The organism is Orbus hercynius, assembly GCF_003634275.1.
Lineage (GTDB): Bacteria > Pseudomonadota > Gammaproteobacteria > Enterobacterales > Orbaceae > Orbus > Orbus hercynius.
In genome coordinates this window covers 1,025,982-1,083,652 of the sequence record NZ_RBWY01000001.1, presented here as the reverse complement: position 1 = coordinate 1,083,652, position 57,671 = coordinate 1,025,982, and the positions used below count along the sequence as shown (strand labels likewise).

The 57,671-nt window shown below is 38.6% G+C and carries 52 protein-coding genes and 2 pseudogenes (2 of these 54 cut by a window edge); 35 read left to right on the top strand and 19 right to left on the bottom strand.

The window, feature by feature from the left end:
* Together rho and gndA are read left to right on the top strand one after the other, a co-directional pair.
* Positions 1-197 carry the end of a transcription termination factor Rho gene (gene rho / locus DES39_RS04945; protein WP_121144625.1) on the top strand. The gene continues 1,066 nt to the left of window position 1, outside the view, so 197 of the gene's 1,263 nt are visible here — the last part of the coding sequence; its start codon lies beyond the left edge, outside the window; it ends in the stop codon at positions 195-197.
* Between the two features lie 253 nt (positions 198-450).
* The gene (gene gndA, locus DES39_RS04940; protein ID WP_121144624.1) at positions 451-1,863 is read left to right on the top strand and encodes an NADP-dependent phosphogluconate dehydrogenase; all 1,413 of its coding nucleotides are present in this window, start codon (positions 451-453) and stop codon (positions 1,861-1,863) included.
* A gap of 80 nt (positions 1,864-1,943) precedes the next feature.
* Here gndA and DES39_RS04935 read toward each other — a convergent pair whose 3' ends face one another.
* Positions 1,944-2,474 carry a DedA family protein gene (locus tag DES39_RS04935; RefSeq protein WP_121144623.1) on the bottom strand — a complete coding sequence of 177 codons (531 nt, stop codon included), beginning with the start codon at positions 2,472-2,474 and terminating at the stop codon, positions 1,944-1,946.
* 114 nt (positions 2,475-2,588) lie between these two features.
* On the opposite strand from DES39_RS04935, the gene fdhD reads away from it, so the two are divergent.
* Positions 2,589-3,383 (top strand): formate dehydrogenase accessory sulfurtransferase FdhD, encoded by a 795-nt coding sequence (gene fdhD, locus DES39_RS04930; protein WP_121144622.1) that lies wholly within the window; start codon positions 2,589-2,591, stop codon positions 3,381-3,383.
* Between the two features lie 180 nt (positions 3,384-3,563).
* On the opposite strand, the gene ygfZ is transcribed toward fdhD, so the two are convergent.
* The 3 genes from ygfZ to DES39_RS04915 form a co-directional block, all read right to left on the bottom strand.
* Positions 3,564-4,484 (bottom strand): tRNA-modifying protein YgfZ, encoded by a 921-nt coding sequence (gene ygfZ, locus DES39_RS04925; RefSeq protein WP_121144621.1) that lies wholly within the window; start codon positions 4,482-4,484, stop codon positions 3,564-3,566.
* A 146-nt stretch (positions 4,485-4,630) separates the two neighbouring features.
* On the bottom strand, positions 4,631-5,464 hold the full coding sequence (locus DES39_RS04920) for a heme/hemin ABC transporter substrate-binding protein (protein ID WP_211324619.1): 834 nt from the start codon (positions 5,462-5,464) through the stop codon (positions 4,631-4,633).
* A 13-nt stretch (positions 5,465-5,477) separates the two neighbouring features.
* A complete protein-coding gene (locus DES39_RS04915) occupies positions 5,478-7,643 on the bottom strand; it encodes a TonB-dependent receptor plug domain-containing protein (RefSeq protein WP_121144620.1) in 2,166 nt (721 codons plus the stop codon).
* A 145-nt stretch (positions 7,644-7,788) separates the two neighbouring features.
* Here DES39_RS04915 and hutW point away from each other — a divergent pair, with 145 nt between their 5' ends.
* The 6 genes from hutW (at position 7,789) to DES39_RS04885 (ending at position 12,696) form a co-directional block, all read left to right on the top strand.
* Positions 7,789-9,189 (top strand): heme anaerobic degradation radical SAM methyltransferase ChuW/HutW, encoded by a 1,401-nt coding sequence (gene hutW / locus DES39_RS04910; protein WP_121144619.1) that lies wholly within the window; start codon positions 7,789-7,791, stop codon positions 9,187-9,189.
* Positions 9,190-9,239: 50 nt separating this feature from the next.
* Positions 9,240-9,722 (top strand): heme utilization cystosolic carrier protein HutX, encoded by a 483-nt coding sequence (gene hutX, locus DES39_RS04905; protein WP_121144618.1) that lies wholly within the window; start codon positions 9,240-9,242, stop codon positions 9,720-9,722.
* A 9-nt stretch (positions 9,723-9,731) separates the two neighbouring features.
* On the top strand, positions 9,732-10,361 hold the full coding sequence (locus tag DES39_RS04900) for an NAD(P)H-binding protein (protein ID WP_121144617.1): 630 nt from the start codon (positions 9,732-9,734) through the stop codon (positions 10,359-10,361).
* A gap of 44 nt (positions 10,362-10,405) precedes the next feature.
* Positions 10,406-11,389 carry a FecCD family ABC transporter permease gene (locus DES39_RS04895; protein ID WP_121144616.1) on the top strand — a complete coding sequence of 328 codons (984 nt, stop codon included), beginning with the start codon at positions 10,406-10,408 and terminating at the stop codon, positions 11,387-11,389.
* Complete coding sequence (locus tag DES39_RS04890) at positions 11,386-12,159, top strand: heme ABC transporter ATP-binding protein (RefSeq protein WP_121144615.1); 774 nt, start codon at positions 11,386-11,388, stop codon at positions 12,157-12,159. The genes DES39_RS04895 and DES39_RS04890 overlap by 4 nt, the downstream gene beginning before the upstream one ends.
* 111 nt (positions 12,160-12,270) lie before the next feature.
* Positions 12,271-12,696 carry a protein YgfX gene (locus DES39_RS04885; RefSeq protein ID WP_121144614.1) on the top strand — a complete coding sequence of 142 codons (426 nt, stop codon included), beginning with the start codon at positions 12,271-12,273 and terminating at the stop codon, positions 12,694-12,696.
* A gap of 16 nt (positions 12,697-12,712) precedes the next feature.
* Here the strand turns inward: DES39_RS04885 and rsmI are convergent, their stop codons facing one another.
* On the bottom strand, positions 12,713-13,570 hold the full coding sequence (gene rsmI / locus DES39_RS04880) for a 16S rRNA (cytidine(1402)-2'-O)-methyltransferase (protein ID WP_121144795.1): 858 nt from the start codon (positions 13,568-13,570) through the stop codon (positions 12,713-12,715).
* Positions 13,571-13,856: 286 nt separating this feature from the next.
* On the opposite strand from rsmI, the gene DES39_RS04875 reads away from it, so the two are divergent.
* The 4 genes from DES39_RS04875 (at position 13,857) to rlmF (ending at position 18,281) form a co-directional block, all read left to right on the top strand.
* On the top strand, positions 13,857-14,864 hold the full coding sequence (locus DES39_RS04875) for a peptidoglycan DD-metalloendopeptidase family protein (RefSeq protein ID WP_425463984.1): 1,008 nt from the start codon (positions 13,857-13,859) through the stop codon (positions 14,862-14,864).
* A 94-nt stretch (positions 14,865-14,958) separates the two neighbouring features.
* Positions 14,959-15,711: a 2,3-diphosphoglycerate-dependent phosphoglycerate mutase gene (gpmA, locus tag DES39_RS04870; protein WP_121144613.1), complete on the top strand. Its 753-nt coding sequence runs from the start codon at positions 14,959-14,961 to the stop codon at positions 15,709-15,711.
* Positions 15,712-15,942: 231 nt separating this feature from the next.
* Positions 15,943-17,151 (top strand): aldose 1-epimerase family protein, encoded by a 1,209-nt coding sequence (locus tag DES39_RS04865; RefSeq protein ID WP_121144612.1) that lies wholly within the window; start codon positions 15,943-15,945, stop codon positions 17,149-17,151.
* Positions 17,152-17,324: 173 nt separating this feature from the next.
* Positions 17,325-18,281 carry a 23S rRNA (adenine(1618)-N(6))-methyltransferase RlmF gene (gene rlmF, locus DES39_RS04860; RefSeq protein WP_121144611.1) on the top strand — a complete coding sequence of 319 codons (957 nt, stop codon included), beginning with the start codon at positions 17,325-17,327 and terminating at the stop codon, positions 18,279-18,281.
* A 66-nt stretch (positions 18,282-18,347) separates the two neighbouring features.
* Here rlmF and DES39_RS04855 read toward each other — a convergent pair whose 3' ends face one another.
* From DES39_RS04855 to dalD, 3 genes and pseudogenes are all read right to left on the bottom strand, one after another.
* Entirely contained in the window at positions 18,348-19,613 is a 1,266-nt protein-coding gene (locus tag DES39_RS04855; RefSeq protein ID WP_121144610.1) for an MFS transporter, read from the bottom strand.
* Positions 19,614-19,707: 94 nt separating this feature from the next.
* Positions 19,708-21,174 (bottom strand): annotated as a pseudogene (gene xylB, locus DES39_RS04850) (xylulokinase).
* A gap of 82 nt (positions 21,175-21,256) precedes the next feature.
* A complete protein-coding gene (gene dalD / locus DES39_RS04845; protein WP_121144609.1) occupies positions 21,257-22,633 on the bottom strand; it encodes a D-arabinitol 4-dehydrogenase in 1,377 nt (458 codons plus the stop codon).
* Between the two features lie 295 nt (positions 22,634-22,928).
* On the opposite strand from dalD, the gene DES39_RS04840 reads away from it, so the two are divergent.
* Positions 22,929-23,879, top strand: a complete 951-nt coding sequence (locus DES39_RS04840; RefSeq protein WP_121144608.1) for a sugar-binding transcriptional regulator — start codon at positions 22,929-22,931, stop codon at positions 23,877-23,879.
* 76 nt (positions 23,880-23,955) lie between these two features.
* Here the strand turns inward: DES39_RS04840 and mutS are convergent, their stop codons facing one another.
* Positions 23,956-26,514, bottom strand: a complete 2,559-nt coding sequence (gene mutS / locus DES39_RS04835; RefSeq protein ID WP_121144607.1) for a DNA mismatch repair protein MutS — start codon at positions 26,512-26,514, stop codon at positions 23,956-23,958.
* Between the two features lie 610 nt (positions 26,515-27,124).
* Here mutS and DES39_RS04830 point away from each other — a divergent pair.
* Genes DES39_RS04830 through DES39_RS04820 form a run of 3 tightly spaced genes read left to right on the top strand, consistent with a single transcriptional unit; the run spans position 27,125 to position 30,082 of the window.
* Positions 27,125-27,592, top strand: coding sequence for a TadE/TadG family type IV pilus assembly protein (locus DES39_RS04830; protein ID WP_121144606.1), 468 nt, complete (start codon positions 27,125-27,127; stop codon positions 27,590-27,592).
* 38 nt (positions 27,593-27,630) lie between these two features.
* Positions 27,631-28,212 carry a tight adherence pilus pseudopilin TadF gene (tadF, locus tag DES39_RS04825; RefSeq protein WP_170143342.1) on the top strand — a complete coding sequence of 194 codons (582 nt, stop codon included), beginning with the start codon at positions 27,631-27,633 and terminating at the stop codon, positions 28,210-28,212.
* A gap of 52 nt (positions 28,213-28,264) precedes the next feature.
* Positions 28,265-30,082 carry a TadE/TadG family type IV pilus assembly protein gene (locus DES39_RS04820; protein WP_147405420.1) on the top strand — a complete coding sequence of 606 codons (1,818 nt, stop codon included), beginning with the start codon at positions 28,265-28,267 and terminating at the stop codon, positions 30,080-30,082.
* 207 nt (positions 30,083-30,289) lie between these two features.
* On the opposite strand, the gene citX is transcribed toward DES39_RS04820, so the two are convergent.
* The 7 genes and pseudogenes from citX to DES39_RS04785 all read right to left on the bottom strand — a co-directional run.
* On the bottom strand, positions 30,290-30,835 hold the full coding sequence (gene citX, locus DES39_RS04815; protein WP_121144603.1) for a citrate lyase holo-[acyl-carrier protein] synthase: 546 nt from the start codon (positions 30,833-30,835) through the stop codon (positions 30,290-30,292).
* An 80-nt stretch (positions 30,836-30,915) separates the two neighbouring features.
* Positions 30,916-32,436 (bottom strand): citrate lyase subunit alpha, encoded by a 1,521-nt coding sequence (gene citF, locus DES39_RS04810; RefSeq protein WP_121144602.1) that lies wholly within the window; start codon positions 32,434-32,436, stop codon positions 30,916-30,918.
* 18 nt (positions 32,437-32,454) lie between these two features.
* Entirely contained in the window at positions 32,455-33,336 is an 882-nt protein-coding gene (gene citE, locus DES39_RS04805; RefSeq protein ID WP_121144601.1) for a citrate (pro-3S)-lyase subunit beta, read from the bottom strand.
* Positions 33,333-33,620 (bottom strand): citrate lyase acyl carrier protein, encoded by a 288-nt coding sequence (gene citD / locus DES39_RS04800; protein ID WP_121144600.1) that lies wholly within the window; start codon positions 33,618-33,620, stop codon positions 33,333-33,335. Before citD ends, citE begins: the two co-directional genes overlap by 4 nt.
* Positions 33,621-33,630: 10 nt before the next feature.
* Positions 33,631-34,665, bottom strand: coding sequence for a [citrate (pro-3S)-lyase] ligase (gene citC, locus DES39_RS04795; RefSeq protein WP_121144599.1), 1,035 nt, complete (start codon positions 34,663-34,665; stop codon positions 33,631-33,633).
* Between the two features lie 3 nt (positions 34,666-34,668).
* Entirely contained in the window at positions 34,669-35,508 is an 840-nt protein-coding gene (locus DES39_RS04790) for a fumarylacetoacetate hydrolase family protein (RefSeq protein ID WP_121144598.1), read from the bottom strand.
* Between the two features lie 86 nt (positions 35,509-35,594).
* Positions 35,595-36,884: pseudogene (locus DES39_RS04785) on the bottom strand (2-hydroxycarboxylate transporter family protein); the annotation flags it as partial.
* Positions 36,885-37,146: 262 nt separating this feature from the next.
* On the opposite strand from DES39_RS04785, the gene DES39_RS04780 reads away from it, so the two are divergent.
* Both DES39_RS04780 and DES39_RS04775 read left to right on the top strand, forming a co-directional pair.
* Positions 37,147-38,769, top strand: a complete 1,623-nt coding sequence (locus DES39_RS04780) for an ATP-binding protein (protein WP_121144596.1) — start codon at positions 37,147-37,149, stop codon at positions 38,767-38,769.
* A gap of 24 nt (positions 38,770-38,793) precedes the next feature.
* The gene (locus DES39_RS04775) at positions 38,794-39,483 is read left to right on the top strand and encodes a response regulator (RefSeq protein WP_121144595.1); all 690 of its coding nucleotides are present in this window, start codon (positions 38,794-38,796) and stop codon (positions 39,481-39,483) included.
* Between the two features lie 4 nt (positions 39,484-39,487).
* Here the strand turns inward: DES39_RS04775 and citG are convergent, their stop codons facing one another.
* On the bottom strand, positions 39,488-40,399 hold the full coding sequence (gene citG, locus DES39_RS04770; protein WP_121144594.1) for a triphosphoribosyl-dephospho-CoA synthase CitG: 912 nt from the start codon (positions 40,397-40,399) through the stop codon (positions 39,488-39,490).
* Between the two features lie 99 nt (positions 40,400-40,498).
* Positions 40,499-41,104 (bottom strand): GTP cyclohydrolase II, encoded by a 606-nt coding sequence (gene ribA, locus DES39_RS04765; RefSeq protein ID WP_121144593.1) that lies wholly within the window; start codon positions 41,102-41,104, stop codon positions 40,499-40,501.
* A gap of 231 nt (positions 41,105-41,335) precedes the next feature.
* On the opposite strand from ribA, the gene pgpB reads away from it, so the two are divergent.
* From pgpB to rfbA, 12 genes are all read left to right on the top strand, one after another.
* A complete protein-coding gene (gene pgpB / locus DES39_RS04760) occupies positions 41,336-42,055 on the top strand; it encodes a phosphatidylglycerophosphatase B (protein ID WP_121144592.1) in 720 nt (239 codons plus the stop codon).
* A 93-nt stretch (positions 42,056-42,148) separates the two neighbouring features.
* The gene (locus tag DES39_RS04755) at positions 42,149-42,469 is read left to right on the top strand and encodes a LapA family protein (protein WP_121144591.1); all 321 of its coding nucleotides are present in this window, start codon (positions 42,149-42,151) and stop codon (positions 42,467-42,469) included.
* Between the two features lie 7 nt (positions 42,470-42,476).
* Positions 42,477-43,652 carry a lipopolysaccharide assembly protein LapB gene (lapB, locus tag DES39_RS04750; protein WP_121144590.1) on the top strand — a complete coding sequence of 392 codons (1,176 nt, stop codon included), beginning with the start codon at positions 42,477-42,479 and terminating at the stop codon, positions 43,650-43,652.
* 106 nt (positions 43,653-43,758) lie between these two features.
* Positions 43,759-44,529 carry a YchF/TatD family DNA exonuclease gene (locus DES39_RS04745; protein WP_121144589.1) on the top strand — a complete coding sequence of 257 codons (771 nt, stop codon included), beginning with the start codon at positions 43,759-43,761 and terminating at the stop codon, positions 44,527-44,529.
* 54 nt (positions 44,530-44,583) lie between these two features.
* Positions 44,584-44,931, top strand: a complete 348-nt coding sequence (locus DES39_RS04740) for an HIT domain-containing protein (protein ID WP_121144588.1) — start codon at positions 44,584-44,586, stop codon at positions 44,929-44,931.
* 23 nt (positions 44,932-44,954) lie between these two features.
* Entirely contained in the window at positions 44,955-45,539 is a 585-nt protein-coding gene (locus tag DES39_RS04735) for a hypothetical protein (protein WP_121144587.1), read from the top strand.
* A 10-nt stretch (positions 45,540-45,549) separates the two neighbouring features.
* Entirely contained in the window at positions 45,550-46,569 is a 1,020-nt protein-coding gene (nagZ, locus tag DES39_RS04730) for a beta-N-acetylhexosaminidase (protein WP_121144586.1), read from the top strand.
* Between the two features lie 10 nt (positions 46,570-46,579).
* Positions 46,580-47,863 (top strand): sigma 54-interacting transcriptional regulator, encoded by a 1,284-nt coding sequence (locus DES39_RS04725; RefSeq protein WP_121144585.1) that lies wholly within the window; start codon positions 46,580-46,582, stop codon positions 47,861-47,863.
* A gap of 15 nt (positions 47,864-47,878) precedes the next feature.
* Positions 47,879-48,955, top strand: coding sequence for a glycosyltransferase family 9 protein (locus DES39_RS04720; protein ID WP_121144584.1), 1,077 nt, complete (start codon positions 47,879-47,881; stop codon positions 48,953-48,955).
* A gap of 10 nt (positions 48,956-48,965) precedes the next feature.
* A complete protein-coding gene (locus DES39_RS04715) occupies positions 48,966-49,877 on the top strand; it encodes a glycosyltransferase family 9 protein (RefSeq protein WP_121144583.1) in 912 nt (303 codons plus the stop codon).
* A gap of 16 nt (positions 49,878-49,893) precedes the next feature.
* Complete coding sequence (rfbB, locus tag DES39_RS04710) at positions 49,894-50,958, top strand: dTDP-glucose 4,6-dehydratase (protein ID WP_121144582.1); 1,065 nt, start codon at positions 49,894-49,896, stop codon at positions 50,956-50,958.
* 18 nt (positions 50,959-50,976) lie between these two features.
* On the top strand, positions 50,977-51,852 hold the full coding sequence (gene rfbA / locus DES39_RS04705; protein ID WP_121144581.1) for a glucose-1-phosphate thymidylyltransferase RfbA: 876 nt from the start codon (positions 50,977-50,979) through the stop codon (positions 51,850-51,852).
* 98 nt (positions 51,853-51,950) lie between these two features.
* Here the strand turns inward: rfbA and DES39_RS04700 are convergent, their stop codons facing one another.
* Positions 51,951-52,901 (bottom strand): glycosyltransferase family 8 protein, encoded by a 951-nt coding sequence (locus tag DES39_RS04700; protein ID WP_121144580.1) that lies wholly within the window; start codon positions 52,899-52,901, stop codon positions 51,951-51,953.
* Positions 52,902-53,042: 141 nt separating this feature from the next.
* Between DES39_RS04700 and DES39_RS04695 the strand changes: the two genes are divergently transcribed.
* The 4 genes from DES39_RS04695 to yoaA form a co-directional block, all read left to right on the top strand.
* A complete protein-coding gene (locus tag DES39_RS04695; RefSeq protein WP_121144579.1) occupies positions 53,043-54,128 on the top strand; it encodes a DegT/DnrJ/EryC1/StrS family aminotransferase in 1,086 nt (361 codons plus the stop codon).
* Between the two features lie 29 nt (positions 54,129-54,157).
* Positions 54,158-54,739, top strand: coding sequence for an acyltransferase (locus DES39_RS04690; protein ID WP_121144578.1), 582 nt, complete (start codon positions 54,158-54,160; stop codon positions 54,737-54,739).
* On the top strand, positions 54,729-55,760 hold the full coding sequence (locus DES39_RS04685; protein ID WP_121144577.1) for a glycosyltransferase: 1,032 nt from the start codon (positions 54,729-54,731) through the stop codon (positions 55,758-55,760). The genes DES39_RS04690 and DES39_RS04685 overlap by 11 nt, the downstream gene beginning before the upstream one ends.
* A gap of 83 nt (positions 55,761-55,843) precedes the next feature.
* A protein-coding gene (gene yoaA / locus DES39_RS04680; RefSeq protein ID WP_121144576.1) for a DNA repair helicase YoaA crosses the window boundary here: on the top strand, positions 55,844-57,671 show its 5' portion. The gene runs 80 nt beyond the window's last position; the window shows 1,828 of its 1,908 coding nt (coding positions 1-1,828); it begins with the start codon at positions 55,844-55,846; its stop codon lies off the right edge, out of view.

Genomic DNA, 57,671 nt, shown 5'->3' with positions numbered 1-57,671 from the left:
TTCCGGCAATTGATTTTAACCGTTCTGGTACACGTAAAGAAGAGTTAATGACGTCATCTGATGAGTTACAAAAAATGTGGATTTTGCGTAAGATCCTCAACCCAATGGGTGAAATCGATGCGATGGAATTCTTGATTGATAAGTTATCAATGACTAAAACAAATGAAGAGTTTTTCGATATGATGAAACGTTCATAAGCGTTATCAATTAAAAGTATAGCGAATAATTTAACTTAATGATTGTTAGTCATAAAAAGTTGCTTCATTTAAGCAGCTTTTTTTATTGATTTAAATGTGGTTTAATAGCCAAGTAAATTAATCAACTATGTGCGCATTCTTTATACTCTGATGACTTTATTATCATGGTCTTATCACGGTATTGGCTTAAGTGTTTTATCATACCTAAGTATCTTGGGAATACGCGATACTGAGCGAACAAAAGAGGTTTAAAATGTCTCAACAAGAAATTGGTGTTATCGGCATGGCGGTTATGGGCCGTAATCTAGCATTAAATATTGAAAGTCGTGGTTATTCTGTTTCTATTTATAACCGCTCTAAAGACAAGACGGATGAAGTGATGGCTGAGCATTCAGATAAGAATCTTGTTCCTTATTATTCTTTACCAGATTTCGTCAATTCACTGGAAAAACCTCGTCGCGTTCTGATTATGGTTCAGGCTGGTAAAGGCACTGATGCGGTTATTGATGAGCTAAAACCGCTGCTAGATAAAGGCGATATTATTATTGATGGTGGAAATGCTTACTTTGAAGATACCATTCGTCGTAATCAAGCGCTATCTGATGCAGGCTTTAATTTTATTGGCACCGGTGTTTCAGGTGGTGAAGAAGGTGCGCTTAAAGGGCCTTCAATCATGCCTGGTGGTCAAAAAGAAGCTTACCAACTTGTTGCGCCAATTCTTGAAAAAATTGCTGCAAAAGCTAACGGCGAACCTTGCGTTGCCTATATTGGGCCAAATGGCGCAGGTCACTATGTAAAAATGGCACATAATGGTATTGAGTATGGTGATATGCAATTGATTGCCGAAAGTTATTCACTATTAAAACACGCTGCTGGCTTATCTAATGATGAATTGGCCCATGTTTTTACCCAGTGGAACCAAGGTGAGCTTAATAGCTATTTGATCGAAATCACGGCCGATATTTTTAACTATAAAGAGCCATCGGGTCAGCATTTAGTTGATGTTATTTTAGATGCCGCGGGTAATAAAGGAACAGGTAAATGGACTAGCCAAAGTGCTTTAGATTTAGGTGAGCCATTATCATTGATTACCGAGTCCGTATTTGCGCGTTATTTATCTGCAATTAAAGATCAACGTGTTGCTGCATCTAAAGTACTCAGTGGTCCAAAAATCACTGTTCAAGGTGATAAAGACGCCCTGATTGAGAAAATTCGTAAAGCACTTTACTTAGGTAAAATTATCTCTTATGCACAAGGTTTTGCGCAATTAAAAGCGGCCTCAGAGCATTATCAATGGAATCTCAATTATGGTGAGATTGCTAAAATCTTCCGTGCTGGTTGTATAATTCGCGCGCAATTTTTACAAAAAATCACTGACGCGTATGCTGGCAATCATGATGTGGCGAACCTACTCTTAACGCCATACTTTAAACAGACAGTTGAAGACTATCAACAATCATTAAGAGACGTTGTGTCACTTGCTGTGCAAAATGGTATTCCTGTGCCAACGTTATCGGCAGCAATCGCTTATTATGATAGCTATCGGAGTGCTGTGTTACCTGCTAACTTGATTCAAGCTCAGCGTGATTATTTTGGTGCTCATACTTATAAACGCACTGACAAAGACGGTGTGTTCCATACTGATTGGATGGGAATTGAAGGCTAGTCGATATTAGTCCCAATGATTGATGATAAAGGCGGTTTTTTTACCGCCTTTTTTATGTCTGCTATTTAATATGATGGTGATTAACCAAATAGGGCTTCTAACCACTGTACACCAAAGGCGCCCGGCGCTAGCATCACAAATGCCCATACTGGCGCTGAGCTCACATTGGCAATATTAAATTTAAACCATGGCATATGCATGGCACCGGCGATAAGTGGCACGACCGCTCGAAGCGGGCCAAAAAAGCGACCGATAAACACACCGGTTAAACCATAACGATGAAAAAACTGCTCCGCTCGGTAAACGGTTTTTGGATGTTTATTCAATGGCCAAGCATGAATAATTTGCTGATGATAATGTTTACCGAGCCAAAATGATACCCAGTCTCCCATAATTGCGCCGGCTGAAGCCGCTAAAAATGTCGGCATGAATGGAATGAGATCGGCGCCGATTAACGCACCAGATGCGAGTAAAATTGCGGTTGCTGGCAGTAAAAGTGAGATAATCGCTAGCGATTCACCAAAAGCTAACAGAAAAATAACCGGTATGGACCATACCTGATTATGCTCGATGAACGTCATTATCGTTTGTGTGATTTCATGTATCGACATAAATTACTTCGCTCAAATAGATTCTGTTTCTTTATTTATTTTCCTATTTTACAATAAAGTCGTATGATTACATATACAAATATCGGCAAAATTGAGTAAGCTAAAGGTAATAGCATGGTTCTGACAACGCAAACAGTTAACGTCAATAAATTTAATGATCACATCTTCAAACCCACACAACTCGATATGATTGCGATAGAAAAACCAGTAGCACTGATTTATAACGGTATTTCTCATGTGGTCATGATGGCCACGCCCAAAGATTTAGCACACTTTGCGTTAGGATTTTCGCTAACAGAGCGAATTATTGATAATCCAAATGAAATTTATGGTATTGATATTGAAGAAACGCCAAAAGGCATTGAAGTACATATCGAATTATCCTCACGTCGCTTTATGCAGCTTAAAGCGCAACGGCGTAATTTAACCGGTAGAACGGGATGTGGTATCTGTGGTACCGAGCAAATTGATCAAGTCTGTAAATTATCAGCAAATTTGCCAACTACCACCCAAATTATGTTGCAGCATTTTGTCGATGCTCCCAACAATTTAAAACGAGTACAAGTGGTTGGTGAACAAACTGGTTGCACGCATGCGGCGGTGTGGCTGAGTACTCAGGGGCAATTTATTGCTGGCTTTGAAGATATCGGTCGTCATGTTGCGTTAGATAAGCTGCTAGGCTATCGTGCTAAACAGCACGATCAGCAAGGTATCATTTTAGTTTCCAGCCGAGCGAGTTATGAAATGGTGCAAAAAGTTGCCAATTGTGGCGTTGAAATTTTATTCGCGGTATCGGCTGCAACCTCAATGGCTGTCGAGATGGCAGAGCAGTGCAATTTGACGCTGGTCGGCTTTTTTCGTGGCGAAAAAGGCGTCGTTTATTCAGGTAAACATCGGCTGATTGATTAGCAGTTAATGTGATTGCACGGTAGGGTTAACCAATCAGCTTTAGCATATTAAAATTAAACGATTGTTTTAAATCCGTTGATGATTTGAAAATAAACAAGGTACTGTATAAAGGCCTTATCAAAGTAGATAAGGTCTTTATGATAAAAATTGCATGAGTTAGAGCCAGTAATGCTGCGTGCGTTATTTAATACGTAGCCGACTATCAGAATCTGTTTTTAGACTAAATACGGTATTTGCATCTAGGTCATTATTTAACACGGCTTGAACCCAGATCGTGTGGTCATCTAATTGTAGCGTAGCGAGCACGCAGCCTGTTTCGCGCCAATTGTCATCAATTTGCTGTAATAACGTATCACCAATTTGTGGCAATGAATCGCTATGGCCAGTTAACAGGTATAATGCGCGTTTATTCATACCACGAAACTGGGCACGGGCGACCATCTCTTGCCCACAATAGCAGCCTTTATCGAAGCTGATCGCGTTAAAATTTTGCAAGTTAAAGGCTTGTGGTAAGTATTGGTTACTGACCGGCAAATCAATAATGGGGTAATTAGCTTCAAGATCTAATAACGACCACTGTTGACTCGTGACTGATTGCTCGGTCGCGAAAGGGAGCGCTGCAAGTTCATTTGGCTGACCGATGATGATATAGCGTGTGGTTGGAAAATCGATTTTTAAGTAGGTAATATTGCCTTGGGTTAGGCAGTTTTGTTCATCACCAAAGCATGATTCAATCGATGATAAGACCGTTTGCACAGTTTGACCTGCAATGCCAATCATGGTTAAATCTGTTTCGATTGCAAAGCTAACTTTTGAGAAAATAGCGTATTTTTTTAGCTCTTTTAGTTGAGCCTCGACAACACTTTTGCGTTCAATATAGTAAATATCATCGCCACGTTTAAACAGCAGCATATTACTCCACACTTTCCCTTTAGGATCACACTGCGCAGTAAATAAAAAATGTGTATCGTTTAACAGATCAAGATTATTGGTGACTTGACCCTGGAAGAATTTATGATTATCAGCACCAGAAACTTTGATAAGTTGCCAATCATCTAATTGAATTTTGCTAAGTGGCAGTGAGTTTGATGTATACAACATGATAAGTCGCCTTATTGATCATTTTCTGCAATAGTATCTTATAAGTATAATCGCTCTCTATCATAAAACACAATCACAACTCTTAGCGATGATAAAAAATAGGTTAATGGTCTAACAACAGTAGACGATTAACCCAATAAGCGAAACTAAGGGTAAAATCCTGCGTATAAAGTATTTACTGCCTGGCCCACTCTCGGACCCATGCCTAAAATCAGCGCTTGATCAATTAAGACGATGCGTTTATTTTTCCAGGCATTGGTGTGGTTAACACCAGCAAATTGTGCCAGATTTTCGATACCACCAATCGCATCGATCGATTGTGATGTCACGACAATCACATCAGGATTGGCAACAATTAAGGCTTCGCTACTGTAGTTTTTATAGTTGTTATGTGTGGCAATATTATTACCACCAGCAAGTGTGATTAGGCTATCGGCAACGGTATTTTTCCCTGCTACTTGAGTCACGCCCGACATACTTAATAAAAATAAAACATTTGGTGCATGATCTTCTTGCACAATTTTATCTTCAACTATAGCGACATCACTCGCAATGGCGCTAATGAGTTGTTTTGCCTGCTCACTTTTATGCAACCTATCGCCAATTTTTTCGATATTGCTAAATAGCAACGTGAGATCATTTGGCACGCGTTGTAGCGATAAAATATCCACGTCAGCTGTGGCTAACTGAGCAAAAATTGGTGATGGGCCCGAATCTTGCCAGGTAATAAATAACGTTGGCTTGAGCGATAAAATCCCTTCAATACTGAGCTGTTTCCAATAACCAATTTGTGGCAATGATTTGACTTCTGGCGGATAGGTACTGGTCATATCGACGCCAACTAACTCATCTTGTGCTTGCAGCAGATAAATAATTTCGGTAATTGAACCGCCAGCGATAATAATACGTTCTTGTGAATAACTCAGCGGTGCAAACATCGTTAATGTGATGATAATAAATTGTCTTAAATGATAGATCATAATTGCATATCCTCTAAAATAGCAAACTCGCGCTAATAACCGTATTAAATTTTGCTGCCGGAATAGTTTCCCTTGCCGTGGTATAATTTTTGTTAAGCAAGTTATTTAAATCGATACCGATTTGATACTGTCTTTCACGACCAAATGATGCCGTCAGCGAGAAATTAAGCGTTGCCCAGCCCGAGTAATGATAGGTGTCATCGCCACTGCGTTTAGCGGTATCAGTTGCTGCGCGAATAAATAGATTACTATCAAAATCGGTGTTAATAGCATCCCAAATCGTACTATTTTTTACCCCAAACGTACTTGATAAAGCAGGACTACCACTGTCGAATGTTTGATAACTTGAGGTATGCAGTTGGCGGCGTATATAGTTGGCCGTCAGATAAGGCACGAAATCCCAGTCAAGATACTCGATGGATAATTCTACACCATAGGTTCTGGCTTTATCCGCATTAATATAATATTGGTTCGTTGAACCCACTGCGCCATTACAGATCGCCGAACCATTACAGTATTGATCCGTGATATAGTTTTTCGCATCTGAATAGTAAATTGCCGAGTCGATCAACCAACGATTATTATTAAAACGTAGTCCTATTTCATAGTTGTTTGATTTTTCAGGTTTAAGATCGGGATTCCCGTATAGCACTTGCGAGTGGGCGGCGGTGATACCATAAAGATGAGCTAAAGTTGGGTAAACATAACCTTGCGCAAATGATGCTCTTAATAACGTATTTTCAATACCTTGATAGGTCATGCCGGTGGCAACGACAAAATTATGATGATGATCGGTTCGTGGCGAGTCAACGGTCGTGGTTGAGGTTTGCGAACCAGACACTGGGGTTTTGGTTTGTGTGCTATGGCCTTTTTTCAGTTCAGATTCAATCCAGTATTGTCTTATGCCGATATTCCAGTTGATGTCTTTGGTGAGTGACCAATCGTTTTGAGCAAATACGGCAATAGTCGATTGTTGCCACTTATTATTTTGTAAGGATCGTTCGACATAATCCCGACTTGGAATCGGAGTGTTAATGGTATTTTGGGTTAGTGAGGTTTGTTTAACATCATCTCGCTGATATTGCGCGCCAGTGATGAGATTGATATCGGGATGTAGCTTCCAGTTGATTTGACTGGTTAAGCCAACACTATTTTGCGTATCATCGGTATGGGTATTGGTGCCAATTTTCATGGTCGCAATCGGCACAATTAAAATATTATTGCGAAACTGACGTTCCAAACGTTGATAATAACCATCAACATGAATTTTATCAATCAGATTACTATCGACATCGTAGTCATAAAATAACCCAATTTTATCGCGTGCCAGCTTAGGAATTTTGAGCGAGAACTCTTTAATTTCAGGTGAGCCGGAAGCTAAGTTATAGTAAGTGCTAGTATCGACTTTATAATGCTCAAGTGACATGCCAAACTTATGTTGATCAAGGCGATAGCCTAACCAGGCACTGGCACTGTTATTGTCAAAATCAGTGTTTTTAAGTCGTCCTTCTTTCGTTTTACGATCGCCTTGGTCTGAATAAGTACCACTGAGTCGATAGTCAAAATTATCAACGGTGCCATAAATCGAGCCTTGCTCGGTAAAACCATCGGTTGCACCGTTATAAATGGATTTAAAATGTGCATTGAATTTTTTTTGATCTTCAGATCCTTTGCGCGTGATAAAATTAACAACGCCGCCGATGGCTTGTGAGCCATACAGTACTGAGTTAGGTCCTTTTACGACTTCAATTCTTTCAACCGACTCCATATCGATTAATACTCCGGCACTTGAACCATGGCCAGAGCGATGATAGGTAAGTTCTTGGCCATCAACCAAGATTAAAACACGAGACGGCTCCTCACCACGAATCATAATTTGTTTGCGCCCGGCTAATGAATTATCACTAATCTCAACACCAGGAATATCCCGCAGTGTTTCAATAATGGAATCACCATTTTGCTTTTTAATTTCATCCGAGTTGACAACGGCAACCGGCATTGGGCTCTCCCAGATTGATTTTTCACTGCGCTCTGAGGTGACAATAATCGTATCGAGGGCGGAGGCGACTTTATTTTTCGCTTTACTATTGACGGTTTCTTGAGCAGATACTTCAGTGATGGGTATAGCGGCAAGTAATGGCATAAAACAGGAAACACAAGCTTGACGGAACAGTTTCATAATTAACCTTAACTTAATGCAAATGAGAATTGTTATCAATTATATTGTAAGAGCGGAGTAAATCAAGTATAAAAGGAAATTAAATTTTATATTGCCAAATGATAATGATTATCGTTTAATATATTTAGGAAACTTGGAGAATACGATGAAATTAGAGCTTGAATCATTTTATGCAAAGCTTGATGGTACGCCTTTTACCGAGCGTTGGGCGGTGATGCCATTTCGTGGCGCGATGCCAGTTGGCGCGGATAAAATTAACGATACATGGCAGCAACTACACCAACATGCCATTACCAAAAACAAGCGTTTGCTGTACGTGCATATCCCATTTTGTGCGACCCACTGCTCGTTTTGTGGTTTTTATCAAAACCCACTACATAAACATGATACCGAGCGCTATACCCAGTATTTATTGCAGGATATTTTACTTAATGCTGATTCCGTTTTATATCAATCAGCTCCGATTCATGCGGTCTATTTTGGTGGTGGTACTCCTAGTGCTTTGACTGCTGATCAGCTGCACCGAATTATTACGACGCTACGTAAACATTACCCATTAACCCCCGATTGTGAAATTACCATTGAAGGCCGTGTGCTTAATTTTACCGATGAAAAGATTGACGCTTGCCTTGAAGCTGGCGCGAATCGTTTTTCTATCGGCGTACAGACTTTTGATACTGCGATTAGGAAACGACTTGCCAGAACCTCAGATAAGCAACAAACCATTAATTTTATTGAAAAATTAGGGTTGAGAGATAAAGCAACGGTAGTGTGTGATTTAATTTTTGGCTTACCTGAGCAAACAGTTGCGACCTGGCAGGAAGATTTAGCGATTGTGCGCGATTTACCACTCGACGGCGTGGATCTTTATGCGCTGAACTTGTTACCGACAACGCCATTATTTAAAAGCGTTGAAAATAACCGCGTTACATTACCGACGGTTACTGATAATTATCAGTTTTATCAAATGGGCGTTGATACGCTTACTGATTATGGTTGGCACCAGCTCTCTAATAGCCATTGGGGTAAAACGACCCGCGAACGTAACTTGTACAATATTCTCATCAAACAAGGAGCCGATTATTTAGCATTTGGTTCTTGTGCCGGGGGAAAATTACAGGATAAATCATTTATGGTGCAGCGTAATTTAGATCATTATTACGCTAATCTTGACCAAGGTAAAAAGCCCTTAGCGATGTTATTACAAGGTAATAAACAATTGAAATGGCTACATTTGCTACAAGGTGGCATTGAATGTGGCTGCGTTGATCTCAACGCGATAACGTCGCAGCCAGAATTATTAGCGCCACTCATTAACCAATGGTATCAAGCGGGGCTGATATGTGAAGATAAACTCTGCTTTAGATTAACAACACAAGGGCGATTTTGGGCGAGCAATTTATTAAGTGCACTACAAAAATTATTGTTGCAAATTAATGAACCGCAATTAGCTCAGATCGCAACTAAGCACCCTCACGCCGTGATGATGAAGGCGGATTCAGCAGCAGGGCTTGCAAGGGCAAAACACAGTCATGCTGCGCAATAGCCTTGCATAGTATTCATTTTGTAAGAAAAATTATTTAGGGGATAGTAGTAATGAGTAAATTAACATTAACCGAATTGATGGCAACCAATCCAGATGGCGCATTAGAAAAAATCGCGGCGGAGTACCAAGTGTCATTATTAACCGTGATTCAAGCATTACCACATTGCCGCCTATTAGCGGGCCAACATTTTGATCAGGTATGCCAAGCTGTCGAGCAGTGGGGGAATGTGACGATTTTAGTTAACACGCCTGATATTATTTTTGAGTTCTACGGCAATTTGCCAAGCGGTAAGCACGGTCATGGTTATTATAATTTGCAAGGTAAACAAGGTTTTAGTGGTCACATTAGTGCCCAACGCTGCCAGCATATCGCCTTTATTGAAAGAAAATTTATGGGCGTTGATACCGCATCAATCCTCTTTTTAAATGATGCAGGACAAGCGATGTTCAAAATTTTTGTTGGTCGTGATGAGCAGCGTAATTTGCAAGCTGAGCAGCTCAGTGCTTTCCGTCAACTTTCACAAATCAAATAGGCATGACAGATGAAATCATTATTAATTTTTGGTGCTAGTCGCGGCACTGGTGAGCAAGTTGTCAAGCACGCTCGCAAGCAAGGTTATCGATGCGTTGCAGTTGTTCGCCAGCAAGCTCATTATGATGCCTTACTCGAGTTAGGTGTAGAGCCCATTTTAGGCGATGCCAATGATATTGATATTATTGAGAAGGCCTGCTTATTGGCTGGTAAAGACTGTACGATTGTGTCAACCTTGGGGGGGAATCAAGCCAATTATCAGCCGCAGATGCACATTATCAACCAAGCAGAAAAGCACCAGATTAATCACATGGTACTGATCACATCACTGGGTTGTGGTGACAGTTGGTCAACGCTGAGTGAACGGGCAAAAGCCGCTTTTGGTTATGCTGTTCGTGAAAAAACGCTTGCTGAAGCTTGGTTACAAACTAGCTTGTTGGATTATTGCATTTTAAGACCAGGCGGCTTAACAAATGGCGAAGCAACTCACAATGCCCGTTGCGATACCAATACCGAAGTTCATGGTTATATTAGACGTCATGATTTAGCGTTAGTGATTTTAGATAAAATACAACAACCGCAGTTAGGCAACAATATATACTCGGTGATTGATCCTGATTTAGTTGTTGAACGAAGCTAATTATAAGGCTCGTTAGATTTTTAACGCATGAAATTGATATTAACATGAAACAATACTCGCTTTATGGATTAGGTCTTATTCTTATCGTGATAATGATTAGCTCGGTGAATATGGGCGCATTATCGTTGTCTTTTCGCGATTTATTCGATAGGCCTTTGACTGATCCACTTTGGGATATTTGGCTCAATATTCGCTTACCAAGGGTATTGTTAGCCGTGCTAGTTGGCATCGCACTGGCTACCTCTGGGGTGGTGATGCAAGGGGTGTTTCGTAATCCACTTGCTGATGCCGGTTTGCTGGGTATTAGTAGTGGCGCTGCGCTGTTTGTTGGATTACTTATTATTTTACCCTTTAATCTACCCGGGTTTTTTAAGCTATATGGGCAAATTATTGCCGCTTTTATTGGTGGGCTGGTGGTGTGTTGCATTATTTATCTATTAAGCCATAGCAAAAACAGTTCGATTACCAAGTTATTGCTTGCCGGTATTGCCATTAATGCCTTAGCTGCCTCATTAATTGGTCTAATTAGCTATGTGGCTGATGATCAAGAGCTGCGTCAACTATCATTATGGACGATGGGGCATTTGGGGAAAGGACAATGGCAGTCGGTAATTATTTCGGCTGTTTTTATTATCCCAACAACGATAGTGATTATGCTGATGAGCCGTTCACTCAATATCTTGCAATTAGGTGATGAAGATGCCCATTATCTAGGGGTCAATGTGCAAAAGACCAAGCGAAGCTTGTTATTGTTAAGTGCATTATTGATTGGTACGGCGGTATCGGTCAGCGGCATTATTGCGTTTGTTGGTTTGGCTGTGCCACATATGTTAAGGCTGCAACTCGGCGCTGATCATCGTTTATTAATTCCCGCTACCGTGTTAGGTGGCGGCAGTTTATTGCTATTAGCTGACACCATTGCGCGCATTGCCGTCGCGCCTAATGAAATACCAGTTGGCCTATTAACCAGCTTAATTGGCGGACCGTATTTTCTGTGGTTAATTTTAAGAAGAGGGCCATTGATATGATGTTAACTGCGCAGCAACTCGGTTATCAAGTCGCAGAACGAGCGATTATTGATAACCTCTCCCTTGAAATTAATGTCGGTGAACTGGTGGTAATTATTGGCACCAATGGCGCCGGGAAATCCACCTTATTACGTATGTTGACCGGCTTTTTAGCACCGACTGCCGGAGAATGCTGTTTATTGGGTAAACCTTTGCAGCATTGGTGCAGTAAACAGTTATCACAGGTGAGAACCGTGATGCGACAACATGGTGCACTCTCTTTTCCTTTTTCGGTCCAAGAAGTGATTGCCATGGGACGTTCGCCCTATGGTAAAAAACATTTTCAGCAAGCGCTTGATGAGGTGATCGAAAAAACGCATTGCCAAGAACTTTGCCCGAAAAATTACCAAAAGTTATCCGGTGGTGAACAGCAGCGCGTACAGTTAGCGAGAGTATTGGCACAGTTATGGACACCCGATGAACAGCCTAAAATGCTCTTTTTAGATGAGCCAACATCGGCACTGGATTTGTATCATCAACAGCAAATGTTACGCTTATTAAAAAAACTGACAATGACCGATAGCTACAGCGTTTGCTGCGTTCTACATGACCTCAACTTAGCGGCATTATATGCCGATCGTATTTTCCTCATTGACCAGGGTAAATTAGTGGCGCAAGGCAAGCCGAGTGAGATCTTAACTTCAGCAACACTGGCAAAATGGTATAAAGCAGATTTGTGTGTGCAAGTGCACCCTAAGCACTGTATTCCACAAGTTTTTTTAACGCAGTAATTCTAGCGAAATAATGGGATAAGGATCCCATTTGTGATTAAATCCGTATGCTAAATTCTAGCGATAACTTATTGTGCTTGTCATCTATATCAATCCTCTAAGGAACGGATCATGTGGCGAACTCAAGTGGTAGATTCCACCAAACAATGGCTGTTAGCAACGCTATTTTATCTTACTTTTATCACTCTGATCATTGTCATGTTATATGAGACGATATTCGATAGTCTGATTGCGATAAGTGTGATTTTATTGGTATTGGAGTGGTGGAAAGCGTGCTGCTATTTTAAAACCATACGGGGTGAAATTGCGATTTTTTTCGATAGTGATGAATTGTATTGGTCTCGCCAACGGTGGCAAATTATTAAACATACACTCTATTTTCGTTATGCTATCATTATTCACCTTATATCAAAGCGCAATGCTTGTCGCCGAGTGCTTTTTTTAATGGATGATAGTTTTAGCCGGCAAGATTGGCGCAGTTTAAATTATGTTCTACGGCATAGCTTTGCCAAAGCGCACACCATGACTGATAAATAGTGTACGGCTTTGGGTATTATGATTTTGCCTCTAATCCCAGTTGATAAAGTTGATTTTTTTTCAGTCCATAAACCTCGGCAACAATGGCAGCGGCTTTTTTCAGCGGTAACTCTTGCTGTAAACGTTGTAGTAATTTTATCGCCGTTGGATCAAGTTCATCGTTGGGATCTTTTTGGTAGCCTTCGAGCATTAACACAAACTCACCTTTTTGGCGGTTTTCATCATCAGTGAGCCAGCTTAATAGTTGATTAACGGGTAAGCGGATAATGGTTTCCCATGATTTTGTCAGCTCTTTAGCCAGTACCACGAGTTTATTTTCGCCAAACACCTGTGCAATATCTTGTAAACTATCGATGATACGGTGCGTTGACTCATAAAAGACTAATGTTCTGGGTTCTTGAATTAATTGAGTTAAGTAATCAATTCTGGCTTTACTTTTAGCCGGTAAAAATCCCTCATAGCAAAAACGATCAGTCGGCAGGCCTGATACACATAGTGCGGTAATTGCCGCACAGGCGCCGGGAATCGGGATGATGCGAATTTGTGCTTGATGGCACGCCTTAACCAAGTGATAACCCGGATCATTGATTAAGGGTGTGCCGGCGTCGGAGATAAGTGCGATTGATAATCCTGATTTGAGTTTTTCAATCAACAGTGCGGCTTTTTGCTGCTCATTGTGATCATGTAATGGATAGAGTTTAGCTTGTATGTCAAGGTGTTGCAAAAGCAGACCACTATGTCTGGTATCCTCTGCGGCAACGAGATCAACGTGCTTTAATACTTCAATGGCGCGTAATGTAATATCGCCTAAATTGCCAATTGGGGTAGCAACTATATATAAACAAGAAGGTTCGATGTTGATAGCAGGTGTCATAAGATATCGTGATATGGTCAATTTGGGCATTAAGTTAGCACAAAAAACAGATTGTTCCGAGCAATTATTGTATATAATAATGACATTTATTTTCATTAAATGTTCATCGTTATTATTATTAACATGGATTATCATGTTTTTTTATAGAACTTGTGTATAATAATTTTAACTAAAGTCAACTTTTTTGGGTTGATGAGTATTATACCTAATAGATTGATTAATTAATAAAAACAAGTTTAGGAGTCTTACCTTGATAGCGCGAAATAATCCAATAATAAAGGGTCAACTGGCTAAAGTGGTCTGTGTAAGTGTGCTTGCTTTGGCGATTGCGGCCTGTACGCAAAACAATCCAGCACAAATTAAAGATCTCTCTAATTCTCCGTCTTCAAGTAGTCGGACAAGTGTCGATAATAGTGTCTCTAATTCTGATATGACCTATACGCCCCCACCAACGAATATCAGCCGTTCAAATATTACCAGTGCCAATACTGCCAACCCCAATACCGCTAATGCTTATTCCTCGTCAACCGTTAAAGAGGGCAGCAATGTGGTTACGACGACGCAAGAACGTATGGTATATAACCGTAAATATGATGAAATTCCTAAAGGCGGTTATCAAGGCGATACTTATACGGTACAACGTGGCGATACGTTGTTCTATATTGCGTGGATAACGGGTAATGATTTTCGTTCATTAGCCGCTAAAAATAATGTCAAAGCGCCTTATGAGCTTAGTGTTGGACAAGTCCTCGATGTGAGTGGCGGAACGACGGTAGTGGTTACGCAAAAAACAACAACGCCAACGGGTACAACTAAGCCTGTTGCCACGACGACCACAACGACCACAACCACGACGTCAAGTAAAACGCAGCCAACGTCAAAAGTTACAACGACGGTTAAAAATAGCACTAGCCCAGCGACAACGGTTGCTAATATTAGCTGGCAATGGCCAGTTAAAGGCAAACTGATTGAAACATTCTCTAACGCCTCAAAAGGTATTGATATTGCCGGTTCATTAGGTGATCGCGTTGAGTCAGCGGCTGATGGTCGCGTAGTTTACGCTGGTAATGCCTTACCAGGTTATGGCAATTTAATCATTATTAAGCATAATGATGATTATTTAACCGCGTATGCACATAACCAAAGTATTTTAGTGAAAGAGCAACAAGATGTAAAAGCAGGTCAACAAATTGCAACCATGGGTAATACTGGTACTAGTTCAGTGCGGTTACATTTTGAGATTCGTTATCAAGCAAAATCGGTTGATCCATTAAAATATTTACCGAAACAATAGTAACAATTAAGTCGTATCCAATAATAACAATATTTTCAAAATGAAGTGTGAGCGTGTTTACAAAATAGTAAATTGATTAACTAAGGAGTTGTCCATGGCAGTAAAAAAATTAGTTTTAATCAGACACGGTGAGAGCGAGTGGAACAAAGAGAATCGTTTTTGTGGCTGGACGGATGTTGAGCTTTCTGAAAAAGGCAATCAAGAAGCGATTGATGCAGGAAAATTATTAAAATCAAAAGGCTATCAGTTTGATTTTGCTTTTTCGTCTGTATTAAAACGCGCCATTCACACATTGTGGCATGTTTTAGATGGTGTTGAGCAAGCTTGGTTACCAGTTGAAAAAAACTGGCACTTGAATGAACGCCATTATGGTGCTTTACAAGGACTCAATAAAGCAGAAACAGCGGCAAAATATGGTGATGATCAAGTCAAACTTTGGCGTCGTGGTTTTGCCATTACACCACCAGCGCTAGAAAAATCGGATGAGCGTTATCCTGGTCATGATGCACGTTACAGCGATTTATCTGATGCTGAATTACCTTTAACTGAGAGCTTAGCGCTGACGATTAAACGTGTATTACCTTATTGGCAAGAAGCGATTGCTCCTCGTATTCAACAAGGTGAACGCGTTATTATCGCCGCACACGGTAACTCACTACGTGCTTTAGTGAAGTATTTGGATAATATTAGTGATGACGATATTATCGAACTCAATATTCCAACTGGCGTGCCATTAGTTTATGAGTTTGATGATAATATGAAAGTGATTAAACATTACTATTTAGGTGATGAAGCGGCTATCGCGGCAAAAGCCGCTGCCGTTGCTAATCAGGGCAAAGCGAAGTAATTGAATCTTACCTTTGGTTATTAAATAAAAGCCCAACATTAGTTGGGCTTTTTTATTATCTGTTCAACGCGATTAGGCTAATTTAAGGCGTTGGCCTTTTTACATTAAACTGTGATTTTCATCTCAGAATGATTGTTTACTATTTGTACTTTTTCGGCATTTCATGACATATTAACTGAAACGATTCAGTTGTCCATTTAAACACAATAATTAACAGCCTGAGGAAATAGTATGAAAATCAAATTACTCTCTTTTGCAGTGATATTAGGTATGGTGTCAGCTAGTAGTGTAGCGCAAGAATTTGTGCTTATCGATAATGAGCAAGGTATCAATGTTGGTAATTGGTCGATTAGCGATAAAGATGTGCAGGCCAAAGGCAAGTCGTTTAAAGTCGAAAACACAGTGTTAAAAGGTGGCAAGCAAGAGGGCAGTCAGGTTATTACGATTTCTAGCGATAATTTCTCAATTAATCTTAGCCCAACGCGTGGCATGGGGATTTTATCTGCGCAAGGTGACGGTATCCGTTTGGGCTGGGACTCGCCGGTTAATGAGGTTGTCAATCCGGCTAATATCAATTTAGAAAGCCGAGGCGGCATTGGTTGGCTCGATGGTTTTAATGAAATGATGGTACGTTGTGGTTTTGAGTGGACAGGGCACGCTGTTGCGGCCGATGGCATGATGTATACATTACACGGACGTGCCGGTAATACGCCAGTTTCTAAATTAATTGTTGAGATTGATGAGCAAGCACCCTATACCATTACGGTTAAGGGCCTTATTAAAGAAAACACATTTAAAAATAGCCATTTAGAGACATGGGCGGGATTAAGTTATGTGCCCGGCGAGCAATCGTTTACGGTTCATGATGTGGTGACGAATAAAGGGGATTATACGCGTGATTATCAAATTATTTATCACAGTAATTATGGTCAACCTATTTTGCAAGAGGGCGCAAAATTTGTGGCGCCAGTTAAAGAGATATCGCCCTTTAATGATTATGCTAAGCAAGGCTTAAAAGATTGGCAAACCTATTTAGGGCCAACAAAAGGGTTTGATGAAATGGTATTCAATATTTATCCGTATGCCGATGCCCAAGGGCAAACACAAGTTATGTTAGCAAACAAAGCAGGTGATAAAGGTGCCGGCATCGCCTTTAATGTGCAGGAATTGCCGGTGTTATCGTTATGGAAAAATACCGATACGTTAAAGCAAGGTTATGTGACCGGACTTGAGCCTGGGACCAGTTTTGCTTACCCTGTTACCATTGAGCGTGAACAAAAACGTGTTCGTCAATTAGCGCCAGGACAGAGTGCCACATTCACTTTAGTTTATAGCTTATTAGCAAATAAACAGTCTGTTGATGCCTATCAAAACCACATTAAAGCGATACAAGGCGATCGTAAAACTCAGGTCGTCAATAAGCCGATGGCCTATGAATAAACCCTACTTATAAGAGTGAGATAGATGGCGCGTAATTGCGCCATTTTTATGTTGAAAATCGGCTTATTGCTAACATTGTTTGCCAATTAACCGTAGACTAAGCAAAATAGTTTAGCTTAACGAAAAAATCTGTTTATACTACCCGCTGTGCAAATTTTAATGCTTAAAGTGATATGAAGACTGACTCAACGGATCAAATAAAACATCAATTACACCCACGCAATGACCATCGTCATGGTTATGATTTTCCTGCGCTAATAGCAAGCTGTGCTGAATTATCGCCTTTTGTCACTCGTAATGTGTATGGTAATTTATCGATTGATTTTGCCGATGCTATAGCAGTTAAAACGTTAAATAAAGCGCTATTATTACATTTTTATCAGCTGAGCTATTGGGATATTCCAGCAAGCTATTTATGCCCTCCGGTGCCAGGAAGAGCGGATTATATTCACTATTTGGCTGACTTATTGGCTGATGATAATCAAGGTGAGATCCCTTGCGGTAAAGGTGTTAGAGTGTTGGATATCGGCGTTGGCGCGAATGCGATTTATCCCATTATTGGTCATGCCAAGTATGGCTGGTCATTTGTAGGCAGTGATATTAACCCAACTTCAATAAAAATTGCGACCATGATTGCGCAAGCCAATAGCTCGTTAAAAGGGGCACTAGTGTGCCGATTACAAAAACATCCTTCTGCTATTTTTACCACGATGATTAAAGCCAATGAGCACTATGTTTTAACGCTGTGCAATCCGCCATTTCATGCTTCTGCTCACGAAGCACAGTTGAGCAATCACAAAAAACAACATAATTTAGGTAAGTCGTCATTATCGCCTAGCCTAGGCGAGCTCAACTTTGGTGGCCAAGATAATGAGCTGTGGTGTGAAGGGGGCGAAAGTCAATTTATTGGTCAAATGATTGAGGAAAGTCAGCATTATCAACATCAATGTGCTTGGTTTACTTCATTTGTGTCTAAAAAAGAGACGCTGCCAATACTTACGCAAAAATTGCAACAGATGCCAGTTGCAGAGGTTAGAGTGGTACCAATGGCTCAAGGGCAAAAAATTAGCCGATTTATTGCCTGGAGCTTTTTGCCACAAGCTGAGCGTAAGCGGATTATACAAAAATAGTTCGGTGTGTGGTTCAATCTTGCTTTAACGCCATTACAGTCAATATGCACTATAATGGCGGTATGATTAAATCATGGCAGGCTCAGCCACCGTGACTTTGGCTCTTTCCGGTTGTGGTACTTTGATGATAAAAGTCAGGATAAAGGCGAACATATAGAGTCCAGTATAGGCCCAGACGACACCAACAATCCCCCAAAATGGCAATATCAATGATGCAACTGCTGGTGCAACAAAGTTGCTTAATCCCGCTGAAAGATTATAAATTGAAATAGCAGCGCCTTGATGATGAGGTTCTAAAGCCGGGAAAACTGCAGTCATTGGCACAAATGCCGCAACAAAAATACCTAAGCAAATAGCCGGAATTAACGCGATATAGAAATTATTACCAAAATAGAGCGGCAAGTAGTAAAACATTAAGCTCGAAATTGCCATACCCATGCAGCCAAACCATCTGACTTGGCGTATCCAACCAATATATTCACCGGTAATGCCCCAAAGAATATTGGTAAAAATGGTGACAAAAAAGAAGACTCCCCAAATTTGTAGCCATTGCGAAATGGTAAAATTTAGCTGACCAACGAATAGTAATGGCATGATAATGGCAAAACCGAATAGAGAAATCGTGTTAATGATACGAATCAAACAGGCAAGGAAGATATTACGGTTGGTAAACAAAATGGTGACAGCACGAGATAATTCAGTCAGCTTGTCTTTTAAAGGTAAGTCAACTTTAGAGCGGTCGACCGGTACATGACGTAAACTAAAATAAGCAATTAACCCCCCGCATCCAACCCATACAATCGCAAGCCATAATGTACCGGCTTCACCAATAAAAGGAATACTAAAACTTGGAAGATAGCTACCGATGACGCCAATTCCAACTGAATACATAGCCCAAAACCAACCTGTTGCTGCGGCTAAACGAACGCGCGGAACAACTTGTACTAGTAAGAGCATAAATGAGTAAATGAACAGTGGATAAGCTAAACCGCGAATGCCATAGAATACCAACATAAAATAATAATTTTCAAGATCTAGGCCAAGCAACATAAACAGGGCATGCATTACGATCCACAAAATAAAGCCAAATGTCATTGCTCGCTGTGGCGTAATAATTTCAGCGACAACGCCCGATGCCCAAGCAGCAATAGCGGCAGCAAAGCCATAAATTGTAAATACCATGGCTGATTGTGTCGGTGAAAATCCGAGATCGGTAATATATTTAGAGAGAAAAGCCATTTCAAAACCATCACCGCTCATAAAAATGGCGATAGCAATAAAACCCCAGATAAGGTGTTTTGGAAGACCCAGCCAGTATTGTTGATGATTCATAATTATGATCCTTTATTCGATATTCTGCTATCTAGGCAAAAGCGTGACCTACCACCGGCAAATAGGGCATATTTATCCGGTGGTCCCTGATAATTTATGGATTGATTAACGCTAAGCGCGCCGTTCGTTGTTGCTGATAGAGCAGCTTATAAACGCTATACCGCCGTTTTAGCTGGGTTTGTTTTACTGGCTGTGGCGAGTAACACGCTTGTACTGGCGGTTTTTGGCACACTTCCTTTTCTTTACCGCCATCAGCAAGCCAGGCTAGTCGCGCAGCGCCGAGTGCACCTGATGAGCTAGCGGGATGAGTGACGATTGGTAAATTTAAGATATCAGCAATAAGCTGAGCCCAAATCGGGCTTCTGGCTCCACCGCCAGTCAAACTGCATTGTTTAATACAGGTATTACCTAATACCGCCAGTCCATCAGCTAAACCGAATGCGACGCCCTCTAGTACGGCATAACCAAGCGCGGCACGGTTAGTTTCATGGCGTAATGCAAAAAAGGAACCGGTCGCATCAGCATCATTGTGTGGCGTTCGTTCGCCAGAAAGGTAAGGCAGGAATATGGGGGCTTGCGCTATTTGTTCTTCTGTCAGCGCAGCAATCTCATCCATTAAAATATTTTCAGTGGTTGATAACAAATTACACAGCCATTTTAAACAGCTTGCGGCACTTAGCATTACACTCATTTGATGCCATCGTTTTGGTAAGGCGTGGGCAAAAGCGTGCACGCCGCTATCGGGATTTGCTTGCAGCGCATCGTTAACGACAAAAATGACGCCGGAAGTGCCCAGTGAAATAAAGGCATCATCATTATTAATCGCGCCAACCCCAACCGCTGATGCAGCGTTATCACCGCCGCCACCGGCAATAATAATATTGTCGTTTAAGCCCCACGCTGAGGCGAGCTCGCTGCGCAGTGTGCCACCTTTTTGTGAACCTTCGACTAAAATTGGCATATGTTGACGTGTTAAGCCTGTTGCCGCGAGCAATCGATCTGACCAATCACGTTTAGCAACATCAAGCCATAAGGTGCCAGACGAATCGGACATATCACTGACAAATTCGCCAGTTAATAACCAGCGCAGGTAATCTTTGGGTAATAATACTTTATCTATTTGGGCAAAAATATCGGGCTCGTGATGACGCACCCATAGCAATTTAGGCGCGGTGAAGCCTGGCATGACAAGGTTTGCACCGATCGATTTGAACTCTGGGTAATGCTGCATCAACCACTGACATTCAGCGGCACTGCGGGTGTCATTCCATAAAATGCAGTCACGTAATACTTGCTGATTTTTATCGAGTAAAACTGCACCGTGCATCTGCCCAGACAAGCCAATTGCACGCAATTGTGACCAAGCTTCAGGTGCCTTTTGGCGTAAGGTGGCAATCGATTGATTTGTTGCATCCCACTAGGCTTGTGGTGATTGCTCGGCCCAATTGGCATATGGTCTTTTAACTAATAATGGGACATGACTTGATGCAATAATAGTACCTGTTTGATCAATCAGTTGTGATTTCAGTTCTGACGTGCCGATATCGATTCCTAAGTACATAATAACCTCTTACTGTCTGATATTGTGGTGAGTTTATGCTATCAGCCACTAGTTGACTGGCTCAGCATTACTCACTCGATTATTAATGATTGTTCAACGCCCATTGTTTAATATCTGCAACCGTTTTTATCATTAATTGCTGAAAATCAGTCGATTGTGCTAACTCACCAAATAATGTTGGATTAGTGATAAATTGGGTTAAGGCATCCGGTGATAACATCATTTTTTTGTGTAAGGCTTCATCTAATACGCCATCTTGATAGGTATACGGTAACTTACCTTGTGCCCAGCGTTCAAAGAAGACAAAAAATAATGCCGGTAGTATGGCTGTTGCCTGAGGGGTTATGCCTTTTTGATAACACTCTATTAATGTTGGCGTAATAAATCCCGGAATTTTAGATAAGCCATCGGCGGCAACTCGCTGATTGGTATCTTTAATATAAGGATTACTAAAGCGAGCCAGTACCACATCGCGATAGTTAGCAAGATCTAATGGGCTGGGTGTTAAACATGGGATCACGTTGTCAGTGACATAACGCCAAGCCATTTGATAGATAGGTTCTTTAACCGTACTTTCATCAATATAGTTAAGCCCGATTAAGGTACCAGCCCAAGCGATGCAGCTATGGCTTGCGTTGAGGATACGAATTTTTGCCTCCTCCCAAGGAAGAACCGAGTCCACCATTTCAACATTAACCTGTTCAAGCTTTGGTCGTCCATTAATAAAATCGTCTTCAATAACCCATTGAATAAAGGATTCTCCCATTACGGGCACGTGATCATCTATCCCTGTTGCCGCTTTTACGCGCTCACGCACATCTGGCGTTGGTCTTGGCGTAATGCGATCGACCATGGTGTTTGGGGATGTGGTGTTTTTTTCCACCCAGTGAGACAAATCGTGATTATTTTTTTGTCTTAGAAAAGAGAGAAAACCGTGCCGAAAACGTTCGCCGTTATGACGTAAATTATCACAGTTGAGTAAGGTTACCGGTTTGCCATGTTTGGCCACTCTAGCAGTCAGAATTTTTTCCAGTGCACCGTAAATGGTGATAGCTTGACCGGCTAAATCAGCTTGAATATCCGGTTGTGTTAAATCGAGCTCATGATTGGGTGTCAGATAATAACCCGCTTCGGTTACGGTAAAGGCAATAACTTTAGTATTTTCCTGACTGCCTTGTTCAATCAGGGCGCTAATTTTTTCATCCCATGGCAGAATTTTTTTAATCGAGGTGATCGTTTCATAATGGCGTTCACCTTCAGGTGACACGGTTTCTAATACATATTCACCGTGCTGCTTGGCAAGCTCCGTCAACATTGGTGTTGCGTCATTACGGACATTGCCTAAAGCAATATACCAGCTATCGTCACCTTGCTGAATTAAACGGTGTAAATACCAAGCTTGGTGAGCTCGATGAAAAGAACCTGCGCCAATGTGCATCCAAACAGATTTATGCTTCATAATGATTTCCCTTGTTGAGTATTTGTTTTGTTTTAGAGCAAATGCTCATTTTTAGATTAGTTTAGATGAACAGCGAATGGGTGTCTGCGAGCATGATCACATTATTTACATTTGCTCATTAGCTGTTGATTTGTTCAATTTGGCTTATTAAATAATCAATAGAGGTAAAAGTAACGATAGTATTGGGCTAGTCAATACTCAGTGGTATGACTCTTCATGATTGATTAAGCCTATAAATCCGATTAGAATTAACTATCTGAGGTATCAAATGTTTGGTATATGAGTTAGCAAATCAATGTATAAAGAACACAAAAAACAAGATTTAGCCGCTAGGGTTGCATGGCTATATTATGTGGCAGGCAAAACGCAATTAGAAATTGCTAAAATTTTAGGCATATCTCGACAAATCGCTCAAAGGTTACTGTCGGTAGCCAGAGAACAGGGACTGGTGAATGTCAATATTGTACATCCCATTAGCGAATGTTTAGAGTTGGCACAAATATTAGCGGATAAATATCAGCTCGAAACGGTGCGAGTTGTTCCTTCAATTGGTGCCGATGAGCAAGGCATTCGTGACATGATATCGCAAGAAGGGGCGGAGGTTATGAGTCAGTTTATTGATCAAGAAACCCCGCAAATTATTGGTATTGGTTCAGGTAAAACATTACGCGACATTATTGATGTTTTACCACAACGTCAGCGCCCACAACATATTAGTGTCTCGTTGATTGGTGCGATTGCTAGAGACGGCTCAGCCACGCGTTATGATGTGCCGTTAAAACTGGCTGAGAAAATCGCCTGCAAATATTTTATTATCCCAGCACCCTTGTATGCCGAAATTCCAGAAGATAAACAAACCTGGTGCCAGCATAAGGCTTATCAAATTGTGAAAGATAAAGCGTTACAGTCTGATGTGGTATTTATCGGCATCGGCGATGTGGGATTGGGCTGTCCATTAAATACCGAACAATTCCTGACCGATGAGCAAGCCATTCATTTGAAACAGCTCGGCGCAGTGGCTGAATTGTTGGGTCATTTCCTGAATGAAAATGGCCAGCCGATTGAGAGTGAATTTGAGGCCTTAACTACCAGTATTCGATTGAAGCCTAATTCGGCAATGAATGTGATTGGATTTGCGGCCGGCGCACATAAATACCCGTCGATTAAAGCAGTATTAAAAGGAAGATGGCTAAAAGGTTTGGTCACCGATGAACAGACTGCGCTGAGATTGAGTCAGGAGCCTTGATGCTAGTTGATTCGATTATTAAACATCCCAACTTAATAATAATTGGGATGCGATAATCTAGGTGAGGCAGGTTTGGCTACAGTAATTTTTTGAGTTGATATAGCATGTCTAACGCTTGTTTTGGCGTTAGTGTATCGGGATCAATTTGCTTTAGCGCCTGTTCAATTTCGGATGGCTCAGTGTGATTCATTAACGATAACTGTGTGTTATCAACAGGCAGATTGCTTGAGTGCTGTGACAGCAACTCTAACTCTTTCAATTTCTGCTTTGCGCGTTTTAAAATGGCATTAGGCACACCGGCAAGCCCAGCAACGGCAATACCATAGCTCTTACTTGCCGCGCCTTCCTCAACAGTATGGCGAAAGGCGATCGTGTTATCGTGTTCTATCGCATCAAAGTGGACATTGTAGATACCGGTGATTTTTTCAGGTAGCTGCGTGAGTTCAAAATAATGGGTGGCAAACAGTGTCATGGCTTTTATCTGATTAACTAATGTTTCAACGCACGCCCAAGCGAGTGATAAGCCATCGTAGGTTGATGTTCCACGACCGATTTCATCCATTAAAACCAAACTGTGTTCGGTGGCATTATGCATGATGTTGGCGGTTTCTGTCATTTCAACCATAAAGGTTGAACGGCCTGACGCTAAGTCATCTGAAGCGCCAATACGGGTAAAAATACGATCAATTGGCCCTATCATCGCGGCGCTAGCAGGCACAAAACTACCGATATAACTCAATAGAACAATCAGGGCAGTTTGACGCATATAGGTACTTTTACCCCCCATATTTGGCCCTGTTATGATTAGCATTTTACGCTCTTGCGATAAATTTAGTGCATTGGCGATAAATGGCTTTGACATCACTTGTTCTACCACCAAATGGCGACCATTTTCGATATGAATACCTTTTTTATTAATAAGTTTCGGGGCGCAATAGTTTAAGTTATCCGCACGTTCGGCTAAATTAGCTAATACGTCAAGCTCAGCTAATGATTCAGCACTGCTTTGCATGGCAGATAAATGGGGTAAGAGCAGATCAAAGAGTTGATCATATAACGCTTTTTCTAATGCGAGCGCTTTGCCTTTTGAGGTGAGTACTTTATCTTCATACTCTTTCAATTCAGGAATAATGTAGCGCTCGGCATTTTTGAGCGTTTGCCGACGGGTATAGTGAATGGGAACAAGGTGACTCTGCCCGCGACTGACTTGAATGTAATAGCCATGAATCGCATTATAGCCAATTTTTAACGTATCAATGCCGAGTGCACTACGTTCACGTATTTCCAGTTGATCTAAGTAACTTGTTGCACCGGCGGATAGAGCTCTGAGTTCATCAAGTTCGGTATTATAGCCTTGAGCAAGTACGCCGCCATCTCGAATTAATACCGGTGGGGTTTCGATAATAGCTTGATTGAGCAATGTTGCGATATCACTAAATACATGAATATGTTGGCGCAAGGTTTGTAAATAAGGATTGTTTAATTCACTGAGTGCATGTTGCAGTGTGGGTAAAATATTATAAGCATCACGTAACCTAGCAAAGTCGCGAGGCCGAGCTGAGCGTAATGCTAACCTTGCTAAGATACGCTCAATATCGCCAATTTGCTTTAATAAGGGTTGAATATTGTCGTATTGATTTTGTAGCTCAGCAATGGAGGTCTGTCTTTGGTTTAAGACAACCACATCGCGAATTGGGGTATGTAACCAACGCTTTAACATGCGACTGCCCATCGCGGTCTGTGTTTTGTCTAACACAGCAGCTACCGTATTTTCTGTGCCCCCCGATAAATTTTCAGTTAATTCTAAATTTCGCCGGGTTGCGGCATCGAGCACAACAAATTTATCGGCAGAGACTTTAGTCAGTGCGCGGATATGCGGTAGCGCTGTTTTTTGGGTATCTTTGACATATTGGAGTAAGCAACCGGCTGCTTTTAATGCTTTGCTCGCTTGCTCAACGCCAAAACCGATTAAATCTTTAGTACCAAATTGCAGATTCAGTTGCTGCTTGGCGGTGCTTAACTCAAACTCCCATAACGGTCGGCGCCTTAAGCCATGGCGATTATCGATTAAATGCATTACAGCAAAGGTTTCAGGATATAAAATTTCAACAGGATTGGTGCGTTGTAATTCCGCTTGCATGGCTTCTTGACTATGACATTCAAACACATTAAATCGACCGGAACTAATATCAAGCGTTGCATAACCATAGCCTTCGGCTTGGTGCCAAATTGCGGCTAATAAGTTGTCTTTGCGATCTTCAAGTAACTGCTCATCACTGACTGTACCCGGTGTTACGATTCGTACCACTTTGCGTTCAACCGGCCCCTTACTAGTTGTGGGATCGCCAATTTGCTCACAAATTGCCACCGATTCACCTAATGAAATTAATTTGGCCAAGTATCCTTCAACCGCATGGTAAGGAACGCCGGCCATTGGGATCGGTTCTCCGGCTGAAGCGCCACGTTTAGTTAACGAGATATCGAGTAGCTGCGAAGCTTTTTTGGCATCATCATAAAATAATTCGTAAAAATCACCCATGCGATAAAATAACAAAATATCGGGATTCTCTGCTTTCAGTTTTAAATACTGCTGCATCATGGGAGTGTGATGAGTTAATTTTTCGTTTTCATTCATGGTGATATTTCAACTTATTATTGATATTTCAATTCATAAAAACCACTTGCTCAACTTAAAATGATCAAATGTGGCTGAGTTTTAAGCATGGGTTAAATAAAATACAATTGTCATTATTATTATGTTTATTCTTTATTATTCAATGACTCATATAACTCACCACATTATAACCGATTATTATTTTATCGTAGAGACCTATTTTAGCCAATATTAAGCAATCACGAATGGTTAATTAACACTGTATATCTTAATAAAGGGTTACTTGCTTTATTCATCCCCTAACGACGAGGCTAAATCATCATATTTACATATTTAGCAATATTATAAAATGTAATTTAGCATTTCAATAACTAATATACACTGTACCGATTAATCATTACCGTGTAATATGCGTGTGTTTTGTCAAATCGTAATATGTGATACGACATCATAAAGAAAGATAATCTATCTGTAAAAAAAGATACTGAAAAGTATTAATTTAACTAAAAGTGATTTAGCAAACATCTCACTTTTGGCATTGACATCTATGGCGTGGCTAAACACGATAAGGTGCATCAAGGCTAATATTATCATATTAATAAAGCACTTGATTATTTTAAGGGATAAGTGAATGATTAAACATTTTTACGCCAACAGATCTGGTGTCACGAGCATTGAATTTGCCATCGTTATCGTACCGTTTTTACTCGTTTTATTATTTTTAATTGAATTATGTCGTTTTATCGCTTTATCAGCCGTTTTTGATCTTTCTGTTGCCGAAGCTGGAAGACTAGTATCAAGGCAGCGTTTGAATAATGAAACGTATCTGTCGCTATTTAATAAAAAAATTCATGATAGTAATTCTACTTTCATGTGGTTATTTTTTGATGAAGTGACCAAAAATGATATCAATATTCATATCACCTACTGCGAGAATTTATCCGATATCAGCGCTAATCTCTGTAATAACGATAGTTCGAAGAAAATTGCCATTTACAATATCAATTACCTGGGTGCCAATTCAATTTTTGCCGTTGGCTTAAAGTATTTCTCAGGTACTGAGCTGAGTAGCAGTTTGGTTTATGTGCAAGAGCATTAATTTATAGCCAATATTAAAAATATAGAATAGGCGTTATGATGAATCTAATAAGTATTTTCCGTGAAAAAAATGGTTCGATGTCTATCGAATTTGCCATTGTGTGCCTCTGTTTTTTTGTCATTATTTACTTTTCAGCCAATATCGGTATAGCTATTTTACAACATAATAAACTCGAGCGAGTAAATTACTCATCTTTCACTTTAATGCGTGAAAGAACAAAATTATACGGCAATAGCCTTAAAAAGATTGATCAAAATGAGGTTAATGAACTACTTCTTGCGACGAAACAAATGCTTGGCGAAAATTTAAGTCAACACTTACAAATTCAGCTTGAAGCAATATATTTCGATAAAAAAAGTACTGAAAATAATCGAATCATAAAAGAAACGATTAAATTAATCTCACAAACAGACACAGAATTACCCAATAGCGAATGCTTTTCTGATTTGCCGCCAACTAAGGAATTACATCTTTATAGCGCATGGAGTGCAGAGGGTTGGATTCCAATTATAAGGTTATCATTGTGCGCTAAAAATACCAATCTGATCCCGATTACTTTTTTGGACAATACATTATTTCCTAGCCTGTATCAAACCTCAAGCCTAGGAATGATTCGTTAATTAAACTGAAAATAGCTTTACTATTTTGGCTATGAGAGCGAGAAAAATGAGATTGTTTAATTCTATAAAATACCTATTAATACGTTTTACTTTGGCGCGTGGTGGAAGTGTTGTTATTATTTTTGCTTTGCTGTTGCCATTTATGCTCGCTATCTTAGCGCTTTATTTTGACAGTATGCAATTAATTGGTCGAAAAGCACGTTTAGCTGATGCCATAAACGAGGGTATCATTACCATTGCAAATCGTGGGGAAACTAATGAGGATAAAAATAAGGCTTTATTAACAATCTATTTAGAAGGTTATTTACCTCAAGCGAAAGAATTTAAAAATGTCTCGGTAAAGACTTATACAAGTAGTAATGGATGTATGACTTATGATGGTCAAGCAACCGCTTCTGTTGCAACCATTGTACCTTCTGGCGCGTTAGCAAGCTTTGATGATGTGGAAGATGTGAGCTACAAAAGTGATGCCTGCCGAAAAAAAGCGAAGTTAATTAATGGTGATTATGTCTTTGTCACTGATATGTCTGCATCAATGCGTGGTAAAAAGCTTAAGCGGTTAAAAGAGATACTAAAAGAGTTGGTTAATGAAGGGAGTAAAACACCAAATACGCGTTTTGCAATTGTACCTTATGGTAATGGCGTTCCAACAAAACTTGCAGGTAAAAATGAGCGGGGGGGAGAACTATATGGATGCTCTGTTGTCTTTGTACCAAAAAGTAAATATCAGATTAATTATCAATATTGGTCATTAGTTAAAGCGAATAATTATTCAAAATTAGAGAAAAATGCCCATTTTGCCGATCGCTACCGCTATTATTATTACAAACATTATGTTAGCCCATCACTGAATAAAAATGACTTAGAAGATACGCGCGAGAGTTATTGCTATACCAATAAAAACAAGGCGAATTACGCTTCGGGTAACTATGAATATAGTTGTTTGAGCGATAAATATGGTAATGATAATGCGCAAACCCCTCTGGCAATGATATTTGATGGAATTACGGCTTATCAAAATTTAACGAATAAAACCATTAATCCATTATTTAAAAATGAATTAAAAACAGCGTATGAAGTTCGTCGCCTAGCGGCTAAAGGTCGCTATCGTAATATTGCTAATGATTCTACCATTGATTATCAAGCGACCATCAATCGATTGTTTATTCCTGAAGGTGAATCAAATCATGCTGTGGTAACCTTTCCAATGGCTTGGACATCAACGGCCTCTTACTATCGGCCTTTTCGTAAAATGTGCCGTATGATTAAAGGAAAACGTAAAACATTTGCCAATGCTAAAATACATACTCATTTAATTGAATTATCATCCAACTTAAATGCGATGGAGCCAGATGATCCTATCGATGACGACGATGAGGATATTGATGATGAAGAGATCGATCAAGATGAAAAAGATGAGGATAAACAAGATGACGAGGATATGGGCGGCATTGAAGATAGTGATATCGATGATTTATCGGCAGGCGGCTTGACTGAATCAATGTCAGGTTTTATGCGTGCAGTTCCTGTTATAACTAAAGGTAAATCAGAAAATAAAGCGATTATCTTAATTTCTGACGGCGGTGATAATAGTAATATAAAGATGCGTGATGTGTTTATGGATAAATATCAGATTTGTGACAAAGTCAAAGATCCTAATAGTTATAAACTTTATTCACCAAATACCAAAAAAGTGAATATTTATTTTATTATGCTTGCTTCAAAAGGGGCGCATAAAAAACATGTTAAGCGCTGGGCTGAATGTACTGGCCAGAACAATATTTTTTATTCCCCCAATATTGAAGATCTAAAAGATATTTTATTTAATATCATGACAGATAATGAGCAAGAAGTGATTGAATTCAATTAATCGCCAGATAGATATTGACGATAAAAGTATTGATACGCATACAATACTCATTTAGCCCATTACTTGGACAACGATCATTAAATTGCGCTAATCCAAGTTAAATAACTCGTATACAAATTCTTTATACGATGATGGCTCATTGTTTACTTAGTGAGAGTTTGATCAAAGATGAAATAAAGCACAGTAATAATGGCAATTCCTTGCCACTTAAGCGCGATAACCGTGTTGTGTGGCAAGGGTCATGATTGTTTGGTTGAGCTCATCAAGGGAATGCGTACGTGCTCGGCCACAGATTTTAGCATTATTATCACAAATCAGGCACTGGCGAGGCGGGTAACCAAGCTGGGTTCTTGAAATACTCGTTAATGTAGCCGGCGATAACACATCAATATCCCAAAGACGGCCTAAAGGATGCTGCTGTTCTAGATCAATACACGCTTGTTTTAAGCTCAATTCTGGCATATCTAAGACAAAAAAACCTTCAGAGCCAGTTGCTTGAATGTGTTCAATCGTTTTAAGGCAGGTAATGTGATGCTGTTGGTAATATTGAATAATTTGCTGCTGAGCTTGCCGGAATAAAAATAGGGCGCAGCCATTTAGTTTAACGGCACCGGGTAGCGTAATCGTTAAGGAGATTAGCGGTAACCGATATTGTTTTAGTAAGCGATGTTGTAAAGCAACGCGCTTTTCTTTTGCATCTAATAGTTCATGCAGCGTAATAGGGCGGATATCTGGTAAGGTATGATGAGTCATATTAATTCCGTATCAGCATAAAAAAATGATAGGCAGTATGCCTATCATTTTAGGTGTTATTGACCGTAAAGCAATCATTGTTATGCTTTAATTTGTCTAACGACATCAATGACTGAACCATCACGGTAACGGATGACACCAACAATTTTATCGTCAAATTCTAATGGTGTTGGTTCACCAGTTAGATTAATAGCGCGTTGATAAAGTTCATCAATCGTCATTACCGGTAAGCCTGCTGCGGTTAGGCGTTCAGCGATTTCAGGGCGAGCTGGGTTAACGGCAATACCATGGTCGGTCACTAAAACATCAACACTTTCGCCAGGCGTAATGATTGTGGTCACTTTATTAATCACGGTTGGAATTCGGCTACGGATTAATGGTGCAACAATAATGGTTAAATTGGCACTCGCGGCGGTATCACAGTGCCCCCCTGAAGCGCCGCGCATAATGCCATCAGAACCGGTTAATACGTTAACATTAAAATTCAAATCGATTTCAAGTGCACTTAAAATCACCACATCAAGTTGATCACAGCAAGCTGCTTTTGAAGCCGGGTTGGCATAGACATTGGTTGAGATCTCGATATGATTTGGATTTTTAGCTAATGAATCACCTGCAGCATTATCAAAGCTTTGCGTATCAAGTAAGGTTTTGATTAGGCCTTTTTCATGCAAATCAACAATACTTTGCGTGATGCCCCCTAAAGCAAAACTCGCGGTGATATTTTGCGCTACCATTTTATCTTCTAAAAAACGGGTTGCGGCGGTTGATGATGCCCCTGAGCCTGTTTGAATTGAGAAACCATCTTTAAAATAGCCAGAGTGCTCAATGACGCTTGCCGCATATTTGGCAATCATTAATTCACGTGGATTACTGGTAATACGAGCCGCCCCCACGCTGATTTTAGTTGGGTCACCCACTTCATCGACTTTGACAATATAATCAGCTTGATCTTGCTTAATGCTCGCTGGATGATTGGGGAACGCCACAATATTTTCAGCCAGTAATACCACTTTTTTCGCATATTGCGCATCAACCATGGCATAACCTAGTGAACCACAGCGTGATGTGCCTGATACGCCATTGGCATTACCAAACTCATCGCTGGTTGAGACCGCTAAAAAGGCGATATCAATATTAATTTCACCTGATTGGATTAATTTAACGCGTCCACCATGTGAATGGATATGTACCGGATTTTTCATTAAACCATGAGAAATCGCTTCGGCTAATTTACCACGCATACCAGAGGTATAAATTTGGGTAATGACGCCTGATTTAATATGTTCAATCAGTGGTGTATTGCACGATAACAATGAACTCGATGCTAACGTGAGATCTTTGATGCCCATTTTGGCAATAATATCCATTACTAAGTTGATAATTTTATCCCCTTCACGAAATGCATGGTGAAAGGAGATTGTCATTCCATCACGTAGTTGGCACTGCTTAATGCTATCTTCAATAGATTGACAGAGCTTACGTTCGTGTTTTTGTTTAATATCCGCTAAATAAGGCGTGGTTGTATTGGCGCCAGTAAAAGGGGTTAAGGCACCAAGTTGTGGATATTGTGATGCCAGTATATCAATATGTTTAGTCATGCTATTTATTCCTTATGCTTACCGACGAACACCAGACATTTTGGCTAATTCAATTACCGCTTTGGCGCGAGTAATAATTGGCCCATCGATCATTTTGCCATTGAGCGACACAACGCCCAGACCTTTTTTCTCACCTTCTATCGCTGCGTCTACGATTTCTTGCGCATGGTCGACGTCTTTTTGTGTTGGTGCATAAGCGTTATGCAGTAACTCGATTTGTCTCGGATTAATTAATGATTTGCCATTGAAGCCAAGTTGTTTGATTAATTTTACTTCACGTAAAAAACCTTCATCATCATTAATGTTAGAATAAACCACATCAAATGCGTCAATTTTAGCGACTCTAGCGGCATGTAAAACGGCGCAGCGAGCATAAAATAGTTCGGTACCATCACCGCGCTCTGTCTGCATATCGACTAAATAATCGAAAGCAGCAAGGGCAATGGCTATCATTCGTGGCGTTGATTGGGCGATAGAGACCGCATTAACCACACCAGCGGCAGATTCAATCGCGGCAATAATCTTAGTTGAACCGACTTTACGTCCAATTTCGTTTTCAATTCGTTCAATATGCGCTTCTAATTGATGAACATCTTCAGCACTGTGGGTCATTGGCAAACGCACTACATCAACACCAGCACGAACAACGGCTTCTACGTCATCAAGGCCAAATGGAGTATCTAATGCATTAATTCTTACAACCGTTTCGATACCCATTTTTTGATAGATACCCAGTTTTAATGTCTGTACGACAAGTAAGCGAGCAGAGTCTTTTTCTTTAATGGAGACCGCATCTTCAAGATCGAACATAATAGAGTCAGGTTGATAGACAAATGATGTTGATAACATTGCGGCATTTGAACCCGGTAAAAATAACATACTGCGTCTTAATTTTTTCATAGTAATTGGCTCCACTGTGCTTTTTCTGCTGCCGCTCTTGATATTGCAATTTGCACTCTTGCTGTAATGACGCAATCTAAGGCGCCTTTATCATCAATAATGATAAGACCTTGCTTAACCTCTAAACGGGCTAAGGTATCTTCAACGACTTGGCGAATTTGTTGGCCAAATTGTTTATTCACATCACTATTGATGACAATTTCTAACCTATCATGAGGCTCGACTTTGACCAGCAAATCACTGGATTCCAATGTGCCAGCTAAAGCACTTTTAATTATTTTCATAAATATTCACCTATTTATCTTCAATCACATAATGTTGTTGGAGGTATGACCATGTCGATTTCGGCACTAAGTCATAGACCTCTTGATAACGCTTTTGTGCGAGTAATGCTCTCACGCGTGATGCTGAAATCACATCATTGCTGGCAGTGACTCTGGGTATCTCAATCACTTTGATTATCGGCGCTGTTGATAACGCCTTTTGTTCGAGCCAATACGGCATTGCTTGATTGTAAGCATTGGTTAATTCACTGCGCGGCTCAGTCCCAACAAAGCGGACACTAATGGTTAACGCAGGGGCAATATATTCTCTAAATAGTAACAAATCGATGGCCATATACGTTTGTTCAATCAGGGTTTGATCTTTAAGAAAATATGACGGAAATGTGGCTTTTGAAACCATATACTCAGAACCCAGAAAAACGGAGACATTGCCTAAGTGACTCACACCTTGTTTGACAAGTTGATGCCTAATTGCCGTTGGAAATAAAGACGCATCTTCTTCAACAACAAAAATATAAAGCCAATCAACGGTTTTTGCTGCCAGCTCCACCAAATAAAGGTGTCCACGTGTAAATGGATTGGCATTCATGACGATGGCACCGCATGTGCCGACTTTTTTATGCTGAGCGAGTTTTTGGCAGTAATGGTTAATACCCACGGGGGTATTTTCCATTAAGGTTACCGTCTCGTCTATTTTGACGAGAGGATAAAAGCCACAACTTTTAAAAAATGGCACATTGTCTGGTTTGGTATAGAGAAAAAGATGATGCTGATTTTTTTCGTCAGCTAAATCAATCACTGTATTGATAAGTTTTAGTGTGAGCTGACTGCCTTGATAATCGGGATGCACAGCAACACACTTAATAATGTTATGATCAAGTCCAGCACAAGCAACAATTTGTTGTTCTACATAACCAACAACAAAGTCATTAACATGGTTATCTAAACTCAGATCAACCAATGCTAAAAGATGTTTGATTGCGTTTAAAACAGACTCATCTTTTTGTAATGAGACGGTTTTAAATGATATTGATTTATCTTGCATAATTTATTCAGCTACAATGGTATTAATTAAATGACCAATTTTTTCAATTTCAACTTCAATAACATCGCCAGGTTTCATAAATAGTGGTGGTGTGCGTTTTTTACCAACGCCGCCAGGTGAGCCTGTTAAAATGACATCGCCAGGTGAAAGTTGAGTAAAGGTACTGATGTAAGAGACAATATCTTCGACTTTATGCACCATGTTGCCTAACACGTCGTTTTGTACCATTTGTTTATTTAAATAAGTACGGATAGATAGGGCGTCAAAATCATCAATTTCGTCTTGCGTGGTTAAGCAAGGCCCTAACGCGCCAGTTTTTGGCCAGTTTTTACCTGCAGTAAACCAAGTATGTTGCCAGTCACGTACCGAGCCATCCATATAACAGCTGTAGCCGGCGATGTAGTTTGGTGCCTCTTGTTTTGAAACTTTGAAACACGGTTTACCAATAATAATGGCGAGCTCACCTTCATAGTCGAACTCTTCAGTAATACTTGGTTTAAGTACCGGAGATAAGTGACCGACTTGGGTGTCAGCAAAGCGAACAAATAGTGTAACAGCTTGATCTTGTGCATCAAACTCTTTGCGTTTATCTGCATAATTCATACCCGCACAAATAATTTTATTTGGATTAGGAATGACAGGTAAGTAAGTAACATAACGAGGATCAACGGTTGCTGGTGTTTGGTTAAGTGTTTTAACGTGTGCTAAGCCAGCTGGGCAACTGATTAGAGATTTAAGATCAGGATAGCGATCGCCCATTAGTGATTTTAGGTCAATAATACCGTTAGTGGTTAAGATGCCGTAACTTGGATTATTTGCTAAAAGATAACTAATAAATTTCATATAATGCCTTTGTATCTGATATGCTAACGCAGCGTCCTTGCGGTTAATGGTGCGTTAGCATAGTGTGTTATTGTCAAGATTAAGAGTTAGACTAGGAAGTTGCCTAAAATCAATAGTGAAACTGAAACATTGATTGCGCCACCAATTCGCGTTGCGATTTGTGCAAATGGCATTAATTCCATTCTTTCTGCTGCAGTTAAGATTGCAACGTCACCAGTACCACCTTGACCACTTTGGCAACAAGAGATAACGGCTGCATCAATTGGGTACATACCGAGTTTTTTCGCTACAAAGAAACCTGTTGCAACAAGTGAAACCACTGTACAAACGATAACGATGATGTTGACAATCGTAAATGCTTCAACAATTCTGTGCCAAGGTGTAATTGCAACACCGACCGCAAATAGAATTGGATACGTTACTGAGGTTTGAAAGAATTTGTAAACGACTTGTGAGCCACCAAGAATTTTGGGTGATACACCATGCGTTAGTTTAACAATAACCGCAGCAAATAGCATACCAACTGGCGCGGGTAAACCAACTAATTTATGGCCAATCATACCAACCATGTAAAGCATTGCGGCAAGTAACACACCCGATGCAAATACGGTTACGTCGTTAGTGAGTTCAGCTTTTTCTTTTGTTGCTGATGTCTCTTCTTTGCCATCTGACGGCATAAGTTTGCCATTACCAGTTAAGTGTGGATACATTTTACCTAAGCGGTTAAGTACGCCACCACAGACAATACCGGTTAATCCACCAAGCATCACAATTGGTAATACGCGACCTAACGCATCGCCTTGGTCCATACCTAAAATTGCTGCATAACCGATTGATAATGGAATCGCACCTTCACCAACACCACCAGCCATAATCGGCAGTACTAAGAAGAAGAATGTTTCGAAAGGAGAAAGACCTAATAATACGCCCATGCCCACACCAACTATCATGCCGACGATTTCGCCACAAGCCATTGGTACGAAAATACGCAAAAAGCCTTGAATTAAAGTGCGGCGATCCATACTCATGATGCTACCGACGATAATACAGCAGATATATAAGTAAAGAATATGCGTATCTTTATAGAATTTTGTTGTTGCTTCAACGATTGGCGCTGGTAACCAACCATAATAGACTAAAGCTGACGGAATAAAGGTTGCACAAATTGCAGCTGCGCCCATTTTTCCAACGATAGGTAAGCGTTTACCAAATTCACCACATAAGAAACCAAAGAAAGCACAAGTCACGACCATAACAACGATGTCAGATGGTAGTTTTCCTGTGTAATAAACTTCTGCAAAAATAAGGATGCCGGCGATAATAAAAAGCGGCAATGGAATTACACCGATTTTATAGTTATCTAACCATCCCCACCATCCCGTCGGCCAGAATTTATTTTTTTGCCCGTCTGGACTGGATTTTTCTGCATTAACAGTTTTACTCATTATATTCCCCAATATTTCAGTTATTAATTTGGTGTGTATGATAATGAATTAAAATTTAAATTTTTGTGATATATCTCATTGTTTTCAGGTGGTTTTAATGGTTTTAATGTCTCTTTCGGTTTTAATTTATGATAATATGCAACTCGTATAAGAATTATCGAATTGAGTTAAAATAATTATCCAAAGCAGACCTATGAATGTAAAAATAAGAATCAATAAAATCAATTTTTTGTTCGCTCAAAAATTATTTATTGCATTATCAATTCTCTTCGCCCTTTCAATTTTTATTATGCAACGTTACCTTGATAATATTATCGAAATGAATTTATATAAAAATTTAGGCGAAAGAGCACAAATCCAAGCAAAAGAGTTAGCGGCAATTCCTGCTTTAGCGATTGCGGTTGCTAATCGTGATCTCGATGGCATTAATCAGCTCATTAGCCGTATTCATAAACAAAGTGATGCGAGCTATATTGTGATTGGCGATCAGCATGCTAATCGCTTGTTTCATACCCGAGATGCCCCTCTTAATGTGCCAATGGTAGGGGATGATAATCATGAAGTGTTAAAAGGGAAAAGCATTATCGTGATTAGTGAGGGTTCTTTAGGCGAATCGTTACGCGGAAAGGCGCCAATTCTTGATAAGCAAGGTCAAGTCATTGGGATTGTTTCCGTCGGATATATGCTTGATAAAATAGAAGAATTACATAAAGTACAGTCTTATCCATTTATTATTTTCTGTATTATTTTGTTTATTACACTGTTTATTTTTTCTTATATTTTTTCCTATTTAATTAAGAAACAGATGTTTAATCTTGAACCGAAGGAAATTTCATTATTAGTTAGAATGCAAAGTGCGATTATGGAGTCGATTAATGAGGGATTAATCGCCATCGATCTTGATTATAACATTACCCATATTAATCAGTTTGCCCGTCAATTTTTAAATATTCCGGCACATGTTGATATGGTAAATGGCTCTAGCTTGTTTTTGTATATTGCAAAGCCGAATGATTTATTACAAAACCATGATTGTTTAGCTGAAGATATTTACGATCGTATCAGCCACTTTAATGATGAAGCGGTTATTGCCAGTCGTATTCGATTAATTTTTAATGATCGTTTGCAAGGCTGGGTCATTACGTTTCGTAATATGAATGAGATAAATTTACTCAGTAAGCGTCTTTCTCAAGTTCAGCAATATGCGGATAATTTACGTGCTTTACGGCATGAACATCAAAATTGGCTAGCAACGTTACTTGGTTTGCTCTATATGAAGCGTTATGAAGAAGCGAAAACGTTCATTACTCGTCAATCAACACAAAATCAGCAACATCTTGATTTTATTAATGAAAAAATCAAAGTGCCCACTATCGCTGGTTTATTGATAGGTAAGCTGAGTAAAGCTAATGAAATGGGACTTGAGCTGCAATTTGATCCGATGTGTCAACTCAATCAGGTGCCGAATAAAATTACTGAAACGGAGTTCATGTCGATTATTGCCAACTTACTAGATAATGCGTTTACCGCCAGTTTAGCGCAGTATCAAAAATCAGCTAGCAAAGATAAAAAAGTGATTTATCTCTATCTAAATGATGCAACAGATGAATATGTGATTGAAGTCACTGATGAGGGCACACAAATCGATGAGGAGATAAAATCATCAATTTTTAAGTTAGGCGTAACGACTAAAAGTAAGGGTGATGGCGTGGGGTTATACCTTGTTAAAACTTATACAGAAAAAGCTAACGGTTACATTGAGGTTAGCAATAATGAGCCACAAGGTACGATTTTCTCCATTTTTATCCCCAAATAAAGACAGAATAAGAGGTAGGGAAACATGAATATTGATATTAATGCCTTAATTGTTGAAGATGAACCGATTTTGGCAGAAGTCAATGCAGAATTTGTACAACGCAATACCAATATCAAAGTAGTTGGTATTGCTTCAACGCTGCATGATGCAAAAATCATGCTAGAAAAATTTAACCCGCAATTAGTTTTGTTAGATAACTATTTGCCTGATGGGCAGGGGATTGAGCTATTTGATTATATTGTGAAAAAGCAATTATCTACATATATTATTTTTATTACCGCAGCGAGTGATATGGATACCTGTAGCCATGCAATTCGTCACGGTGCTTTTGATTACTTAATTAAGCCCGTTTCTTATGAGCGGATAACCTATTCATTAAATAAATTCAAATTATTTTTATTGCGTCAATCCTCACCTAAAAATTTAAGCCAGCGCCAAATTGACGAGCTATTTAATTTACAGATTAAGGATTTTGTTGAGACACAAAAAAATACTAAAGGTATTGATGCGTTGACCTTACAGCGTATTCAGTCATTATTTATTCATACCTCTGACGCTTTAACGGTTGAAGATGTGGTGAGTAAAGCACAAATTAGTAAAACAACCGTCAGGCGTTATCTTGAATATTGTGTGCAAACACATTTTCTAAAAGTTGAAATTCAATATGGTAAGATTGGTCGCCCTGAGCGCTATTACAAGCATATTGCTATCTGATGTATTACTGATGATAGTGAGATAAAAACCACGTGACAGCAATAAGATCAGCCGTGCCGCCAGGGCTTAGGTTTTTCTCGATTAACACTTGATCAAATTGCTGTAGTTTAACGTTGGCTTGTGCGATTAATGCGCCACCTTCTTCAAGTAGCAATTGAGCATGCTGCTTGACTAAATTCAGCCCATCAAGCCCGCCACGTGACACAATATTAGTATCATCATTATAAGCGAGTAAAGATAGCATTGCTTGTAGCAAGCATTGCGCTTCACTATAACCTTGTTGAAGGCTGGCTAAATAACTCGGTAGGGCAATTTTTGTCACTAATGTATAACCGCTTTCTGCCTCGCCCCTCGCTCCGGTTAGTCCGTATTGTTGATATAACCGTTCACCCATTGTTTGGCCTTGATTATCACTCAGCTCTCGCGCAACCATACCTTGGCACAAGGTACTAATTTGTGCGCAAATCGTTTGGTCATTAATCGTTTTATCTAACGCGTGTAGCCGGCCTAATGATGATAAGAGTAGTCCAAAAGCAAAAATGGCGCCTTTATGAGTATTCACGCCATTAGTTGCTAGAAACATCGCTTTTTCACAGGATATGCCAAGTGGTCTTATATTGGTTAAAAACGATTGATTATCATCATGTGCGGTTTGTATACCATATTGGTAAAACTGATCAAAGTAAGGCGTAATTGCGTAAATACTACGTAGGAAGGTTAATAAATCCATATCCTTATGTGAACCACTATTGGCCTGATCGACTAATCCCGGTTTTGGGGTGAGATCAACTTCGGTTAGTAATGCTGCTTGCGCAAGTTTTGCGGCAGATGAGTGTAATTGATGCTGCTGCAAAGCAAGGCTTTGGCGCAGTTGAAGTATAACATTACTAGTCGTATTTAAGTTATTATGTGTCATGAGGTTAGGTCAGGCTTTATTTAAAATAAGTGGTTGATTTTTGCAGCTTTGTCAGTGCTACTATTTATAGAGTAAAAACGCCTTTTACAGACGCCTTAATTATTTATCAACCGGGTGTAAATGCAGTATATGACCCATTTTTTGCATTTTGGTTTGTAAATAGTGCTCATTATTAGGATTTTCACCGACTTCAAGTGGAATTCGCTCAGCAATATTGATTCCGGCTTCTTCTAACACATGTATTTTTTTCGGATTATTGGTTAAGAGTTTGATTGATTTAACGCCGAGTAACGCTAACATGTCAGCGCAAAGGGTAAAATCCCGCTCATCGGCAGCAAAGCCCAATTTGTGATTCGCTTCAACAGTATCTAACCCTTGATCTTGCAGCGCATACGCTCTGATTTTATTTAATAAACCAATATTACGGCCTTCTTGACGGTGATAAATCAATATTCCGGTTTTGTTTTCGGCAATGTGTTTTAATGCTGCTTCTAATTGGAATCCACAGTCACAACGTAAACTAAATAAGGCGTCACCGGTCAAACACTCAGAATGGACTCGAGTTAAAATCGGTTTATCTTGAGTAATATCCCCCATGACTAGCGCAACGTGGTCCTTGCCTGTTGCGAGTTCTTCAAAACCAATCATGGTAAATACTCCCCAAGGAGTTGGAAGATTTGCTTGTGCTATACGTTTTAATTGCATGGAGAACTCCATTTCATTTAATATTAATCGACTAGTGATAATTATATACTCAAATAAAGTGAAGTGGCAGAGGCAATTATAATTAAGGTATCAATATGCAACTAACTTTATTACATCAAGTTGAATTATTAGAGTATTTTAGTGATATTTTTGTAAAAAATAATACGGGATAAACCAACTATGCTATGATGTAAAATCATTTTCTTGTTAGTGGTTTTTATAAAACAAACAATGTTATCTATCATAAAAAAAACACTTATTACTCTTGCGATTTTTTTAATTACACCTATTACTATTATTGCAATTAATTGGCAATGGCAGCCAGAAACCTTAAACAGTACTTCAAAATACCTGTTTTGGATCACTGAAACAGCTGGTGTGCCATGGGCCTTATTAAGCTGTGTATTTTTTGCTCTCTTATTTGCATTATGCTTAAAACTTAAATCTCCAAAACAGTTAGCTAAATTACTGATTATTCTTGTCGTTGCAATGCTATTAGGACAAGCGATTAAATCGGTTGTAAAAACGTATACTGCTGATTCTAGGCCTTTTGTATTATGGATTGAATCAAAATATAATGTGGATGATGAATATTTTTACTCATTAAGCCGTAGTGATCGGCGTGAAATTCTTAAACAATATATTGCCCATTCGCCAGAGATACCAAAATGGCTTTATCAGCATTGGCGCAGTGAAACGGGTTATACATTTCCATCTGGTCATGCACTTTTTGCGGCGACTTGGGCCTTTCTTGCCTTAACATTGTTAAATTTTAAGCGATATCAAACGATAATTTGTATCATTATAGCTTGGGCAGTATTAATTGAAATGAGCCGTATTGTGCTAGGAATGCACCGGCCGATCGATGTTATTGTCGGGTCAATTATCGCTTGGTTCATTGCGATGTTATCTTATTATCTAGCAAAGCGTTGGCAACTGATAAAAGAATAACACAATACAATACCTCTTTAATTCGCTTTAGTATATAATTAACCAATACTAGCCAGTGTGTATTAAAACTGGATGATTTAGAAGGAAGAACTAATGAAATTTGTCATACTTTTTTTAGTGTTGATTGTCATTTTTGCTATCTCGATAACCCTTGGCGCGAATAATAATCAGCCAGTAGTATTTAATTATCTTTTGGCGCAAACACAGTTACGTCTATCAACATTATTGGCAATTTTGTTTGGTACTGGGTTCGTTTTAGGGTGGCTATTAACGGGTATCTTTTTTGTCAAAGTCAAATTTAAACTTTCTTCGGCTCAGCGAAAATTAAGAAAATTGCAAAAAATGTATGATGACGAAATCGCTGCTCGCCAACGGACTGAGCTAACAACTTTACCGCTTACGGAAAATAAATAGTCAATATATGTTTGAACTTCTGTTTTTGTTATTGCCAATAGCTGCTTCCTATGGATGGTATATGGGAGGGCGCAGTGCAAAACAAAAATATCGAAATGAATCCAATCGTCTATCACGTGAATATGTTGATGGATTAAACTTTCTACTTTCAAATCAAAGGGATAAAGCAGTTGATCTGTTTCTTGATATGCTTAAAGAGGATTCAGGAACGCTCGAAGCGCATTTAACCCTCGGCAATTTGTTTCGTTCTCGTGGTGAGGTTGATCGGGCAATTCGTATTCATCAAGCATTGATGGAAAGCTCATCATTAACATTTGAACAACGATTGTTAGCCATTCAGCAACTTGGACGTGATTACATGACCGCTGGTTTTTTTGATCGTGCCGAGCAAATGTTTTTACAGCTTATTGATGAAGATGATTTTCAACAATATGCGTTGCAACAACTTATTATTGTTTATCAATCAACAAGTGACTGGAATAAAGCCATTTCTGTTGCTGTAAAATTAGTCAAATTAGGTCAAACTAAATATAATAAAGATATTGCGCAATTTTATTGTGAGTTAGCAGCGCTGTCGATTGCTGCTGATGATTTAAATAAATCGCTATTTTATTTACAACGTTCCCTCTCGGCTGATAATAACTGCGCGAGAACATCACTCATGTTTGGGCGAGTTTTAATGGCGCAAGGTAATTATCCTAAAGCGGTTCAATATTTAAAACAAATTTTAACCCAAGATAAAGCATTTATTGGTGAAGCCTTGCCATTCCTGCAAGAGTGCTATCAGAATTTATCTCAAGAAGATGATTTTAAACAGTTTTTGAAGCAATGTGTTGAGGTGGATTCAGGCAGTGTGGCTGAATTAATGCTCGCAAGTATGATTGAAAAACAAACCGGTCGAGATGCAGCACAGTACTATATTTATCGAGAACTGGTCAAACATCCAAATTTGAAAGGTTTTTACCGTTTAATGGATTACCATCTTGCTGATGCAGAAGAAGGACGCGCCAAAGAGAGCTTGTTACTCTTGCGTAATATGGTAGGTGAACAAATTAAAGCGATTCCTAATTATCGCTGTGAACGATGTGGTTTTACCGTCAATTCGATTTATTGGTTGTGCCCTGCGTGTCGTTCATGGGCAACGATTAAACCGATTCGTGATTTTGATCAACATGTAACTTAGTTCGGTGTTGTCATTATGCATTTTTATCAATTAGATGTCAGATCACATGCTTTACATTCAGTGATAGATAAATCTAATATTTACATTAATACAAAGAGCTTATGAGATGTTTTTAGTTGATTCACACTGTCATTTAGACAGTTTAAATTATGATAATCAAAGTCTTAAAGATGTGCTTGCAAAAGCAAATGAGCATGCAGTGAAGCATTGCTTAAGTGTAGCAACAACCTTATCGGGTTATCAGTCGATGCGAACATGGCTCGCGCCTTATTTTGGGCAAATTTCGTTGTCATGTGGTGTTCATCCGCTCAATTTACAAGATGAGACGTTTGATTTGGATTTATTTAAGAATCTGGCTCAGGACGAACACGTTGTTGCGCTGGGCGAAACGGGACTGGATTATTATTATCAACAAGATCATATTCAAGTTCAGCAAGCCGCATTTGCCGCACATATTCGATTAGGGCGCGAATTACAAAAACCCGTTATCGTACATACCAGACAAGCCAAAGACGATACATTGGCGATCTTGAAAGATGAAAACGTCCATTCAGGCGTGCTGCACTGCTTTACTGAAGATCTCGATACAGCTAAAAAACTGCTAGATTTAGGCTTATATATTTCATTCTCCGGTATTGTGACATTTAAAAATGCGGAAAGTATACGAGAAGTTGCCCGTTTTGTGCCACTCGATCGGTTACTTATTGAAACTGACTCACCGTATTTAGCGCCTGTTCCTTATCGAGGTAAAGAGAATCAGCCGGCTCATGTCCGTCAGGTTGCTGAATATTTAGCGGTTTTAAAGCAGCAGCCCGTTGAGATAATTGCAGAAAAAACAACTGAAAATTTTTGCCATTTATTTGGTGTAAGATTGTGATAATATATTTTGATATTGTTGTCATGAGATAGGCATAATACTAAGGAATATCCTATGGTTCAGGAAACTATTTTCAGTAAAATTATTCGTCACGAAATTCCCACCGACATTATTTATCAAGATGATTTAGTAACGGCATTTCGTGATATTTCACCTCAAGCACCAACGCACATTTTAATTGTACCTAACAAACAGATCGCAACAGTAAATGATGTGACGGCGGCTGATGAGCAAGCGCTTGGGCATTTATTTGTGGTTGCGGCTCAAATTGCTAAACAAGAAGGTATTGATGAAAATGGTTATCGACTGATTATCAATTGTAATAAAGATGCGGGGCAAGAGGTCTTCCATCTGCATATGCACTTATTGGGTGGTAAGAATTTAGGTCAATTAGTCAATTAATTTATTGGTTGTTAAGGGGATTTATGAAACAAGCTTGGCAGACGGGTTTAATGGTGATGCTAATGCTAGTATTAAGTGCATGTCATTTAATACCTCACACTAAATCAATATTACCTACTGAGGAAGATAAACGCACGAGCCTTATTAACACGCCCCCTAAAATTTCGACGATCGATTGGAAAGCCGTTATTACGCCATTGATTGATGAATTACTTGAAACGATGGTAGTGAGTGATAATAACACAATGCTAATAAGTGATATTAACAATAATAGTAATCAATATGTTTCATCAACAACGCTTAATAACATTATTGTTAATACGTTTCGTCAGCAGTCTATTTTTAATGTGATTGATCCAAACACAATAATTGAAACTAAATTGCATTTAGGTATCACGAATGATGATGGTTTAGTTTCACGTAGCAAAATGATAGGTCTTGCAAGGCAAGTCAAAGCCGATTATGTACTATTTACAACGATTAAAACAGTGCCTGAATTACCCAATGAACAAGCTAATGTTGAGATGGAATTACTGTTAACAAAAACCGGTGAAATTGTATGGCAATTTTCATCTGATCAGTTGGTCAATGACCAGAATATAAAATAGAGAGAGTATTATGGGTCCATTGATGATTGATATTCCAGGCTTAACACTGAGTGATGATGACCGAAAGCTGTTACAACACAATGCCGTTGCTGGTGTGATTTTATTTAGCCGTAACTATCAAGACCCAATACAATTGTATGATTTGATGCAGCAAATTAGGTCAGCATCATCACAGCGTTTACTCATCACCGTTGATCATGAGGGGGGCCGCGTTCAGCGCTTTAAACAAGGCTTTACACTTATTCCACCAGCGCAAGCTTATGCCAAATTACGTCCAATCGATGAGGCTAAGCGGCTTGCATTTGATGCGGGGTGGGTGCTGGCGATGGAGCTGATGGCATTTGATATTGATTTAAGTTTTGCGCCGGTTTTAGATCTCGGGCATAGTTGTCTTGCGATAGGCTCGAGATCGTTTCATCAAGATCGCCATATCGCACTTCAAGTTGCTGGCGCGATGATTGATGGTATGCATGATGCTGGTATGAAAACAACCGGTAAACATTTTCCAGGTCATGGTGCAGTATTAGCTGATTCCCATAAAGAATCACCGATTGATAATCGATCTCAGTTATTAATCAACGATGATATGCAGATTTTTGCAGATCTTATCAAAATGGGTAAACTTGATGCGGTTATGCCTGCTCATGTTATTTATCCCGTATTTGATGATAAGCCCGCTAGTGGTTCCCCTCTTTGGTTACAAACAATACTTAAACAAAAACTGCAGTTTGATGGTGTCATTTTTTCTGATGACCTTTCGATGGAAGGCGCTGCATTTATGGGTGATTATGCTCAGCGTGCAAATATGGCATTTAATGCGGGATGCGATATTTTGTTAGCGTGTAATAATCGGTCGGCAACGTTTACAATTTTAGATAGTTTAGGCCACGTAACAAGTGATAAACCTAATACGCTATTAGCGACAAACTGTATTGACTATCCGACTTTAATTAAAAGTGATCAATGGCGACAACGTCATCGTAATCTCTGTAAATTAAATGAAGAGTGGCAAAATTCTTTATATCAATAGCTAGGATATCATGACAACTCATCATTATTCACCCGTCGCCATCATCGAGATTGATCTTGATGGAGTTTTATTAGCGGTTAATCAAGCGGCTATCACGCTATTATCATTACCTGATGCTTTATTGCAACGCACCAAGCAAGCTCACTATCAATTTGATTATTATAGGGCACTGAATTTAGATCCAAATCTGCCAATTTCTCAGTTAGAAAGCACCACAATTGTACTTAAGCAGCAATACTACTTTCTACAAATTTTTGATGATATTGAGCGATTAGTCTTCGTAATTCAGCCTATTGGCTATCTTAAGAATCGATTATCAAAAAAAGGCATAGCTAATCAGCAAGCGTTTAACGTATTTTGTACCAATAGCGCGGCGATGCAAAAACTGATTAAACAAGCTAAAGCGTTTTCTAAACAGAAAGAGCCGTTATTAATTTCCGGTTCGACCGGAACAGGCAAAGATTTACTGGCACTGGCGTGTCATCAATATAGTCCACGGGGCGATCAAGTCTTTCTGGGCTTAAACTGTGCGGCAATGCCCGATGAAGTGGTGGAAAGTGAGTTATATGGTCACGCGCCCGGTGCTTACCCTGGTGCGACTGAGGGTAAAAGAGGCTTTTTTGAACAAGCGAACGGCGGATCGGTGTTATTAGATGGTATTGATGAAATGTCATTTAGAATGCAGACTAAGTTATTGCGGTTTATTAATGATGGTTCGTTTCGCCGTGTTGGTGATGATAATGAAGTCAGCGTTGATGTGCGCGTGATTTGTGCGACTAAAGCCGATCTCTTTTTACTGGTAAAACAAGGTAAGTTTCGTGAAGATCTCTATTATCGATTAAATGTCTTACCACTGCACGTGCCCTTATTGCATGAGCGCAGTGAGGATATTATTGATTTGGCTCATTATTTTATTAACGAATTTGCTAATAAACAGGGAATTAACTCACCTGTTCTAACCTTAGATGCTCAGTTGGTTTTACTGAGTTATGATTGGCCTGGCAATGTCAGAGAATTAAAAAATACGCTATATTCCGCGTTAGCTCAGCTAAATGGCCAGGAGATCACGGCAAGCGATATTACACTGCCGCGTTCTCAATCTGCTAAGTCATATGTACTGAGTGATGAGATGGAAGGGAAAACATTAGATGAAATGACTAAGCAATTTGAAAAAACAGTATTAAGTCATTTGTATCAAACCCATCCAAGTTCTCGCAAACTCTCTAAGCGGCTTGGTATTTCACATACCGCCGTTGCAAATAAATTAAGGGAATATGGGATTGGTAAAACTTAATAAATTGAGTATGAAATGAAAAGATTTCATCGAAAAATTAAATCTTATTTAAGAAATATTCGTCTCTTTTTAGGCCGATTCATTTTAGATAAAAAACCGTCACGAAAATGGGATCCCGCTTTATTAGCAACCAGTAAAATTTTATTTATTCGCCATGATGGCAAAATAGGTGATTTTATCGTGTCATCGTTTGTTTATCGTGAGATAAAAAAACAGTATCCGAATATCCATATTGGGATCGTGAGTGCTTGTGAAACACAGGATCTTTTTAAAACAGACCCTCATATTGATTCGTTGTATATTACTCCTCAGCGAGCACTATTGCCATTTTGGTTAATTGCTCGAAAAATAGCGAAAGAAAATTATGATATTGTGGTTGATCTGACTGATTTTTTACGTAACCGTGATATTGTCTTAATCCGCTATGTGAATGCGGCGATTAATATTGGTTATAATCAAACAGAATTAAAGTTATTTAATCGTAATATTCAAGCTAATAATGAACATATTACGCTTGATTATGAAAGTGCGATGATGATATTAGGGTTACAAAAAATGGACCGGCATTACTCATTCCCTAATATTCCTATTACAGAAGAATTACTGACATTTTGCCAGCAGTACTTATCAAAAGCGTATATCGCAATTAATTTTTTTGGTGCGGCAAATCATAAGAAATTCTCAACTGAACAACAAATAAAGTGGTTAACCAGATTAAATTTGGTTTATCCCGATAAGATTATCTTAATTCTCACTTACCCTAAAGTGACTAACGAGCTCAAACCCTTATTAATAAACGATAAATATGTTATGTATGAAGGGACGCAAACTATTTTTGATTCAATTGAATTAATTAAACATGCATCGATGGTGATTAGCCCTGATACTTCAATTATTCATGCCGCATCAGCACTGAATAGACCGATTATTGCATTTTATATGTCCAGTAATCCACAAAATCCATATCGCAAATGGTTACCAATGAACGCACAAAATGCTATGATCTATTATTATGAAAACAATATTAATGAAATAGATATTGCTACAGTCAAATTACCTGTAATACAAGGCGATCTGGATTTAAATAGTTAAGGAGCTATTTTTGAATATTTTATTTTTCTCTAATGATGGTAAGCTTGGCGATGGTGTGTTGCATACGGCTTTAGTAAAAGGAATTAAACAGCAATATCCTGATGCTAAAATTTACTGTACAACAGCTGGTTCGACGACCGATTTTTGGCAGCGAGATTGCCGTATTGAGGAATCTTGGGATTTTTGGAAACCATCTTTTTGGCAAGCGATTAAGTTAGGTCTGACTGTTCGTAAAAAGAAGCTAGATTATATTATTTCATGGAATCCTATCAAAAATGAAAAGCTAAAAATTTTTTGTTGGCTTGCAAATCCAAAATTTGGTACAAAAGTTTTTGTTGTTAAACCCGATGAGCATGCTTCAATAAAAGAAAAACGCGTACTTGAAATGTTGGGGTGTGAGAATTCCAATATATCTTATGACATTGCGCCTTCATCTAAAATGGCATCATATCAATGGCAGAAAAATAGCCTATTTTTCAATATTTTTGCGAGTATTGAGAGTAGGACGATAAACGTTGATGATGCCGTTATCATACTTAATTTATTGATGGAAAGATTGCCTGATACGCCTGTTTATATGGCTTATTATGCGGATAAAAAAGCAGTTATCGATGAAATTATTAATAAAACTGTTAATAAAAATATCGTAGCAGTCGACAGCTCTGATGGTATGGAAAAGCTATTTTCATTATGTTCTAGTGTGGATGTTATTATTTCTCCCGATACGGCTATCGTGCATATTGCATCAGCCTATAATAAGCCCACTATCGCGTTATTTGAGAGAAACAATTCATTATTACAGACTAACTGGGCCCCAACAAGTGATCGTTATTCAATTATTGATTTTTTTGCTAATGAAAGTGATAAGAATATAATTTTTGAAACAATAGCCGATTTAGCGGTTAGTTATATGACAAAATAATGAGTAAGGTAAAGATATGAAAATACTTGTTACTGGCGGAGCTGGCTTTATTGGCTCTGCTTTAGTTCGACATATCATCGAGCATACTCATGATGAGGTGTTAGTGGTTGATAAATTAACCTATGCGGGTAATCTTGAATCTTTAGCACCGGTTTCTGGCAGTGAGCGTTATCAGTTTGCTCAGGTTGATATCTGCGATCGAATTGCACTCGATCATCTCTTCACCGCTTTCAAGCCTGGTGCTGTGATGCATTTGGCGGCAGAAAGCCATGTAGATCGTTCTATTGATGGGCCATCAGCATTTATTGAAACCAATATTATTGGGACTTATCAGTTATTAGAAAGCGCACGCCATTATTGGTCACAATTTGGCAGTGGTTTAAATAATCAATTTAGATTTCATCATATTTCGACAGATGAAGTCTATGGCGATCTTGCTGGCACAACTGATTTATTTACTGAAACAACCGCATATGCTCCGAGTAGTCCTTATTCGGCGTCGAAAGCATCAAGTGATCATTTAGTGAGAGCATGGCATCGAACGTATGGTTTACCTACCATTATTACTAACTGTTCTAATAATTATGGTCCTTATCATTTTCCAGAAAAACTGATTCCTTTAGTTATCCTTAATGCATTAGAAGGCAAGTCGCTGCCGGTTTACGGTAATGGTAGCCAAATCCGAGATTGGCTTTATGTTGAAGATCATGCTAGAGCGCTTTATCAGGTTATTACTAAAGGGAAAATTGGTGAAACCTATAATATTGGCGGTCATAATGAGCGCAAGAATATTGATGTTGTGCAGACCATTTGCCAACTACTCGATGAATTAGTAACTAATAAACCTAATCATATCACGAGTTTTGCTGATTTGATTACTTATGTAGCCGATAGGCCCGGTCATGATAAGCGTTATGCTATTGATGCAACTAAGATAGCAACAGAATTAGGTTGGTTGCCTCAAGAGACATTTGCAAGCGGGATACGTAAAACGGTTGAATGGTATTTGAGTCACCAAAATTGGTGTAACAATATTAAAGATGGCTCTTATGCAAGACAACGAATTGGCTTAACCCAATAACATATTAAAGGATTTATAATGAAAGGTATTGTGCTTGCCGGTGGGTCTGGAACACGTTTATATCCGATTACCCAAGGTGTTTCAAAACAATTATTGCCAATTTATGATAAGCCGATGGTTTACTATCCTATTTCCGTGTTAATGTTGGCTGGAATTTCAGAGATACTCATTATCACGACACCAGAGGACCACGCGGCTTTTAAACGATTGCTTGGTAATGGTGAGCGATTTGGTATTCATTTATCGTATGCAATACAAGATAAACCAAATGGAATTGCTGAAGCGTTTATCATTGCTGAAGATTTTATTGCTAATGAGCCATGTTGTTTAGTTTTGGGAGATAATATCTATTTTGGTCAAAGTTTTAGTCAGCAACTTGCGCGAGCTGTAGCGCAATCTAATGAGTCAGCGACGATATTTTGTTATCAAGTGAGTGATCCAGAGCGGTTTGGTGTGGTCGATTTTGATGATCAATATAATGCGTTATCGATTGAAGAAAAACCGCAACATCCTAAATCGAGTTGGGCCGTAACTGGGCTTTATTTTTACGATAATCAGGTGGTTAACATTGCTAAAACGCTCAAACCATCGGCGCGAGGAGAGCTTGAAATTAGCGATCTCAATGAGTGTTATTTACAAGCAGGTCGATTAAAAGTTCAAATATTAGGCCGTGGTTTTGCCTGGTTAGATACAGGTACTCATGATAGCTTAATTGAAGCTTCTCAATTTGTTCATACCATTGAAAATAGACAAGGAATGAAAGTCGCTTGTTTAGAAGAAATCGCTTATCGCCAAGGTTGGCTATCTACAGAGCAAGTACTGGAACAAGCAAAAATTTTAACTAAGACTAGATACGGACAGTATTTAATCAAATTAGTGCAAAGTAATCATTAGAAAAATTCAGCTGATTGTTTAGATGTATAAAGAATTATTAGCTTATCTAATAAATAATAGCAATTTGATAAGCTAATATTTTAATTAGCTGAAATAATTTATTTTTTTATTAGTTTTTTCAATATATAAATCAATGTATATTTAATTGCTTTTAGTGGGTGTTTTTCTTTAAATTGTTGCTTAGCTAATAATCGATATTTTGATGCTGATTCTTTAGGCCGTTTATCAAGTTTAATCGCATTCCATGGAGATATTTGTTGGTAGTATTGATAAAGCTCTGGAATTGTGTCAGCAAACCATGGCTTTATTGGACCGGCAAAATGAATAAGTACATCATTCTTGTTTAGTGCAGGAACAATTTGATGTTCACAGATGCTTACTATTTTATTGTAGTTGTTAGCGATAATCTTTGTTTGGTTTTTTAAGGCTATATTTAAAGCATCTTGATCTAATAATCTGAATTCTTTACGTCTATTATCTAACAAATCCATCGATTTTTGAGTAATATTATTATTATTCCAAGCATTAGTATCAATAATCATCACGCCAGCATTAAAATATTCACCATAATGAATATCAAATAATGGACATTGTGTTTTTTGTGATTCTTCTTCGTCTTTAGCCGCTAACACAATGTTATCTTCAAAGTTTATTTCAAGCAGCGGTGATAAAGATGAATGGCAAATTATATCAGAATCTAAATAGATGAGTTTTTCTATCTCTGTTAGTATTTGGGGCACGAATATACGTAAACTGGTTGGAATATGATGATCTTTTAACTTATGTTCATTGGCTATAATGCTGGAATCGACATCATAAAAAATAATAGTATTGTTATAATAACTTAATTGTTGAAAATAAGTTTTATTGTTATCCGATACGTCAATCATAAAAAGGTGTATTGAGATGTTAGTATTATTTTTAAGTAATGATGAAACCGTAACACCAGCTTGAAAAGCATATTTATCATTAAAGCATAAGAAAACATTTAATTCGCAACGAGAACTATGTTCATTGATAATTGTTTTATTTTTGATCAGATTTTGCATATTAAGTATCTGCTACCATTTTTGTAGATTATAGCAATTATTACTCTGATTTGGTAGGGTACAAACTATTATTAAATGTGTAGTATTGTATGTTAAGCTAGCTTTAATAAATATAAATTAAATATATTGAGAATGATTGCTATGAATAAAATATTTGTGACGAAAAGTTTTTTACCACCCAAAAATGAATATTTAGAATTTGTTGATAAAATTTGGGACAATGGGCAATTAACCAATCAAGGTATACTGTTACAAGAATTAGAGCAGAAACTTAAAGTTTTCTTGCAAGTTGAAAATTTACATTATGTAACTAATGGTACCATTGCGATACAGCTCGCGTTTAAAGCGTTAGGAATTGAGTCAGGTGAGATCATAACCACCCCATTTTCTTACGTTGCAACAACATCATCCATTTTATGGGAACGTTGTACTCCTATTTTCGTCGATATTGAACCTAATAATTATTGTATAGATCCAGATAAAATAGAAGCTTTAATTAATAAAAAAACAAAAGCAATACTTGCTGTACATGTATTTGGGTATCCATGCAATGTAATAAAAATAGAAGAAATTGCAAAGAAATATAACTTAAAAGTTATTTATGATTCGGCTCATGCTTTCGGTTCTAGCTATTTAGGTAAATCATTATTAAGTTATGGTGATATATCAACTGTTTCTTTTCATGCAACTAAACTATTTCATACAGTAGAAGGGGGGGCATGTATTGTCAATGATAAAAATATTAGTAATAATCTCGATCTAATTAAGCGATTTGGTCATAATGCTGATGAGCATGTTATGTTAGGTATTAATGGTAAACAATCTGAATTTCATGCTGCAATGGGATTGGCTAACTTTCCTTATATTAGTCAGCTCATTAATATTAGAAAGAGAATTAGTGAGCATTATGATGCATTGCTTGATAAGAGACTTATGAATCCATTAAAACATAATGAATTAGAGTATAACTATGCCTATTATCCTGTATTATTCCGTTCAGAATCCGAGTTATTAAATGTATTTACAGCATTAAATAAGCAAATGATTTATCCTCGTAGATATTTCTATCCGAGTTTGAATAAATTACAGTATCTTAAGAATGATATAAAGTGTCCTATTTCTGAAGATATATCATTAAGAATAGCATGCCTTCCTCTATATACTGATCTTACACATGATAACGTAGATTTAATTTGCCAAATTATTAATGGTAATTTATTACACTAGATTATGACAATTTATAGCAGCGTAACTATATGAATCAATTAAATAGCTTTTATTCAATATCAGAGTTAAGTCTTTTAGGATTTAAATCCATAGGTGATAATGTTTTAATTTCTCGAAAAGTATCAATTTATCAGCCTGATAAAATATCGATTGGCAATAATGTTCGGATAGACGATTTTTGTGTACTATCTGGTAACATTTATATCGGTGACTATGTACATATAGCTTGTTTTTGTTGTTTATTTGCAGGAGATGTAGGGATTGACTTGAATGATTTTAGTGGGCTATCTTCCCGAGTTTCTATTTATGCGGTATCTGATGATTATTCTGGACTATTTTTGACAAATCCTACTATACCAACCCAATATAGAAACGTTTTTTCTAAAAAAGTAATTATTAGTAAACATGTTATTGTTGGTGCTGGCGCAATAATTTTGCCTGGCGTGTCTCTGGGTGAAGGAACTGCCGTTGGTGCAATGAGTTTAGTAACTAAAACATTTGAATCTTGGAAAATTATTACAGGTAATCCTGCAAAAATCTTAAAAGAAAGAAAAAATAAATTATTATCCCTAGCAGCTAATTTAGAGATGGAAAAAGATAATGGAAGTTAAATTAACAGTTGCATGTATAACATATAATCATGAAAAGTATATATCACAAACACTAGAAAGCTTTGTTCAACAAAAAACCAATTTTCCTTATGAAATTATTATTTCAGATGATTGCTCAACTGATAGGACTCAAGAAATTATTTCCTCATACGCTGAAAAATATCCTGAACTAATAAAACCAATCTTGAGAAAAAAAAATGTAGGTATTTGGCAAAACTGGATGGAAATGGCTGATAAAATAAAATCTAAATATGTAGCTTTATGTGAAGGCGATGATTATTGGATTGATGAAAATAAGCTACAAAAACAAGTTGACTTTTTAGATAAAAATGAAAATTTTTCAATCATCTTCCATGATGTAAAAATGATATGGGAAAACAATAAATTTCAGGACTCGATTTATCCTGAATCAGATCAGATTTTTCATAAGAAAGAATTATCATTAGAGGATTTATTTAGAGAGAATTTTATTCCGACTGCATCAGTAGTATATCGATGGCGCTTCTGTTCAGAAAATATACATAATTTTTTGCCTAAAGATATTATCCCTATTGATTATTATATTCATCTTTTACATGCAGAAAAGGGTAAAATATATCATATTAATGATGTAATGGGCGTGTATCGTAAGCATGATGAAGGAATTTGGTCAGGATGCTGGGAAAGTTCGCACTGGTATAGAAAAAATACTTTGAATTATATTAACTTTTATTTAGAGTTAGGAAAGCATTTTAATAGAAATTATGAGCGTGAGATTACAGATCTTGTAGAAAAGGCGTTGATTTGCTTTTGTAAAGAAAATGATACCGAATATTTATATAAACTTAAGCATAAATACCCCAAATTGTGCCATGAAATAGTAATTAAGCTGATTAACGAACACAATAGCATAAAAAATAAAGGGAAACTTTATTTTTATAATATATTGAAACATTTCAATACGAAATACGAGATCAAATATCAGAAAGTAAAACATCGTATTAGCGATTTGGATTTTATTGAACGAAGGATTAATTTGTGACATGTTTATATCTCGTTGAATTTCCCATTTCCCCCACATTCAGGCATAATGACGCCAATTAATTAAAAAATATTGGTGTTGTTGTGGTTGATGATTTCGCTCCTAATGGTATGCTAGCTCGGGCTATCAAGGATTTTACGCCCCGTGATGCACAACAAAAAATGGCGGCAAAAATTAATCAAGCCATTGCGCAAAGTAGCCCACTCGTTGTTGAAGCCGGTACCGGAACTGGCAAAACCTTTGCATATTTAGTGCCGGCTTTGCGTAGTGAAAAAAAGGTTATTATTTCCACTGGTTCTAAGAACTTGCAAGATCAGCTGTATAGCAAAGATTTGCCTATTATTAAAAAAGCGCTTGAATTTTCCGGTAAAATCGCGTTGTTAAAAGGGCGTAGTAATTATCTGTGTCTGGAAAAGTTAACGCATCATAACTCAGCCCCCGGTGAGCTCGCTAAAACTTTGCAAACTGATTTAGTGCGTGCACGGCAGTGGGTGACCAAAACCACGGATGGCGATATCAGTAAATGTGCGACAATCACTGAAAATAATCCGATTTGGCCAATGTTGACGAGCACCAATGAGAGTTGTTTGGGGAGTGAATGCCCACAATACGATGATTGTTATGTGGTTAAAGCGAGGCGACGCGCGTTAAATGCGGATATTGTCGTTGTTAATCATCATCTTTTTTTAGCGGATGTCGTGGTTAAAGATACCGGATTTGGAGAGTTAATACCAAAGGCTGATGTGCTAATTTTTGATGAGGCCCATCAATTACCCGATCTCGCGTGTCAATATTTTGGTCAACAGCTAACAAGCAGGCAGCTATTTGATTTAGCGAAAGAGATACTGCTTTGCTATCGAACCGAAGTGCGTGATATGGTGCAACTGCAAAAATGTGCTGATAAGTTACAAAAATGCACCCAAGATTTACGCATCCAAATCGGCAATATTGGTCTTAAGGGCAATTTACGCGATTTAATTCAGCATCCTTTAATTAAAGCGGAAATCACGTATCTCACCGAGTCACTCAATTTTTGTCATGAAGTCTTACAACTCGCGATAGGGCGTTCGTCAACCCTAGACAACTGCTTTGAGCGAGTGAATCAGTATTTGGCTTTGCTACAGCGCTTATTAAGCATTCAGGTGACCGGATTTAGCTACTGGTATGAATGCTTGGGTAATCACTTTACCTTAGCGCTTACACCATTATCAGTTGCCGATAAGTTTGCGTCATTGATGGCAGAGCGTGAGGGGGCGTGGGTTTTTACCTCAGCTACGTTATCGGTTAATCATAATTTAGATTATTTTACCAAGCGCTTAGGATTGAATGATGCCACGTCATTGATTTTAGAAAGCCCCTTTGATTATGCCAATCAAACACTCTTTTGTGTGCCAAGGTATCTTCCCTCACCGAATGAAAAAAACACAGCACAAAAACTGGTTAGTATATTACAGCCGCTTATTGAAGCAAATCAGGGACGCTGCTTCTTTTTGTGTACATCACATATGATGATGAATGAATTGGCTAAATTATTTAGAGAAAAGTTAGCATTACCAGTATTGGTTCAAGGTGAGACAAGCAAAACGCAATTATTGGAGCAATTTATTGATGAAGGTAATGCGCTGCTGATTGCTACAAACAGTTTTTGGGAAGGGATCGATGTGCGCGGTGATATTTTATCGTGCGTGATTATTGATAAATTACCGTTTTCATCACCGGATGATCCATTAATGAAAGCGCGCATTGAGGACTGTTTACTACAAGGAGGAGAGCCGTTTAATGACATACAAATTCCAGAAGCGGTAATTACCTTAAAGCAAGGTGTTGGCCGATTAATTCGCCATCATCAAGATCGTGGTGCCATTGTGATTTGCGATAATCGTTTAGTTATGCGATCTTATGGTGCTATTT

Coding starts and splice junctions, on each gene's coding strand:
- rfbB (WP_121144582.1), top strand. CDS start 49,894: ATGAAAATACTTGTTACTGGCGGAGCTGGCTTTATTGGCTCTGCTTTA.
- nagZ (WP_121144586.1), top strand. CDS start 45,550: ATGGGTCCATTGATGATTGATATTCCAGGCTTAACACTGAGTGATGAT.
- rlmF (WP_121144611.1), top strand. CDS start 17,325: ATGAAGACTGACTCAACGGATCAAATAAAACATCAATTACACCCACGC.
- DES39_RS04745 (WP_121144589.1), top strand. CDS start 43,759: ATGTTTTTAGTTGATTCACACTGTCATTTAGACAGTTTAAATTATGAT.
- DES39_RS04830 (WP_121144606.1), top strand. CDS start 27,125: ATGATTAAACATTTTTACGCCAACAGATCTGGTGTCACGAGCATTGAA.
- DES39_RS04790 (WP_121144598.1), bottom strand. CDS start 35,508: ATGAAATTTATTAGTTATCTTTTAGCAAATAATCCAAGTTACGGCATC.
- DES39_RS04700 (WP_121144580.1), bottom strand. CDS start 52,901: ATGCAAAATCTGATCAAAAATAAAACAATTATCAATGAACATAGTTCT.
- tadF (WP_170143342.1), top strand. CDS start 27,631: ATGAATCTAATAAGTATTTTCCGTGAAAAAAATGGTTCGATGTCTATC.
- DES39_RS04855 (WP_121144610.1), bottom strand. CDS start 19,613: ATGAATCATCAACAATACTGGCTGGGTCTTCCAAAACACCTTATCTGG.
- citF (WP_121144602.1), bottom strand. CDS start 32,436: ATGACTAAACATATTGATATACTGGCATCACAATATCCACAACTTGGT.
- DES39_RS04695 (WP_121144579.1), top strand. CDS start 53,043: ATGAATAAAATATTTGTGACGAAAAGTTTTTTACCACCCAAAAATGAA.
- DES39_RS04725 (WP_121144585.1), top strand. CDS start 46,580: ATGACAACTCATCATTATTCACCCGTCGCCATCATCGAGATTGATCTT.
- DES39_RS04900 (WP_121144617.1), top strand. CDS start 9,732: ATGAAATCATTATTAATTTTTGGTGCTAGTCGCGGCACTGGTGAGCAA.
- DES39_RS04685 (WP_121144577.1), top strand. CDS start 54,729: ATGGAAGTTAAATTAACAGTTGCATGTATAACATATAATCATGAAAAG.
- rfbA (WP_121144581.1), top strand. CDS start 50,977: ATGAAAGGTATTGTGCTTGCCGGTGGGTCTGGAACACGTTTATATCCG.
- DES39_RS04840 (WP_121144608.1), top strand. CDS start 22,929: ATGTATAAAGAACACAAAAAACAAGATTTAGCCGCTAGGGTTGCATGG.
- citE (WP_121144601.1), bottom strand. CDS start 33,336: ATGAAAAAATTAAGACGCAGTATGTTATTTTTACCGGGTTCAAATGCC.
- gndA (WP_121144624.1), top strand. CDS start 451: ATGTCTCAACAAGAAATTGGTGTTATCGGCATGGCGGTTATGGGCCGT.
- DES39_RS04885 (WP_121144614.1), top strand. CDS start 12,271: ATGTGGCGAACTCAAGTGGTAGATTCCACCAAACAATGGCTGTTAGCA.
- mutS (WP_121144607.1), bottom strand. CDS start 26,514: ATGAATGAAAACGAAAAATTAACTCATCACACTCCCATGATGCAGCAG.
- ygfZ (WP_121144621.1), bottom strand. CDS start 4,484: ATGTTGTATACATCAAACTCACTGCCACTTAGCAAAATTCAATTAGAT.
- fdhD (WP_121144622.1), top strand. CDS start 2,589: ATGGTTCTGACAACGCAAACAGTTAACGTCAATAAATTTAATGATCAC.
- DES39_RS04920 (WP_211324619.1), bottom strand. CDS start 5,464: ATGATCTATCATTTAAGACAATTTATTATCATCACATTAACGATGTTT.
- DES39_RS04775 (WP_121144595.1), top strand. CDS start 38,794: ATGAATATTGATATTAATGCCTTAATTGTTGAAGATGAACCGATTTTG.
- hutX (WP_121144618.1), top strand. CDS start 9,240: ATGAGTAAATTAACATTAACCGAATTGATGGCAACCAATCCAGATGGC.
- DES39_RS04895 (WP_121144616.1), top strand. CDS start 10,406: ATGAAACAATACTCGCTTTATGGATTAGGTCTTATTCTTATCGTGATA.
- citG (WP_121144594.1), bottom strand. CDS start 40,399: ATGACACATAATAACTTAAATACGACTAGTAATGTTATACTTCAACTG.
- DES39_RS04935 (WP_121144623.1), bottom strand. CDS start 2,474: ATGTCGATACATGAAATCACACAAACGATAATGACGTTCATCGAGCAT.
- gpmA (WP_121144613.1), top strand. CDS start 14,959: ATGGCAGTAAAAAAATTAGTTTTAATCAGACACGGTGAGAGCGAGTGG.
- DES39_RS04890 (WP_121144615.1), top strand. CDS start 11,386: ATGATGTTAACTGCGCAGCAACTCGGTTATCAAGTCGCAGAACGAGCG.
- citD (WP_121144600.1), bottom strand. CDS start 33,620: ATGAAAATAATTAAAAGTGCTTTAGCTGGCACATTGGAATCCAGTGAT.
- hutW (WP_121144619.1), top strand. CDS start 7,789: ATGAAATTAGAGCTTGAATCATTTTATGCAAAGCTTGATGGTACGCCT.
- dalD (WP_121144609.1), bottom strand. CDS start 22,633: ATGAAGCATAAATCTGTTTGGATGCACATTGGCGCAGGTTCTTTTCAT.
- citX (WP_121144603.1), bottom strand. CDS start 30,835: ATGACTCATCATACCTTACCAGATATCCGCCCTATTACGCTGCATGAA.
- DES39_RS04915 (WP_121144620.1), bottom strand. CDS start 7,643: ATGAAACTGTTCCGTCAAGCTTGTGTTTCCTGTTTTATGCCATTACTT.
- lapB (WP_121144590.1), top strand. CDS start 42,477: ATGTTTGAACTTCTGTTTTTGTTATTGCCAATAGCTGCTTCCTATGGA.
- rsmI (WP_121144795.1), bottom strand. CDS start 13,570: ATGACACCTGCTATCAACATCGAACCTTCTTGTTTATATATAGTTGCT.
- DES39_RS04735 (WP_121144587.1), top strand. CDS start 44,955: ATGAAACAAGCTTGGCAGACGGGTTTAATGGTGATGCTAATGCTAGTA.
- citC (WP_121144599.1), bottom strand. CDS start 34,665: ATGCAAGATAAATCAATATCATTTAAAACCGTCTCATTACAAAAAGAT.
- DES39_RS04740 (WP_121144588.1), top strand. CDS start 44,584: ATGGTTCAGGAAACTATTTTCAGTAAAATTATTCGTCACGAAATTCCC.
- ribA (WP_121144593.1), bottom strand. CDS start 41,104: ATGCAATTAAAACGTATAGCACAAGCAAATCTTCCAACTCCTTGGGGA.
- DES39_RS04865 (WP_121144612.1), top strand. CDS start 15,943: ATGAAAATCAAATTACTCTCTTTTGCAGTGATATTAGGTATGGTGTCA.
- DES39_RS04690 (WP_121144578.1), top strand. CDS start 54,158: ATGAATCAATTAAATAGCTTTTATTCAATATCAGAGTTAAGTCTTTTA.
- DES39_RS04720 (WP_121144584.1), top strand. CDS start 47,879: ATGAAAAGATTTCATCGAAAAATTAAATCTTATTTAAGAAATATTCGT.
- DES39_RS04755 (WP_121144591.1), top strand. CDS start 42,149: ATGAAATTTGTCATACTTTTTTTAGTGTTGATTGTCATTTTTGCTATC.
- pgpB (WP_121144592.1), top strand. CDS start 41,336: ATGTTATCTATCATAAAAAAAACACTTATTACTCTTGCGATTTTTTTA.
- DES39_RS04780 (WP_121144596.1), top strand. CDS start 37,147: ATGAATGTAAAAATAAGAATCAATAAAATCAATTTTTTGTTCGCTCAA.